Below are 55,603 nucleotides of genomic sequence, written 5' to 3' on the forward strand. Positions count from 1 at the left end.
GCGCAGCGCCGGATGAGGGGGCGCCGTGCCCTGTCCGGTTGGCGCCACGTTTTCAGGCCAGGCGGTGAGCTCACAGCGCCCCCTCATCCGTCTCGGCTGCGCCGAGCCACCTTCTCCCGCGAGGGGAGAAGGGACGTGGGCGCGTCATTCTCGGGCGGAGCGAAGCGCAGAACCTCGAGAATGACGGCGTGGTTCCGAGGACGAACAGTGAGCCCGGCTACTCGCCGTCCCGCTTCATCAGCGCCTCGATGCGCGCCTGCTCGTCGGGAGACAGCGGCGCTGCCGCCTCGCCCACCGGTTTCATGCGCCGCCCGCTGCGCCAGATGAAGGCGAGGCCGAACAGCAGGATCAGGAACGGCCCGGCCCAGAGCGCCACGGTCCGGATCGTGAAGGGCGGGCGCAGCAACACGAAATCGCCATAGCGCGCGACGACGAACTCCTGCACCGCCGCATCGCTGTCGCCGGCGACCAGCCGCTCGCGCACCAGGATGCGCAGATCGCGCGCCAGGGGCGCATCGGAATCGTCGATCGACTGGTTCTGGCAGACGAGGCAGCGCAGGCCGCCGGAAATCGCCCGGGCGCGGTGTTCGAGTGCGGCGTTCGGCAGAACCTCGTCAGGCTGGACGGCGCGGCCCGGACCCGCCCAGCCCAGGCAGAGCGCAACGATGACGAGGGCGCGCAGCATCGGCCTCACTCCGCCGCCGGTTGAGGCGCGGCAGGGGCGGGCTTGACGCGGACAGGCTTTGCGCCGGTGGATTTGGCACGCTGCGGCGCAGCCAGCCGGAAGCGCCGGTCGGTCAATGAAAGCGCGCCGCCGAAGGCCATCACGATCGCGCCGATCCAGATCAGCAGGATCAGCGGCTTGTCGTAGAGCCTGACGGCGATGCCACCATCGCTCTCCATCTCGCCGACATTGACATAGGCCTGGCTCAGGCCGTCGGTGCGGATGCCGGCTTCGTTCGTCGGCATGGCGCGGGCCGTGTAGACGCGCTTCATCGCCTCGACGGGCTTGAGCGGCCTGTCGCCCGAGAGGATGCGGAAACGCACCACATCCTCGCGGAAATTGGGGCCGGGGCGCGGGGTAATGCTTTCCAGCACCACGGTATAGCGGCCGCTGGTCAGGCTTTCGCCCGGCTTCAGGATGCCGATCGCCTCCGTGCTCCAGGCGGCGGCGGCGACGCCGATCACACTCAGGCCCACGCCGGCATGGGCAAAGGCCGTGCCCCAGGCGGAGCGCGGCAGGCCCTTCGCCCGCGACAGAACGGCCCGCAGGCCGCTGGCGCGCGCGACGATGCGCTCGCCGAGGTCGAAGATCGCGCCGGTGACCAGGAAGACGCCGAGCCCGATGCCGAGCGGCGCCAGGACCGGCCCGCCACGCATATAGGCGAGCACGCCGACGGCCACGAGGATGCCGAGCCCGAAGGCGGCAGCGGTGCGCTGTGCCGCGCCGAGCAGATTGCCGCGCTTCCAGGCCAGCGACTGGCCGAGCGGCAGGACCAGCAGCAGCGGCACCAGCAGCGGCACGAAGGTCGCGTTGAAGAAGGGCGGGCCGACCGAGATCTTGTCCCCGGTCAGCATCTCCAGCACCAGCGGATAGAGCGTGCCGATGAAGACCGTGGCGCAGGAGGTCGCGATGAAGACGTTGTTGACGACGAGCGCGCCCTCGCGGGAGACCGGCGCGAACAGGCCACCCTGCCGGAGCAGGGGCGCGCGCCAGGCGAAGAGCGCCAGCGAGCCGCCGACGAAGAAGATCAGGATCGCGAGAATAAACAGCCCGCGCGCCGGGTCGCTGGCGAAGGAATGCACCGAGGTCAGCACGCCGGAGCGGACGATGAAGGTGCCGAGCAGCGAGAGCGAGAAGGTCAGGATCGCGAGCAGGATCGTCCAGACCTTGAGCGCGTCGCGCTTCTCCATCACCACGGTGGAATGGATCAGCGCCGTGCCGGCGAGCCAGGGCATCAGCGAGGCGTTCTCGACCGGATCCCAGAACCACCAGCCGCCCCAGCCGAGCTCGTAATAGGCCCAATAGGAGCCCATCGCGATGCCCAGCGTCAGGAACACCCAGGCGAGCAGCGTCCAGGGCCGGACCGCGCGCGCCCAGACCGCGTCGATGCGCCCGTCGATCAGGGCGGCGACCGCGAAGGCATAGGTGATGGAGAAGCCGACATAGCCGACATAGAGCAGCGGCGGATGGATCGCGAGGCCGAGATCCTGGAGGATCGGGTTGAGGTCCTGGCCCTCGCCCGGCACAGGGTCGAGCCGCCGGAAAGGGTTCGAGGTCAAAAGCGTGAAGGCGAGGAAGGCGACCGTGACCGCGCCTTGCGCGGCGAGCGTGCCGGCCCGCAACCGCGCCGGCAGCGAGCGGCGCGACAGTGCCACCAGCGCCCCGAACAGCGTCAGGATCAAGACCCAGAGCAGCATCGAGCCTTCGTGATTGCCCCAGGCCGAGGTCAGTTTGTAGATCAGCGGCTGGGCCGAATGCGAGTTCGAAGCGACGTTCTCGACCGAGAAGTCGGACCGGACATAGGATGCGACCAGGACCGTGAAAGCCAACGCGACCAGCAGGAAGCAGGTGATCGCCGCAGCGGTGCCCACCGAGGCCAGCGCCCGGTCATGGCGCGCCACGCCCCAGAGCGGCACCAGGGCCTGCACGACGGCGACGCCAAGCGCCAATGCGAGCGCGAAATGGCCGATCTCGACGATCATGCGCGCCTCATTTGGTGACAGGGGGTGGCGTGACGGGGGATGGGTTCGGGCCCGCCGCTCCCGGCTGCCAATGGCCTTGCTTCTTCAGCGTGTCGGCAACCTCGCGCGGCATGTAGGTCTCGTCATGCTTGGCCAGCACCGAGTCGGCGCGGAAGCGGCCCGCGCCCTCGAAGACACCTTCGGTGACGACGCCCTGCCCTTCGCGGAAGAGATCGGGCAAGAGCCCCTGATAGGTCACGTTGAGCGTGGTCTTGCTGTCGGTGACCGCGAAGGCGACGCGCTGACCCGGGCCACGCACGACGGACCCTGTCTCGACCAGCCCGCCGAGCCGCATGCGCGTGCCAGGCGCGAGCCCTTTCTCGACGATCTCGGTCGGTCCGTAGAAGAAGACGATGGTGTCGCGCATGGCGACGAGCACCAGCCCGGCGGCAAGGCAGAGCACGAGGCCGGCAGCGGCGATCAAGGCCAGACGGCGCTGCTTGCGGGTCCAGCGGCGCTTGCCCGCGGCGGGACGCAACGGCTCGGCAGTGGTCATGGCGCCGGCTCCTTCAGCCCAAGTTCGCCCGCCAACTGATCGAGCTGCGCCAAAGCGGCGCTGTCTTGCGACAGGCGCGAACGCGCCATCGCGACAGCCTCGCGCGCGGCGGCCTTCTCGCCGAGCACATTCTGCGAGCGGACCAATCTTTCCCATTCGGCCAGCGTGCCGCCGCCCGCCTTCAAGCGCTCGGCCAGCCCCTCGACCATGCCACGGATCGCCGCCTGCTGATCAGCCGCCGGCAGCTTGGCGATCGCGGCCCGTGCCGTGTCGCCATCGAGCGCCTGCAGCCTCTGGCGCACGGCCGGGACCCAGGCCGCGCCGGGCGGTGCATCCTTGAGCAGGCTTTCGAACGCGGCAACCGCGCCCTGGCTGTCGCCGTCCTGTTCCCTGGCGATGGCGAGAAAGTAGCGCGCGCGGGGATTGCCGGGCTCGCGCTTGAGTGCCTCGGCGAGGGTTTCACGCGCTTCCACCGTCACCACCCCGCCGGCCGTCAGGATCTGAGCCTCGCCGAGACCGGCGCGCATCTCCGCCCCGTCCTCGCCATTGCGGATCGCGGCAGTGAAGGCGCGCGCCGCGTCTTCGGGACGGCCCTGCCGCAGATAGACCGGCGCGAGCACCGCCCAGCCGCGCCCATCTGCCGGATTGGCCGCCAGATGCGCCTCGATGCGGGCCAGCGAGACCGCGAAATCCTGCTGCGACGGATCGCTCCGCAACCGCGCCGACAGCGGCTGGTCAGGACGCGTGGGCGAGCCATAGGCGCCATAGACCAGCAATGCGAGCAGCGGCACGCAAGACAAGGCCAGCGCCGAGCTGGCGCGGCGGCGGCGCAGGGACGATTCCGTCTCGCCGGCCGGATCGCCCTCCTTGTCAGCCGCGCGCAGGAGGCGCCGGGCGGCTTCGACCCGGGCGGCTTCAGCCTCGGCCGGGCCGATCAGCGCGCGGCCGAGGTCGCGGTCGATCTCATTGAGCTGGGCGCGATAGAGGCTCGCGGCATCCGAGCCGTCGGCGAAAGCCGCGCCCTGGCCACGGCCGAGCGGCCAGAGCAGCGCGAAAACCGCCGCCCCCGTCATGACCGCGAAGATGATCCAGATCAGCATCAGGAACTCTTAGACAATCGCGGGCCGCGCTTCACGCGCGAAGGTGGCGACAAAGGGTCACGCAGGCACCTCATCTCAGACGGCAATTCTTCTCAGTGCGCGTTTGGACATTCGAGTCCTCATCCTGAGAGTCTTCTGTCCTGACCACCTACGCGCCGTCATTCCGGACGCAGCCCCCGGGTCCGATCTTCGATCGGCCCAAGGATAAACTCCGCGGAGATCCGGAATCCATCGGAGGGCACTGAACTCTACGATGGATTCCGGATCGGCGCCGCTAACGCGGCTTGTCCGGAATGACGGTGCGGGTGATGGCGAGCGATCGGAAGCTCCTGATTTTGCCCGGTTCATGTCAGGTCAGATTCAAACCGAAGGCAGGACGAGGCGCGCCCGCAAGCCACCCAGCGGCGATTTCTGCAGCGAGAGGCCGCCACCATAGAGCTTCGCCAGATCGGCGACGATCGACAGGCCCAGCCCCGAGCCCGGAATCGTCTCGTCGAGCCGCCGGCCGCGCTTCAGCACATCCGCCATGGCCTCGTTGGGCAAACCCGGCCCGTCATCGTCGATCAGGAGAGCGATCCGCTCAGGACCGGCATCGGATGACGGCGCGAGGCTGACCTCCACGGTCGCATCCGCCCATTTGAAGGCGTTGTCGAGCAGATTGCCCAGCATCTCCTCGAAATCCTGCTTCTCGCCGCGAAACCGGATTCCGGCCGGCACGCTATGCGAGCCCGTGATGCCGCGCCCCTGCGAGATCTTCGAGAAGGTGCGGATCAAGGCGTCGAGCGAGGGCGCGATCTCGGTCACCCCGCCGAGCGCGCCCGACAGCGCGGCGGCCCGGGCGCGGTCGAGATAATACTGAACCTGGTCGCGCATGATCGCGGCCTGCGTCTTCACCATGTCGGGCAGCGCGCCCTCCCCGGCTTCCGCCTCGTTCAGCATGACGCTGAGCGGGGTCTTCAGCGCATGCGCGAGATTGCCGACCTGGGTGCGCGCCCGCTCCAGGATTTCGCGATTGGCGTCGATGAGCTGGTTCAGCTCTCCCGCCAGGGGCGCGAGATCGGGCGGGTACTGGCCTGCGATACGCGGCGCCTCGCCGGTACGAACAGCCCCGACAGCGGTTCCCAGCCGCACCAGCGGCCGCAGGCCGAAGCGCACCTGGATGAGCGTCGAGGCGACGAGCGCGAGGCCGAGCAGGACGAAGGTCAGCGTCAGGGCGAAGCGGAAATCGCGGATATCGCCGTCGATCTCGTCGGCGGGAGCCCCGACCGCCACGGTGAAGCGGCCATCCTCACCGACATCGATCTCACGTTCGAGGACCCGCAAGGCGCGGTCGTCCGGGCCCGAAACATAGGTTTCGCGCAGGCCCCGCGCATTGGGCGCCAATTGCTGGTCGAGCAATTTCGGCAGCTGGCTGCCAACGAGCGAGCGCGAGGCGCGAATGGTCGGCTTCTCCCCGTCGAGCCGGATGATCTGCCAATACCAACCCGACAAGGGCAGGTCGAAGCGCGGCTCGCCGAGATCGCCGATCGCCTGCCGCTCCGCTTCGGGCGGCGCGGCGAGATCGGCCACGAGCTCCTTGATGTAGACGCTGAGGCGCTCGTCGAAGCCGCGTTCGGCGGAGCGACGGTAGAAGGTCGTGAGGCCGATGCCCGCCAGCATCAGCACCAGCGCGCAGCAGATCGCCGCCGAAAGGAAGAGCCGCGCGCCTAGCGAATAGCGGTGCGACTTCAACGGCATTGCGCGGGATCAGACCTTCTCGGGCGCAGCGGCGATGTAGCCGAGGCCCCGCACGGTCTCGATGACCTCGACGCCGAGCTTCTTGCGCAGGCGGCCGACGAAGACCTCGATCGTGTTCGAATCTCGGTCGAAATCCTGGTCGTAGAGATGCTCGACCAATTCCGTGCGCGAGACGACGCGGCCCTGATGATGCATCAAATAGGCGAGCAGGCGATATTCATGCGAGGTCAGCTTGACCGGGTTGCCGTCGACGACGACGCGGCTGGCGCGCGTGTCGAGCCGCACCGGCCCGCAGATCAATTCGGAGGTCGCATGTCCGGCGGCACGGCGCAGCAGGGCGCGGACGCGCGCCAGCAGCTCCTCGACATGGAAGGGCTTGACCACATAATCGTCGGCGCCGGCATCGAAGCCCGCGACCTTGTCGCTCCAGCGGTCGCGCGCCGTCAGGATCAGCACGGGCATCGTCTTGCCGGCGCGGCGCCAGCCTTGCAGCACGGCGACGCCATCGACCTTCGGCAGGCCGAGGTCGAGAATGACGGCGTCATAGGGCTCGGTCTCGCCGAGATAGAGCCCTTCCTCGCCGTCGAAAGCCTTGTCGACCGCATAGCCGGCATTCTCCAGCGCGGTGACGATCTGGCGGTTGAGGTCCTTGTCGTCCTCGACGACGAGCAGTCTCACGGTCGCGTACTCCTAGTTAGCAAGGATATCTGCCTGATTAGCCAAAGATACCTGCCGGATTAGCAATGATATCTGCCTGATTGGCGATGATAGGTGGCCCCGCCGGGCTCGAATCGCGAGGCCTCGCGCTCAACGTATGGTCGCGACCTTGCCAGATTGGCCCTCGAGCGTCACGCGGGCGACGCGCCCGTCGCGCTTCAGCGTCGTGACCACATAGACATATTCCTCGCCCTGGCGGCACAGCCGAATGCGCAAGACCTCGCCCGGCGCCGCATTGCGGGCATGGCGCGAGGCCTGCGCAGGCTGAATGACGCGCCCATCGGCGACGGCCTCGCGCATCTCCTCGGCGGAGAGGCATGAGATCGGCGTCGGGTCGTCGACCCGGACGATCGGCAGCGGGGCCGCGAGCAGCGCAAGCGCGAAGATGGGTTCAACGGGCATCATCGACATGCGGTAGTCCCGGCCGACTGAACGCACCATGAATACCATGGCGTGCATCGGCGCAGAGTACGTCACGCAATCGCTACCCGTCCACGCCATTCATGGCCGCGCCCGATCACGGCGCTGATCGCGGCGATCACGAGCGCGACATCAGCCTGTGGCGAGACGTGTCATGGTTGCTCCGATTGCGGGTTCAAATTGGGCGGCCGCCGCGCTATCCAGCCCCCCAATCGAGAAGGAGTGCGGGATGGGCGTCGGACGATTGATCGCAGCCTTGGGGCTGACGCTGGGTTCGATGGCGGCTCCGCAAATGGCGGGCGCGGTGGTCGGCGGGCGCGATGGCGGCCCGGCCGCGGCATCGACCCTGATGGTGCTGAATGCGCGCGGCGGCGTCTGCTCGGGCATCGTCCTGTCGTCGCGCGCCATCCTGACCGCGGCGCATTGCGCCGATGGCGGCACGGATCTGCGCATTCACTGGAAGGAGGGCGGCAGCGACGAGCCTGTGCTGATCGCCCCGGCCAGCGTCGCCATCCATCCCGAATTCAATGGCGGAGCCGTCGCCAATCGCCGGCGCTCGATCGATCTTGTGCTGCTGCGCGTCCAGGTCGCGCTGCCGGCCCGGTTCGTCCCGGCGACGCTGGTCGATGGCGACCTGCCGCGCTCCGGCTCCTCCGTGACGCTCGCCGGCTATGGCGTGACCCGCGAAGGCGAAGCCCGCACGACCGGAACCTATCGCTCGGCCGGGCTCGTCACCGTCGAGCCCTATGGTCCCGGCCGCATCCTGATCTGGGCGGCCGATTCGGCCGGCCTCGGCAAGAAGGCGGGCGCCGGCGCCTGCCAGGGCGATTCGGGCGGACCGATGACATCAGCCGATGGCGGCGTCGTCGCCGTCGCCAGCTGGTCGACCGGCCCCGCGGGCAAGAGTTGCGGCCTGTTGAGCCAGGGCGTGCTCGTCGCCCCGCAACGCGGCTGGATCGACAAGACCTTGTCCAACTGGGGCGAGAGTGCCAGCTGGACAACACGCCGCTGACGAGAGTCCCTAACAGCCTCTAGACTGGCGAGCCGCAAGCCATACATTGAAGCCAGTTCCAAGCTTGGTCGCCATCATGACATTGCGCGCAATTGCACTAGCCACTGCACTCGTGGCCACCGCCTCCCCTGCGCTCGCCGTCGTGGGCGGCACGACATCGCGGGACGTCGGCGGCATGCGAGCCTCGACCTTGCGGGTCGAGACCAGCCGCGGCGAGCTCTGCTCCGGCGCGGCGATCGCGCCCGAGCTGGTCCTGACCGCCGCGCACTGCCTGATGGGCGGCGGCTCCGTCCGCGTCGTCAGCCTCGATCCACAGTTTCGCGCGCGCCGTCACGCCGTGATCGCCGTCTTGCCGCATCCGAGCTTCGTGCCGGGCACGACGCCGCGCACGCAGCCCGGAGCCGATCTCGCGGTGCTGCGGCTCGCATCGCCGCTGCCGCCCGATATCGAGCCGCTCTCGCTCGGCGGCGGCCTCTGGCAGGGCGAGGCCGTGACCATGGCGGGCTACGGGCTTGCGATCGAGGACAACAAGAGCACGGCGCGGCGCCTGCGCGAGACGCCCCTGGTCAATGCCGGCAATTACACCACGGCCAACACCGTGAAGGTCGCGGTCGATACGCAGGCCAAGGGCGAAAGCCCGGGCGCCGGCGCCTGCCGCGGCGATTCCGGCGGCCCCGTGCTGCGCGGTTCGCCGGCTACGCGCGATCTCGTCGGCATCGTCAGCTGGTCGAGCGGTCCGCTCAACTCGCGGGTCAGGCGCATCTGCGGCGGCTTCACCGCGATCACGCCGATCAACGAGCATCGCTCCTGGATCACGGAAGCCAGTGCGCGCCTGCTCGCGCTCGGCACCGGCGGCCGACAGGAGGAAGCGCCCCAGCCACCCGCCAGCTATAGCTGGTGGTTCTCGCGCTGATCCCGTTCGGGCTGAGGGGCGCGGCGGCTTGAAACGTCATTGCGAGCGCAGCGAAGCAATCCAGAAGGGCTCACTCTACGCCCCCTGGATTGCTTCGCTGCGCTACGCCCGAGAATGACGCCCGCTCTTCCCTTCTCCCCTGGCGGGAGAAGGTGGCGCGCAGCGCCGGATGAGGGGGCGCCGTGCCCTTTCCGGTTGGCAGCGTGTTCAGGCTAGACGGCGAGCTCACAGCGCCCCCTCATCCGTCTCGGCTTCGCCGAGCCACCTTCTCCCGCGAGGGGAGAAGGGAAAGTCCGCGCCCTGCTTATCGAGGTTCAGGAATGGATCCCTGTCTGCGCTTCGCCCAGGATGACCAGGTCGTCTCAACCTCTACGCGGAACACCTACCCCGGATTCCGCAGATAGCTCAGGATCGCGTCGGGCATGGCGTAGTCGATTTCGCGGCGAACGGTCCAAAACTCCGAGCGCGGCCGGTCCTGCGCCAGCTCCTTGAAAGCCTTGGGCGTCTTGGCCTCGCGCAGCAGGCGGCGCATCTTGGCGGCGATGTCGTCCTGCAGGGTCGTTTCATAGAAGCGCTTGACGATAGCCTGCGGCGTCTGCTTCAACGGCTCGAAATTCGCCTTGCGCTCATCCGACAAAGCCGAGAGATCGCGGACGAGGCCTTCCAGCGTGGCACGGTCGGCAGTCTCGTAACGCCCGAGCTCGCGCGACAATGCGCTCGCCTTCTGCCAGTCCCCGATCATCGCCGCGACGATCTCGGGACGGGCTGCGCCCGCCTTGCGGCGCTCGATCGCCAGTGCGGCGAACTCGCGATAAATATCCATGAGTTCGGCCTCGAGCTGGTGGCAGCGCTTGCCGGCGGCCAAGAGCTTCGCATTCAGCTCGTCGCCCTTCTTGAACTTGTCGTCCTCGTAATCCTTGGCGTTGATATAGGTCGAGAGCTCCTTGAAGACGTCGCCGCTGGCGGCCAACGTCTCGTTTGCGCTTTTGATGGCAGGCTCGGCCTTCAGCTTCAGGGCCTCGGGCAGCGAGGCCGGGAGCGGCGGCAGGCTCTCATAGGAGCGCACGGAATAGTGCATCGAGAGCACGCGCGCCCTGCGATTGCGCCAGTCATCGTAGGAATTGCTGCGCCACAGCGTCCAGGCGGCGTTGCCGCAGGCATTGCTCAGTTCGCGCAGGATCTCGAAGAGCTGGTCCTCCTGCCGCTGCTCCACGCTCGGGACAGTCGGGACAGCCGGGCGCGTGATGGCGCCCGGCGCGGCCTGAGCGTAGCGAAGGCCGGGCGCGGATTCCGCCGCGGCCGGCCCGGCCCCGAGCGCCATGCCAGCGAGCATCAGCCCGCAGATCCGGCCCATGGGCCACAGGTTTCTGATCGCCATCGACCGGGTCTCCGCTTCCAAACAGACAGGCTTGTTGAACAGGCAGGCTTTGCGCGCCTCACCCGGCGCTGAGCGCTGGTGTTATCCTCCGCCGTCATTCCGGGACATGGCGAAGCCATGGACCCGGAACCCAGAACCGTTGCGTGTGCTCGTGACACGAGCCGGTGACCGGTGCCTTCTCAAGCTACGGCATCGGTTCTGGGTTCCGGGCTCGATCCTTCGGATCGCCCCGGAATGACGGCGGAGCCTCAGGATGAGGGCTGGATTCACGAAACAGCCGCTCAGACCTGTTCCTTCTCCACCCATTTGATCGTCGCGGCCGGCACATATTGCTCCATCCGGTCAAGCAGGGTCGCGGGCTCCGTATCGGTCATCGCCATGGCGCGGTGGGTCTGCTTCAGGAAGCCGGCCTCGACCGTGCCGTCGAGGAAGGCCGCCAACGGATCGTAGAAGCCCGCGATATTGAGCAGGCCGAGCGGCTTGGAGTGGATGCCGAGCTGGCCCCAGGTCCAGATCTCGAACAATTCCTCAAAGGTGCCGATGCCGCCGGGCATGGCGATGAAGCCGTCCGAGAGCTCGGCCATCCGCGCTTTGCGGATATGCATGGTTTCGACGACCTCGAGCCGCGTCAGGCCGTGATGCCCGACCTCCTTCTCGCGCAATGCGCGCGGGATGACGCCATGAACCTCGCCGCCAGCCTCGAGCGCGGCATTGGCGACGATGCCCATCAATCCCACCGCGCCGCCGCCATAGACCAGGACGAGGCCGCGCCGGGCGATCTCGGCGCCCATGGCGCGGGCGCCCGCCGCGTAGACGGGCTCATTGCCGGGGTTGGACCCGCAGAAGACGCAAACCGATTTCATGAACCCAATGCCTGCAAGATGCGCGCCCAGGAGCGCTGTCCCTTATGGAAGGATGAGAGGTCGTATTTCTCGTTGGGCGAATGCACCCGGTCGTCATCGAGGCCGAAGCCAACGAGCAGCGTGTCCATGCCGAGCAGGCGCTTGAAATCGCCGACCACCGGCACCGAGCCGCCCGAGCCGATCGTCACCGCCTTGCGGCCCCACTCCTCGGTCAAGGCCGCCCGCGCCTTGGTCAGCGCCGGTGAATCGGCGGGCACAGCGATTGCGGGCGAAGCGCTGTAGACGATGAACTCGGCCGAGATGTCGTCGGGCAATTGCGCGCGCACATAAGCCTGGAAGGCGGCGGCGATCTTGTCGGGATCCTGCTTGCCGACGAGGCGGAAGGAGACCTTGGCCGAGGCCTTGGCGGCGATCACCGTCTTGGTGCCCTCGCCGGTATAGCCGCCCCAGATGCCGTTGACGTCGCAGGTCGGGCGCGACTGGATCTGCTCGATCAGCATGCGGCCCTTCTCGCCGATCGAATGCTTCAGGCCGACCTGGCCGAGGAAATCCTCCTCCGTCAGCCCAAGATCGGCCCAATCGGCTTTCTGCGAATTGGACGGCTCCTCGACGCCTTCATAGAAGCCGGGAACCGTGATGCGCCCGGTCTCGTCATGCAGGCTCGCTATGATGCGCGAGAGCACATGCACCGGATTGGCCGCAGCCCCTCCGAACAGGCCCGAATGCAGGTCGCGATCGGCGCAGGTGATCGTGACCTCCTGATAGACCATGCCGCGCAGCGAGGCGGTGATCGCCGGCGTGTCGCGGTCCCACATGCCGGTGTCGCAGACCAGAGCGATATCGGCCTTCAACGCCTCGGCATTCTCGCGCACGAAGGCCGGCAGGTTGACCGAGCCGGATTCCTCCTCGCCCTCGACCAGGATGGTAACGCCAACAGGCAGATCGCCCGTCTCGGCAATGGTGGCGCGCATCGCCTCGACGAAGGTCATGACCTGGCCCTTGTCGTCGCAGGCGCCGCGCGCGACGATGACCTTGCGGCCGGGCGCGATCTCCTTGACCACCGGCTTGAACGGCTCGGTATCCCAGAGATTCAGCGGATCGACCGGCTGCACATCGTAATGCCCGTAGAACAGCACATGCGGCGCGCCGGGCTTGGGCCGGTGCGCCAGCACGACGGGCTGGCCGGGCGTCTCGCCGAGCGAAGCCTTGAAGCCGAGCGATTCCAGATCCGCCCGCAGCCACTCCGCCGCGCGGCGGCTATCGGGCCAATAGGCCGAATCCGTCGAGATCGAGGGGATTTCGAGCCAGGACGACAGCCGCGCGAGCGAGGTGTCGAGATCGGCGTCGAGACGGGAGAGGATCGCGGGAAGCTTGGTCATGGCGCTCAACTGGTCTGGGGCACTCGTCATCCGAGAGCCGATTCAGGTTGCGCCATCATGACAAGGCTTGAGCGCGGCGTCAGCCCGCCTCACCGCATGGCGCGGTTGCTTGGTCGCGCGCGTCATTCTCGGCTGGAGCATGACGGCAGGGCGCGCTTCCCTTCTCCCCTGGCGGGAGAAGGTGGATCGGCGAAGCCGAGACGGATGAGGGGGCGCTGTGAGCTCACCGTCTGGCAGCACACGACGCCAGCCGGACAGGTCACGGCGCCCCCTCATCCGGCGCTGCGCGCCACCTTCTCCCGCCAGGGGAGAAGGGAAAAAGAGGGCGTCATTCTCGGCCGGAGCGAAGCGGAGAGTCGGGCATCTCTCGTCCAGAGATGCTCGGGGCAAGCCCGAGCATGAAGTGCAAACCCTACCGCCGCCCGCCCATCATGCTACCCAGAACCCCGCGTAAAATCGCGGTGCCGACCTGCCGGCCGATCGAGGTCGCGGCCGAGCGCGCCGCCGAGGTGATGATCTTCTCGGTCATGCTCTGCGGCAGGGCGCCGCCGCGGCTGCCGGGGCCGGTCTTCGGGCGCGGCGCGCTCGAACCGCCGCCGAGCCAGCCGCCGATCGTGTCCATGATGCCGCCGCCGCCGCCCGTGGTCGAGGCTTCTACGGCTGAGCCGTCGGGCTGCAGGTTCTTGCGCTTCATCAACTCCTCATAGGCGGAGTCGGCGTCGATCATGGTGTCGTATTTGCCCTTGAAACCCGAGGCGTTCATCGCCTGCTGGCGCTCCTGCACGCTGCACGGCCCGACCTGCGCCATCGGCGGCGCGATCAGCGTGCGCTCGACCATGGTCGGCGTGCCCTTGCCCTCCAGCGTCGAGGTCAGCGCCTCGCCGACGGCAAGCTGCGTGATCGCCTCCTCGGTCTTGAATTTCGGGTTCTGGCGGAAGGTTTCGGCCGCGGCGCGCACCGCCTTCTGGTCGCGCGGGGTGAAGGCGCGCAAGGCGTGCTGGACGCGGTTGCCGAGCTGGGCCAGCACCGTATCGGGGATATCAAGCGGGTTCTGCGTGACGAAATAGACGCCGACGCCCTTCGAGCGGATCAGCCGGACCACCTGCTCGACCGCCGTCAGCAAGGCCTTTGGCGCGCCGTTGAACAGCAGATGCGCCTCGTCGAAGAAGAAGACGAGTTTTGGCTTGTCGAGATCGCCGACCTCGGGAAGCTGCTCGAACAATTCCGAGAGCAGCCAGAGCAGGAAGGTAGCGTAGAGCCTGGGATTGGCCATCAGCTTGTCGGCCGCCATGATGTTGACGATGCCGCGGCCGTCGCGGTCAGTCTTCATCAGGTCGTTGATGTCGAGCGCCGGCTCACCGAAGAACAGATCGCCCTTCTGGTTTTCCAGCACCAGCAATTGCCGCTGGATCGTACCGACCGACTGGGCGGTGACATTGCCGTATTTCGTCGTCAGATCAGAGGCGTTCTCGGCGATGAAGGAGAGGATCGCGCGCAGATCCTTGAGATCCAGCAACAACAGCTTCTGCTCGTCGGCGATGCGGAAGGCGATGTTGAGCACGCCCTCCTGGGTGTCGTTGAGGTCGAGCAGGCGGGCGAGCAAGAGCGGGCCCATCTCGGAAATGGTGGCGCGGACGGGGTGGCCCTGCTCGCCGAAGACATCCCAGAATACGGTGGTGAACTGGTCGGGCTCGTACTTCACGCCGATTTCCGCAGCGCGCTTGACGAAGGCCGGCTGAGAGCTGCCGGGCGCCGCGATCCCTGACAGATCGCCCTTGATGTCGGCAGCGAAGACCGGGACGCCGTTGCGGGCAAAGCCTTCCGCCATCACTTGCAGCGTCACGGTCTTGCCCGTGCCGGTCGCGCCCGTCACCAGTCCGTGGCGGTTGGCGAGCTTGAGCAGGAGGTTCTCAGCCTTCCAGCTCTTGCCGATCAGGATCGCGCCGTCCTCCGCAGCGAGACCTGCTTCCGCCACGAGATCTGCCTTCGCCATGCTGTCCGCCTGTTGTGCTATCGAAATGTCGGAGCCAAGGGTGTAGCGAAACGCGCCAGCCGGCGGAAGCCCGCTACCCGCTTGATTAGATCGTTAATATGTGAACTATCGCGCAGCCGCGTCGTGCCATCAAGAATGCCGCACCATCCAAGAATGTCGCACCATCAAGGACAGGGACAAGACCCATGGACGAACTGATCTCCCGCATCATCACGGTCTCCGGCCTCGATGAGAGCCTCGCCCGCAAGGCGCTCGGCATCATTCTCGCCTTCCTGCAGAAGGAAGGCCCGCCGGCCGAGATCGGCCAGTTGATGACCTCCCTGCCCGGCGCGCAGGAGCTCGCCGATGCCGAGGGCGGCGCCAAGGGCGGGCTGATGGGCATGGTCGGCGGCCTGATGGGCGGTGGCGGCGGCGTCATGGCGCTCGGCGGCCAGTTGATGGGCGCCGGTCTCTCGATGGGCCAGATCCAGTCGGTCTCGAAGGAGATGTTCGCGGTCGGCCGCGAAAAGGCGGGCGAAGACACGATGGGCGCGATCGTCGGCGCCATTCCGGGGCTCGGCCAGTTCGTCTGAGCGACGCCCGGGAGACCGCCAAGCGAAGCCGCCCGGAATGGGCGGCTTTTTTGTTGGGTGGTGGGGGTTATGGGTGACCGGCGCGGTGAATGTCTCAGTTAGGCGGGACCTTGACACCGCGTGTGATCAAACGGCGTTCTCACTAGGAAGCAGGCGGGCGCGAACAGTTGCAGTGCTCCGCGAGCGCTATTGGGCCGATGATGATGCGCCGCTCAACCGCCATATGCGTATGGTTCGCTGCCGCCCTTCCAAGCTTCATATTGTCCGTCGCCGGTCTCTGGACCGGCTCAATATGTTGCTCGCGTCGTGGAGCGACACTCCCGTCCCTCCTCAACGAGCCCATCAAATTCTGGATTATATTCGGTGTTCATGCGGTCGTGATACTGAGTGCGTGGGGTCCGCTGATCTGTGCCATCGTAAGAGATCGGCGACACGCCATGAATGCTGCGAGACAATCATCTGGCGAGCAGACCGGGCATCCCTGAGGACCGCAAAGGATCGGAAGCAGGCGTTGAAAGTGCGGCTTACTTGCGAAAGCGTTTTCGCTGCGCTGCATTCACCCGCTGTTTCAGTTCATCCATTATGTCTTTGATTTCACAATCCACGACGTAAAGGTCACCGAGCGAGCTTCCGCTCAAAGGGCCGCCGTACAAGCGACCCATCACCTTGTAGCAGATGCGGGTGTGCAAGAATCCCCTGCCGAAGGGCATCGCGACGCCGAGTTTATAAAGCCACCGGTTTGCAGCGTCGCCAGCGCGTGACGCAAGCCACTCGCGATATTCGAGACATTTTTCGAGTTGGTAATCCAGATCCTCATCGCTGAACTTGGCGAGATCACCGCGAAGGTTGAGGCCAAGTCTCAAGCGTAGCTCCGCTTCTTTCAGAGAATTGAATCAGCAGCACCCATTGTCGCAATCGTCACTGCAACAACGAGAATAATCCATAATATAATACGAATCCGCCTAGGCGATGATGGCCTAGAACCTCCTTCAGTTTCATCCCAGCGCTCAAAGCTATAAATAGCCAGCCTGTGAAGCGCGTAGCTTATCTGACGCCTAAACATATATAGAAAGAAATAAACCGGTATCAGTAAGGCGAAATGATAAAGTTGCATACTCGGGATCAGCCCTCGCAGCGGCACATGCCTGGAAGCTATCACGCTGCGTAACGTGCGTCACGACGGCGGAGTGCGGGGAAACTGATGCTGGCCAATGACCACCACGGGATTCTAAGCCGCCCGTCCCGCCAAGTCTCCAGCTTCCATCAGACAGCCCCTAAGACCCGAGCGACCTGAAGATCAGCGCCGCATTGATCCCGCCGAAGGCGAAGGAATTCGACATCGCAGCCGGAATCGGCATCGCCCGGCCCTGATTGGGCACGCAGTCGAAGTCGCATTCGGGATCGGGAGCGTCGAAATTGGCGGTCGGCGGGGCCATTGAGTTCTCGATCGCCATGATCGACGCAATCGCCTCAAAAGCGCCGGCCGCGCCCAGCGCGTGGCCGGTCACGCCCTTGGTCGAGGAGACCGGCGGCAGCGGCCGCTCGCCGAAGAGGCGCTTCAAGGCCAGCGTCTCGGTCCGGTCGTTGGCGCGGGTGCCGGTGCCATGGGCGTTGATATAGGCCAGATCGCCCGTGCTCAGCCCGGCATCGGTCAGGGCCAGGCTCATGGCGCTCACCATGCCGTCGGCCTTGGGCGCGACGATGTCGCCTGCATCGGCGCTGAAGCCGAAACCCGCCGCCTCGATCGCGGGCTCAAGGCCGCGGCTGCGCGCATGCGCCTCGGTCTCCAGCACGACGACGCCCGCGCCTTCGGACAGCACGAGGCCGTCGCGCCCCGCTGCAAAAGGCCGGCAGAGGCTGCGCGACATGATCTTCATGGCGTCCCAGGCGATCAGGGTTCCAGCCGAGAGCGGGGCCTCCGTGCCCCCAGTGATGACGATGTCGGCAAGGCCGGCGCGCAGGAACTGCATGGCGATGCCGATGGCGTGGCTCGAAGAGGCGCAGGCGCTCGATGTCACGAAGCAGGGTCCCGTCGCACCCGATTCGATCGAAACCCAGCTTGCCGACGAGCTGACCATGACCTTGGGCACGGTCATCGGATGCGGGCGCTTGTTCAGATGGTAGAGCCGGGAATACTGGTCATCGACGCTGCATTGGCCGCCGGCGGAGTTGCCGAGGATGACGCCGACGCGCTCGGGACGTGGCAGGCCGCTCCCGAGGCCAGCGGCCACCAGCGCCTGGCGCGCCGCCGCGACGGCAAACAGGGCATTGCGGTCGCAGGCCGAGCGCGAGAGTTCCAGCCCCGCCATGAAGCCTTCGCCCAGGACTTCCGCCACGCGGATCCCCTTGCCCGGCAAGGCGGAGGCCTCCCCCACGCTCCCGCGCCCCGCCAGCAGGGCCTGCCAGAAGCTGTCCGTGTCGCAACCGACTGGGGAGACGATGCCGAGGCCAGAGACGACGATCCGCGTCATATCGCCTGCTTTCATGCCGCCTGCTTTTTGGCCACGAGCTTGCCGACTTCGCCGCAAAGCTCGCCGATCGTCTTGACATCGTTGATGTTGTTATTGGCGTTGTAGTCGATCTCGATGTTGAAATGGTCTTCGATCTTGAAGATGATTTCGACGAAATCATAGGAGTTGAAGCCGGTATCCTCGAGCAAGGTCTCGGGCCCCCAGGCAACGGGCGCAAGCTTTCCCCGGCCGCGCGATGCGTTTTCCGCGATGACCTGCTTGAGCATCTCGATGAGGACATCGATCGTGACCCGCGGCGCCTCACTTGTCATGGTCGCGTGCTTCCCTCATTCGAAACGGCTTGATCGCACATTTGCTTGAGTCCACCGGGGCCGTAAACCGTTTATCGGTTCAGCGCGCCCCCGGCGCAGCGCATGGGAGTGGGTCGCTGGGACACTCCAGCCCTCATCTTGAGGAGCCGCGCAGGGGCGTCTCGAAGGATGCTCCAGATGGTTCCGGAGTTACCTGGAGCATCCTTCGAGACGCGGGCTGTGCCCGCTCCTCAGGATGAGGGCTGAGGGACATCTCAAGCGGTCGCTACGCGATCGGCCCGATCGAGTCGTCCAGATAATACCACTGCGCGAGATGGCGCAGGATGATCGGCTCGATCCGGCTGTTGATGAAGGCGACATCGGCGAGCGCGTCGTCGCTGCCGGGATCCATAAAAAACGGCTCCTCGAAATGCAGCCGGAACCGGACGTCCTCCACCCGCTCGCAATAGACGACGACGAGCTGCGCGCCGGTGCGCCGGGCGAACTTGGCGGCGAGCGCCAGATTGCCCTTGATGTGAGGCGGACGCCCGAACAGCGGCGCCATCATCGTGCCGTCGCGCTTTTCGTCGGGGAAGATGGCGAGGACGCCGTTTCCCTTCAGGATGGACAAGGCCTGCAGCGCACCGATCCGATCGGGGGACAGCACCTTGACGTCGAAGCCGCTGCGCGTCGCCTCGGCGATGTCACGATGGGCCGCATTTTCCGGCACCTCGGAGATCGAGGCGATCGTAACGCCGATCTTCTGCATCGCCGCAGCCATCACCTCCCAATTGCCGAGATGCAGGCAGAGCGCGATGGTCGGGATCTTGCCGAGATTGGCGCGGGGTGCCTCGATGCCGACGAGCTCCATCCGCTTGGAGGAGGTCAAGCGATGGACGATGGAGAACTCGGCCATCAAGCGCCCGACATTGTCGACGAAGCGCCAGACCAGCGTCTCGACTTCCGTCTCGGGCATCGCCGGAAAATGCTGCCGGATATTGGCGCGGGCCTTGCGGGCGACAGCCGGATCGATGAAGCGGATCTTGAGCCAGGCCAAACGGGCGCCGAGATTCGAGACGAACGCAATCGGCAAGCGCCGCATGGCGTGATGCAGCACTCGCTCCAGGGCCTGCATGAGGTATCGGTCCGTATCAAAGGGTCAGTCGGGCAGAACGCCCGACCATGCGGGAAGCCCCCCTCCGGGCGCGGTGTCGGGCGGTGGGCCGGCTCGACCCTATAGCCTCATCGGGGCAAGGCTTCAAAGCGCTGAACGCATATCGGCAGGGACGGCGGCGCTTTGTTCAGGCTGATGCCGATGCCGCATCCGGCGGCTAGCCCCGATCAACTCAGCAGGATCGTGCGGATCTCCTGCCAGCTCTCTGCATCGGGCGCGCAGAGCAGGCCGAGCGTTGGCTGTGCCGGCCGATAAGGCTGGCCGTCCAGCATGCGGACATGGCCGCCGGCCTCGGCATAGATCAGCGATCCCGGCGCGTGGTCCCATGGGCTGAGCCGGCCATAGAGCAGGAAGTGGCCATTGCCCGCGGCAGCGAGGCGGTATTCATGGCCGCAGCAGCGCAGCGACGAGACATTGGCGAAGGCCGGCATGTGCCCCGGCAGCTTGCTGCGTAGCGGCTCCGGGAAATACTGCCAGCTCATCATGCCGGTCATCTCGCGCGGAGCCGCGGCCGGCGCCACCCGCAAGTCGCGGCTCTTGCCGCCAGCGGAGCCGAGCCAGGCTCCCTCACCGCGCAGCGCCATCGCACTGTCCTCGACGATGGGATCATGGATCACCGCAGCGACGACCTCGCCTTTGACCAGCACCGCGGCCATGACGGCGAAGAGCGGCAGGTCGGAGGCGTAGTTGAGGGTGCCGTCGATCGGGTCGATGACGAAGGCGACCTCGGCATCGGCGAGACGCTCGACCAGCGCCGGATCGGCGGCGACCGCCTCCTCGCCGATCAGCGCGGCGCCCGGAAAGGCCCTGGCGAGCTCGGCGCTGATGAAGCGCTCCGCCGCCTCGTCGGCCTCGGTGACGAGATCGGTCGCCGAGCGCTTCTCGCGGATCTCGCCCTCGGCCAGGTTGCGGAAGCGCGGCATGACCTCGCGGCGGCCCGCCTCGGCGAGGATCCCTGCAAGCGTCTCATGGTCCTGGCGTGTGAAGATCATCGTGGTCCGGCCTGTTAAGGTGGTCTGTTAAGGTGGTCCGGCGCGGTGGTCAGTCGAACTCGACGAGGATCGGCTGGTGGTCGGAGACCTTGGTCTCGACATCGCAGATGACGGTGCGGGCGCGCGCCGCGAGATCGGGCGTCGCCAGCACATAGTCGAGGCAGCTGGGCTGGCCATAGGTCTGGTCGAACAGGTTCGCGGTCGGCGGATGCGGCGCCTCGCCCATCACCGCGGCCCAGAGGTCGACGAATGGCGGCTCGCCACCGTCGAACGGCGCCAGCAATCGCGCCAGCACCGGATCGTCCGGGCGCATGTTGAAGTCGCCGGTCAGCACGGCGCTCGCCGAGCTCGGCGTCATCCGATAGGTGTGCGGCCCGGCCTCGCGCGGCTTGTCATGGCGGGCGAGCGCCATGCGATGGGCCTCGCGGATGCCGTCGACCTGCGCGGCGCGTAAGCGCGATGACGAGTATTCGAGATGCGTCGTCATCAGCCGGACCGGGCCGAGCGGGGTCAGCGCCATCGCCTCGATCAGCATGCGCGGCATGTTGCGGGTCTCGGCCGCCTCCCAGGGCAGGAGATGGCGCAGCGCCTGGGCGACAGGATAGCGCGTCAGCAAGAGGTTGCCGAAGCGACTGCGGCCGCCCTTGCCGTCGTCGACATCGACGCCGATACCCTCGATCGCGGTGAAGCCCGGCAGCAATTCGGCGAAGCGGCCGAACTGGTTAGTCTCGTCATTACCGTCGAGCTCGGGAAAATTATCCGCGACCTCCTGCAGGCAGAGCACGTCGAAATCCGCCATCTGCCGGGCATGAGCGACGATGCGCGCCGGATCGACGCGGTTGTCCATGCCGCGAGCCCACTGAATGTTCCAGGTGATCAGGCGCATCTCACTTGATTCCCGCACGCATGAAGCTCTGCACGAACTGGCGCTGGAACAGCAGGAAGCCGACCAGCAACGGCGCCGAGGTCATCAGCGTCGCGGCGCAGATCACCGCCCAGTCGATACCCTGGTCGCTCGACGAGAAGACCTGGAGGCCGACCGTCAGCGGCCGCGACTCCACGGAATTGGTGACCAGCAGCGGCCAGAGGAAGTTGTTCCAGTGATAGCTCACCGAGACCAAGCCGTAGGCGATATAGGTCGGCCTGGCGAGCGGTACATAGACCTTCATCAGCACCTGCAGCGGGCTCGCGCCCTCGACGCGGGCAGCGTCGTCGAGCTCCTTCGGCACAGTCTTGAAGGTCTGCCGCAGCAGGAAAATGCCGAAGGCCGAGGCGATATAGGGCAAGGCGATGGCCGGGATCGTATCGATCAGATTGACCCTGGCGAGGGTGCGATAGTTCTCGACGATCAGCGCGTCGGGCATGATCATCAGCTGTGCCAGGATCAGTGCGAAGGCGATGTCCCGCCCCCAGAAATCCTGCCGCGCCAGCGCATAGGCCGCCAGCGTCCCCAGCACGAGCTGGAAGGCGAGGATCATGGTGACGAGGATGAAGGTGTTGAGGAAATAGCGTGCGAAGGGCGCCGCCGCCCAGGCGCGGATGAAGTTGTCCAGCGTCAGCGGCGCGCTTAGCACGAAACGGGTCGTGTATTCGGCCGGATGAATCGCGGCCCAGACGGCATAGGCCAGGGGCAGCACCCAGATCAAAGCGAGCAGGATCGCGCCTGTCGATTCCAGCGTCAGCGCTAGGCCATTGGGCGCATAAGGGTCGGGCCGGGTGGTGGCCGCCGGCTGCGGTTGAGGCGCGCCGCTCATTGATAATGCGTCCTGCGTTCGAGCCAGCCATACTGGACGAAGGCCACCAGCGCGAGCAGCAGGAGGAGCACGCAGGTCAGCGCCGCGGCATAGCTGGTGTCCCAGAAGCCGAAGCCGACCTGGTAGATGTAGAACAGCAGCAGCGTCGTCGCATTGTCGGGGCCGCCGCGCGTCATCACGAAGATGTGGTCGATCATGCGGAAGGCGTTGATCACCGCATTGATCAGCACGAACAGCGTCGTCGGCATCAGCAGCGGGAACTGGACACGCCGGAAGAACGTCCAACGCGAAGCGCCCTCGATCGCCGCCGCCTCACCGAGGCTGGGCGGGATCGCCTGCAGCGCCGCGAGGTAGAAGATCATGAAGAAGCCGGCCTCCTTCCAGATCGCAACGATGGTGACGGCGTAGAGCGCGGTATCCTGCGACCCCAGCCAATTGGTGCTGCGCCCGCCGAACGCCGCGACGATCTGCTCGAGCAGGCCGTATTGCGGGGTGAAGAAGAACAGCCAGATGTTGGCGACCGCGATCATCGGCAGGATGGTCGGGGTGAAATAGGCCATCCGGACCAGGGTGCGGCCGGCGATCTTGTCGTTGACCCAGACCGCCATCAGCAAAGCGAGCGCGATCGAGGTCGGGATCGTGCCAGTGGCGAACCAGAGATTGTTGGCCATCGCCTTCCAGAAGATCGGGTCGGCCAGCATCTGCTGGTAATTGTCGAGCCCGACGAAACGCGCCGGGCGGCGCGCCCGCGGGGTCGACATGAAGCTGTCGACGAAGCTCGCGATCGCGGGCCAGTGCGTGAACAGGGCCAGGCAAGCCATGGCCGGCAGCAGCAGCAGCCAGCCATGGATCGTCGCGGTCGCGCGGTTGTTCATCGGCTCAGCGATAGGACTTCAGGATGCGTTCGGCTTCCGCCTGGGCCTCAGTCATTGCCTGCGCCGGCTGCTTCGTGCCGGTGAGGGCCGCCTGCAGACCGTCATTCAGCGCCTTGGTGACGCGCTGGTTCTCATGGGTCGAGAGTTCGGCGACGGCGGTCGGCAGCTGGTCGCGGGCGACGAGGGCTTGGGGGAAATCGGCGACGTATTTCTTCATCGCCTCGGTCTCGTAGGCCGCCGGCGTCACCGCGACATAGCCGGTATCGGCGCTCCATTGCGCGGCCCGCTCCGGCGTGGTGATCCAGCGCACGAACTTGAACGCGGCCTCCTGCTCGGCCGGGCTCGCCTTCTTGGAGAGATAGAAATTGCCGCCGCCGGTCGGGCTGCCGGGCTTCTTGCCGGCGGGCAGCACGGCGACGCCGAAGGGGAACTTGGCGTTGGCCCTGACATTGGTCAGGTTGCCGGTGGTGGTCCACATCATCGCGACCTTCTTCTCGAAGAAGTCGCGCGGCGTGGTGCCCCATTCGACGATGCCGGGCGGGTGAACCTTGTGCTTCTGCGCCAGGTCGACCCAGTACTGCAGCGCCTCGACGACGCCGGGATTGGCATAGTCGGTCTTGTCGCCGGCCGGATTGGCGAGAATGGCGCCGGCCTGTGTGGTCAGCCCCTGGAAGAGCCAATAGGGGAAGCCGGAAGACGGGATCTGGATGCCCCACTGGCTGGTGTTGCCCGCGGCATCGCGCTTGGTCAGCTTCTGCGCGAATTCGAGTTGCTGCGCCCAGCTGGTCGGCGGCTTCTCGGGATCGAGCCCGGCCTCCTTGAACAGCTCCTTGTTCCAGTAGAGCACCACCGTGGAACGCTGGAACGGAATGCCCCAGGTCTTCCCGCCCGTCTGGCTGTTCTCCATGAAGCCGGGGAAGAAGCTCGACAGCCACTTCCTGTCATCCTCGGTCTTGATGAAGGGGTCGAAGGGAACGATCGCTTCCTCGTCGATCAGGGTGAACATGTCGGTCGAGAGCAGCACCGAGAGCACCGGCGGCGTGCCGCTCTTATGCGCGGTCAGCGCCTTGACGATGGTCTCCTGATAGGTGCCGGCATAGATCGGCTTGACCTTGATGGTCGGGTTTTCCTTCTCGAATCCGGCAGCGTAGGTGTCGATCAGCTTGGTGATCGGCCCGCCCACGGCGACCGGATAGAAGAAGGACAGCTCGGCCGATTGGGCGAGCGCCGGTTTGCCCACCGCAAGCGAGCCGGCCAGAGCCGCGGTGCCGCCCATGAATTCACGCCTGTCCATATCTCTTCACTCCCCTTTGTACGGCGTCTTGAACGCCTTGGTTGTTCAGTCGTCAGCCGAGGACGAGCCTTTGCTCGGTCTTCAGGTCGAACCAGTGCACCGCTGCCTGTGACAGCTTGATGTGCACCCGCTCGCCTGCAGCGGCGCGGACCTTGCCGGGCCGGCGCACGATGAAGGGCTGGCCGTCGATACGGGTCTCGACCAGCGTGTCGGCGCCGAGATACTCGACCGCCACGACATCGGCGGCGATGCCGGCATCGGTGAGTTCGGTCATCTCGGGCCGGATGCCGACCGCAAGCTGGCTCGGCTCGGCATGGGCGGGCGGCGAGAGACCGGTGTCGCCACCGCCCGCCAGGACCGAGGCGAGCGGGATGACGTTCATCGGCGGCGTACCGACGAAGCGCGCGACGAAGATCGTCGCCGGATTCTCGTAGAGCTGGTCGGGTGGAGCATCCTGTTCGATCCGCCCGTTGCGCATCAGCACGACCTGGTCGGCCATCGTCATCGCCTCGACCTGGTCATGCGTGACATAGACCATGGTGATGCCGAGGCGCTGCTGCAGTTCGCGGATCTCGCGCCGCATCTCGACGCGCAGCTGTGCGTCGAGATTGGAGAGCGGCTCGTCCATCAGGCAGACCGGGGCTTGCGCGACGATCGCCCGGCCGAGCGCGACGCGCTGCTGCTGGCCGCCGGACAACTGCGAGGGCTTGCGCTCGAGCAGGGTGGTGAGCCCCAGGATCGAGGCGGCGCGGGCGAGCCGCTCGTCGCGATCCGCGCGCGACACCTTCCGCACCTTCAGCCCGAACAGGATGTTCTCCGCGACAGACAGATGCGGGAACAGCGCATAATTCTGGAACACCATGGCGATGCCACGTTGCGAGGGAGCCGCGCGGGTGACGTCGCGCCCGCCAATGGCGATCGAACCATTGCTGCTGTCCTCCAGCCCCGCGATCAGCCTGAGCGTGGTCGACTTGCCGCAGCCGGACGGGCCGAGCAGTGCCACGAGCTTGCCGCCCTCGACGGTGAAGCTGACGTCATCGACGGCGGCTGTGCCGCCCCAGCTCTTCGAAACGGCTTTGAGCTCTACCGAAACCATTCGCGACCCGGCCCCCAGCAAGGCGTCGTGAGCAGGACGCTTGCCTGCCGGCTACGAGCCGAGGCGCGAGCATGATGCTAAAATTTGTGCGGAGACAAGAGCGTGCCGGTGCGGGTTCGCCGGGCTCCAATGCGATATTCGGCAAGCGCTCTGCCTTCGTCCGCGCCGGTCCCTCACACGCCCCCGAAACCCGCATGTCGCGAAGAGCCGGAATGGGCGTCGTTGCGACGTGTTGAACGCGATGCCCGGACGCTGACGTTCAACCTGTCAGCTAGAGCATTTCCGCGTTTCTCCCAATCGCGGAAATGCTCTAGCTCCTTGTTTTATCGCATTTTCTCCGCGCAAACGCTTCGCGTTTGTCGCGAGGGAACCGGTGTCGACTTCGCTCGAAAATGCTCTAGCGCTCCCGCGCAACGCGAAAGCCGTTGGTCTGGAAGCGCACATCGAAATCATATTTGAAGCGCGAGGCCGAGCGGACATATTGTGGCTCGCTGCTGAAGGAGCCGCCGCGCAGGACGCGTTCCTTGCAGCCCGGCTTCACCCAGGCCGAGCCATTGGCGGGCGCGGATCGGTAGCTGTCGTTCCAGCAGTCCTCCACCCATTCCGCCACATTCCCCGACATGTCATAGAGGCCGAAATCATTGGGCGGATAGGTGGCGACGGCAACCGCAGCTGTCGAGCGCGAACCATCGCAGCCCGAACAGTTGACGCGGGCCTTTTCCATCATCTTGCCCCAGAAATAAGCGGTGGGCCGGCCTGCGCGCGCGGCATATTCCCACTCGGCCTCGGTCGGCAGCCGATAGGTCTGGCCAGTCCTTTTCGACAGCCAGGCGACATATTGCTGGGTGTCCTCCCAGCTCAGGTTGCCGACCGGCCGCTTGCCCCGGCCGGCGCCCCGATCATCCGGCGCGAAGGCGCAGCCTTTGGCCGCAACACAGGCATCCCATTCATCATAGGTCACTTCGGTGCGGCCAATATAAAACGGCTTCCTGATGGTGACGGTGTGGACCGGCGCCTCGAAGCGAAACGGTTCTGCCGATCCCATGGCGAAAGCGCCCGCTGCAATCGGAATCATCGGTGGGCACTCCGCGCAATCCTGCACTGGAGCATTGGCAGGCGCGACCGGCGCAGCGGGGGGCGGCGCAGCAGGGGGCGGCGCCTTGCCACTCAAACGCTCGATCCGGGCGCGCGCCTCCGCTGCATAGAGCCCGTTTGGCCAGGCATCGAGATAAATCCGAAAATCGCCGAGGTCTGTTTTGTCCTTGATCGAATTCCAGTAGCGGGTTTCGAGGCTGCCTGCGTCAGTGGCGGGCGGGGCGGCGGGCACCTGCGCCAGAACGATCGTACCGGGAGGGCGCGGCGCCAATGGCCCGGCGGAAACCGAATGCGGCAACAGCCAGACAATGAGGCCAAATGCGACAGCCATTCGCTTGGACGCATGCATCAGATACGGAAAGCCGGAGCCCAGGATCAAATTTAGTTCAGCTGCCATGGACTGCCATCTTCTGCGAAAAAACCGGGTGCGAGGCACGATTCTAAAGATCTTAAAATCACCGGATTAAAGTTATCCGCGCCGCGCCGAAGTTTTTCGACATCCACTCCTGTCTTGCCCACACCTGTCTTGCCCGCATCTGTCTACCAGCGCCGCTGCCTATGCGGCCGCACCACTCTCACTTCGATCCGCTGTGACATGACCGGCGGATCATGCGGGATATGGTCCTGATCGCCCAGCACGAGCTGCAGCGTGTGCCGGCCCGGTGCAAGCGTGATCTTCTTCTCAGTCTCACCGCGGCCGAAATGGAGATGGTTCGGATCGCTGGCGATGGGTTCCCCCAAAGCGGGCGCGGGCCGGTCGATGATGAGATGGTGATGCCCGGTGCCGGCCTTGACGACGCCTGCCGGGGCAACCCCCATATTGCGCAGCCCAAACCGGACCGTCAGGTTTTGCGGGACGACCGAGCCGTTGGGAAGGCCGATAAAATAGACCTCCGAATCCGGCAGCGACGCCGTGCGCCCGGGCGCGGTGGCCTTGTCGGACACCGTCACGCGGATCACCGCGGACATGATCGGAGGATTATGCGGCACATGATCGTGGTCGCCGAGCAGCAGTTGCAGCGTATGCGGGCCCGGAGCGAGAACAAGCTCCGTTTCCGTCTGGCCGCGCCCGAAATGCAGATGGCGGGGATCGCTCGGAATCGGCTCGCCTAACGGCGGCACCGGGCTGTCGATAAGAAGATGATGATGGCCGGAATTGGCCTTTTTGACCGCCGCCGGAACGACTTCGAAATTGGATGCGCCGAACTTGAGGGTGAGCTTCGGCGGAATGACCGCGCCATCCTTCAGATCCGTGAAAAAAACCACGGCATCGGGCCGGATCGGCGTGTTTGGTGTCTGCGCCTGGGCGAAGGCGGGCGTCAGAAGTAGCATCGAGCAAGCTGCCAAGGCCCGCAAGGCATATGGATTCAGCATCATCCAGCTCCTTCGCAACCAGCTCGTTACAGACGTAGCAAAACGGCCCTGGAAAGGCAAAAATCCCCGCTCTAGCGATATCATGGGCCAAAGCCGGGCCGGAGCACGGCCAGCGTCGCGCCGGGGCAGCGGCTAAGAAACTCCCTGCTCCCTGCCCGCGCCCTCCGTTCGACGAACGCTCGCCCCCCACCTTGTCGCCATCCGCGAGGATGGAGAGACATTGACCGGCATTATGTCCAAGGGGGCTCTCATCACGCCTTTGGCAAGATTGGCGAACGCGGTCTTGGCCTCGCGCAGTCTTGGCCTCGCGCGTTCTGACCTTGATCGTGGGTAAGACGCTATGCTGCCCGCCGAACCCGCGCGAGAGAAGCGACGACGCAAGGTCGCCCCGATCTCGACAATTGGCTGTACGCATCGGCCGCTTCGAACGAGGCGAAGGCCTTCGCCGCGCTGCTACCGGAGAAGATTGATCGCCCTGGTGGCGCATCAAAACTGCGGAATTGTCGGGCGGCGCAAATGCGCCAGGAGCGGGCATAGGGCCAGCGCTCGGAAGCGGACCTCCAGGGGGATGTCGACGCACAACCGAAATCGACCTATTGCCAACCGGGCACCCGACGCTGGACACGGCCCCAGGCCAGCGCCTATCTGCAACTCGAAGATCCCGACTTGGCTTACGCTCGCGCTAAGGCCAGCTCTCAATCGCGGGTTTCAGCGAGAAATTGGCCGAACCGGGTCGCCCCCGGCCGTGGCTGCAGCGCGATGAGGCGAGAATCCTGCGCAGAGGCCTTCCGGTGCAGCGCGGCTTCCCGATAGGTGGGATCGCGGATCAGTTCGACGAAGGCCTGCACGTTGGGATATTCCGCGACGAAGCAGAGATCCCAATGCTCGGCCCGCGGTCCGATCAGCACCATCTCGAATTGGCCCTCCCAGATGATCCTTGCACCGATGCGAGCCAGCACGGGTTCACTGGCCCGGCCATAGCTTTGATAGGCTTCGATGCCGCGAACCTCGCGGCCGTCGAGATAATCGGCACGCTCGCGCAGCCGGATTAGGTTGAGCAGATGCAAGGGGCCCTGATGCTCACTGTCGCGAAGCGCCAAGAACTGTGCCTTCTCGAGATCGACATGGCCCGACATTGTTCATCGTCTCTCGGTGATAGGGGGGCGGTTTTGGTTCCTGCGGCCGTCAGCGTCCGCTGAAATGGGCTGGCCGGCGCTCGAGGAAGGCACTGATGCCCTCGCGCACGTCGCTGGTATGGGCCAATTGCGCAAATTGGCTGGCTTCGACGGCCAGGCCTTCGTCGATTGACAGGTTGATGCCGCGTGTGACGCTCGCGAGGCAGGCGCTGACGGCCGCCGGCGACTTTCCGAGGATCGTCGCCGCGAGCTGCCGCGTCCGCTTCAAGAGCCGGGAAGCGGGCACGGTCTCGTTGATCAGCCCGATCTGCACGGCTTCCTCGGCCGAGATCGAGTCGCCGGTCAGGATGAGATGCAAGGCCCGCTTGCGACCAACATGGCGCGGCAGGCGCTGGGTTCCGCCAAATGTCGGCGGAAAGCCGAGATTGATCTCCGGCTTGGCGAAGCGGGCATGTTCGCTGGCAATGGCGAGCGGACAGGCCTCGACGATCTCGCAGCCCCCGCCGAAGGCGAGGCCGTTCACCGCGGCGATGACCGGCTTCGGAAAATTCTCGATGCGCCGGGTCAGTGCCTGGCCTCGCCCGACGAATTCCCGCATCGCGGTGGTCACACCCGCCTCGACGCTGAGCGAGAAGCCGGCAATATCGGCGCCCGCGCTGAAGGCCTTCTCGCCGGCGCCCGTCAAGATCACGATGCGAACGGCTTCGTCCCGCTCGATGGCATCGAGATGTCGCTGGAGCGCATCGATCGTCGCGTAGTTCAGCGCGTTGAGCTTGGCCGGCCGGCTGAGCGTGAGGGTGGCGATGCTGCCGGCCATGTCGATCAGTACTGGATGCTCTGTCGTCGGCGTCATGATCACGGCTCCTGCCCTTGCTGCGTGGCCGGACGTTGCAATCGGGCTCGCGATCGAACAAACGGATAATCTTCTCCGGCGCATGAGAAAACTTCACCTCGTGATCTGCGCCGGAGCGCCGTGCGACGAGATGTTCGGCAGGAGGCCAGTGCGATGCGCTCCCGGTTACCGCCGCTGAATTCACTTCGCCTGTTCGAGGCGGCCGCCCGGCTGTTGAGCTTCAAGAACGCGGCGGAGGAGCTGCTGCTGACGCCGAGCGCCGTCAGCCACGGCATTCAATCGCTGGAGGAATGGCTCGGCGTGCCACTTTTCCTGCGCACGACGAAGGGGCTGGTGCTGTCCGAGGCGGGACAGACCTACATCCCGACCGTCCGTCAGGCGCTTCACCTTCTGGCCAGCGGCAGCGCCCAGGTCATCAACAGGCATGGCTCGGGCCAGCTTTCGATCAGCGCGGCGCCGACATTCGCTGCTCGGTGGCTGCTGCCGCGGCTGCATAAATTCCGCGAGCTCCATCCGGACATTCAGATCGTCATCGACACATCCCAGGAGCGGGCGGAGCTGTCGGAGGACGGCGTGGACTTGGCCATCCGGATGGGCCGCGGCAACTGGCAGGGCGTTGTCGCCGACAAGCTGGTCGCGGAGGTACTCGTCCCGGTCTGCGCGCCGTCGATCCGTGAGCGCGTGTACGATCTCGCCGATATCGAGCAGGCGCCCTTGATCTATGTGACGAGCACCAGCGAGGACTGGGAGATGTGGGCGAGCGCGACCGGCCGTGCCATGCCCGATCAGGCGAAGGGGCTTCGCTTCGATACCATTCACATGGCGTTCCAAGCGGCCTGCCAGGGCCTCGGCGTGGCGATCGGGCGCAAGCCCCTTGTTGATCAGGAGCTGGCTTCGGGCAACCTGGTCGAAATCTGGGACCTCGTTCCAAGCCAGACCGCCTATTGGCTCGTGGGCGCGGAAAGCCGGGCGGACGATCCGCGCATCGTCGCATTCCGATCCTGGATCCTGCAGGAAAGCGCGACATCGGCAGGTTGAGCTGCTGAAGGCGTCAGGCCGGAGCCTTCACGGCAGGGCAGCGTCCCGCGTGAATATCATTCACACGGGCTCCAGTATTACTCATTTGCCCCGCACGACGTCGGCTCCCTAAATCCCGCTTGTCTCAACGGGAGGGGCGCCAATTGGTCGTTTATCATTCCGAGAAGCGTGCACGCTTCCGTGCCCGGCATCGGGAAGGGTGCTTCGTTCTGCCGAACCCAACCGACGATCGCGACCCGGGATGAGATCCTGGAATTCTTCAGGCGCAGGCTCGTTGCCCGGCCAACCCACGCATGAGGGGCGGCAGGCACTGCAGCGCGAACCCCTGCGGCTTTATCGGCGGGTGACGGCAACATTAGGATGGAGGCACTCCCATGATCGTTATAGTATTGCGCAGTCGGCTGAAGCCCGGCGTGCAGGATGAGTATGGCCCGACGGCCCAGCGCATGAGCGAGCGGGCGCGGACGATGCCCGGCTATGTCTCGCACAAGGGATTCGTGGCCGATGATGGGGAACGAGTGACGATCGTCGAGTTCGAAACCGAAGAGGCACTGAACCAATGGCGTGTCGATATCGAGCACCGTGAAGCCAAAAAGCGCGGCTTCGAGAACTTCTACAGCGAATTCAAATACCAGATCTGCAGCGTCGTCCGGGCGCAGGCGTGGTTGGCCAAGGCGCCGCCCGGCAAGGCGGGCTGATCATATGCCGAGATGGTTCCTGGCCGGCCGCAGCGCGAAGCCGGGGCCCGAGACATCCTTCAACGACCAGGAGCAGGAAATGATTGCGGTGATCTTCGAGTCGTGGCCGGCACCCGGAAAGATGCAGACCTATCTGGCCATGGGTGCGCGGCTTGCGCCGCAGCTCGAGACGATAGACGGCTTCATCTCCATCGAGCGTTTCCAGAGTTTCTCCGATCCGAACAAGCTGCTTGCGCTGTCCATCTGGCGCGACGAAGCAGCGGTCGACGCATTCCGCAATTGGAACGTCCATCGCACAGTCCAGGCCAACAGCCGTAAGGATGTGTTCCTAGATTACCGCCTGCGGGTCGCCGCGGTCTTGCGCGACTACGGCATGACCGAGCGCGAGCAGTCGCCGTGCGACAGCCGCGAAGCCCTTGCGTGAACGCTCGTTGAAGGCGGCGCAATCCGACCGCGGCTGGGTGCAAAGCGCCGGAACTCATCCAATCTTTTGCTGGATGCTATCGTGGGAAGAGAGACAATGTGGAATGAGACCGAAGCGGCGCGATTGCTGAGGATTACCTATCCGATCGTCCAGGGCCCGTTCGGCGGAGGGCTTTCCTCGGTAGAATTGACTGCGGCGGTTTCCAATCTCGGTGGCCTCGGTTCGTTCGGAGCCCATATCTTCAGTCCCGTCCATATCAGGGACATCGTTGCGCACATACGCGAGCGCACGGCATCGCCATTCGCCATCAATCTCTGGGTCGACAACGAAGATCCGGCGATGGCCGGATTCGACCAAGCGTCGTTCGAGCGTCACGTCGGGCGGCTGCATGCTCATTACGCAGCGCTCGGACTAGATCCCCCAGCATTCCCCGATCGTTTCGGGCAGAATTTTGACGAGCAGATCGAGGCGCTGATCGAGGTGGCACCTTCGGTTGTCAGCTTCGTCTTCGGCATTCCCTCGCCGCGGATCATCGAGGCGTGCCGATCCCGTGGGATCCGCACGATCGGCAATGCAACGACGGTCGAGGAGGCTCGCGCGATCGAAGCCGCGGGTATCGACCTCGTTCTCGCATCCGGTGCGGAGGCGGGTGGCCATCGGGTGTCGTTTTTGGAGCCGCCCGAGCGTTCTCTCGTGGGGACATTCGCACTGATCCCGCAGGTTCGGGATGCCGTCCGAATCCCGGTCGTTGCCGCCGGCGGCATTGCGGACGGCCGTGGGGTCGCAGCTGCAATGGCGCTCGGTGCCGACGGCGTGCAGGTCGGCACGGCGTTCCTGGCCTGCTCAGAATCCGGCGCATCACCTCTCTATCGTGCAGCCTTGCTTTCCGATCGGGCGCGCCACACGACGCTGACGCGGGTTTTCTCGGGGCGGTTGGCACGCGCCATCCGCAACGGATATTCCGAGAAAATGGCAGCTTACGGAGATGATCTCGCGCCATATCCGGCACAGAACTGGCTAACGAACAGCCTCCGCGCTGCGGCCATCGAGCGTGGCCGCGACGACCTGATCTCGATCTACGCCGGACAATCGGCGGCCCTGCTGCGTCACCATACGGCGGGCGAATTGTTCGACGCACTTGTCCGGGAAACGGGACAGGCATTTCGGGCACGGGCTGTGCGCAGACGGTCGATCTGAAGCGGCTTGTCGGGCCAAGTCGACGCAGCCATTCTCCTGTCGGGAGATTCAGCCTCAGCGGTCAGGTAGAGCCGCTAGACCTCGAAGCCGCCGATGTAGCCGGAGCCGCCGAAGATCTGCACGGCGTAGTCCCTCTGTACCACGACCATGTCGCTGGCGAAGCATTTGACCATCGGAGATGGAGATCGCCGGCTTGCCGTGGTCGATCAGCAACGCGGCCGCTCAACGAGGGCGCGGGGGCGGCGATGTCCTTGACCATGTGACGTGCTCCCCTGAAACTGGGCCATTCTGAGCTGGAATTTTCCAGGTATGATCCCGGAAGCGGACACTCCGAGCGTCAGAAATAGGCCAGCCCGAGCCATTGAGGCGGGTCCTCAACTAGCCTGCCGGTAAGCGGACATCCGCGGAGTCCGGAAAGGGCCAAGAACCGACAACGCCTCAGGTCTTTGGGTGCTCTCAGGCTTCCCGCGCGCCCGCGCCCCTTCGCATTCGCGCACGCCGCCTGCGACGAAGTAGGCATGGCGGTGCGCCTCTCCCCATGGCAATCAGCGCTTCGCGATTGCACAATGGTAGGGCAGAGGGAGCACAAGCGCAGATGAACGCGGCCGCATCGTCAGACCTTCCTTCCTTGTCAGATCTGCCTTCATTGTCAGACCTGCCTTTCATGAACGCCTTTCCTTCACCCTCCCTGGAGCAATGGCGGGGCGCGGTCGACAAGGTTCTGAAGGGCGCGGATTTCGAGAAGCGGCTGGTCGGCCGCAGCGCCGACGGCATCCGCATCGAGCCGCTCTACGCCGCCGCCAAGACAACGCAGAGGCCGCTGCGGACTGAGGCGGGCCGCTGGCATGTCGCGGCCCGTGTTGACCATCCCGAACCGGCGCGGGCGCAGGAGCTCGCCTTGGCCGATCTCGAAGGCGGCGCGGATTCGCTCGTGCTGTCTTTCCCCGGCGCGCGCGCGGCGCGCGGCCATGGGCTCGTCGCGGGTGATGTCGCAGCGCTCGATGCAGCGCTTGACGGCGTCATGCTGGAGCTGATCCGGCTGCGGCTCGACCCGGCCCCGCAAGGCCGCGTCAATGCGCTGCTGCTGGCGGCCCTGTTCGAGAAGCGTGGCATCGCGCCCGATAGCGGCGCGGTTGATTTCGGGCTCGACCCGATCGGGCTTTTGGCCAGCGAAGGCGTCTTCGCCGCGTCCTGGCCCGAGATCGGACGCAGGCTGGCGGAGACGATCCGGGCGCTGACGCAGCGCGGCTTCAAGGGCCCCTTCCTCACCGCCGATGTCCGCCCTTATCACGAGGCCGGCGCCAGCGAGGCACAGGAGCTCGGCGCGGCGCTCGCCACGGCGGTGGCCTATCTGCGCGCGCTCGAAGCACAGGGCATGGCGCTGGACGAGGCGCGCGACGCGATCTCCTTCGTCCTCGTCGCTGATACCGACGAGTTCATGACCATCGCCAAGTTCCGCGCCGCCCGCCTGCTCTGGGAGCGCGTGCAGACGGCCTGCGGGCTCACACCGAAGCCGATGGTCCTGCATGCCGAGACCGCCTGGCGCTCGCTGACCAGGCGCGACCCTTGGGTCAACATGCTGCGCGGCACGATCGCGACCTTCTCGGCCGGGATCGGCGGCACTGATAGCCTCATTGTCCTGCCCTTCACGGCCGCGCTCGGCCTGCCCGACGCTTTTGCCCGCCGCGTCGCGCGCAACACCCAGCTCGTCCTGCTCGAAGAGGCCAATCTCTGGCGCGTCGCCGACCCCGCCGCCGGGGCCGGCAGTTTCGAAAGCCTGACGCAGGCGCTGTGCGAGCAGGGCTGGAGCAAGTTCCAGGATCTGGAGCGGGAGGCCAAAGACGGCCTGCCCGGCATCGTCTCGGCCTTGACGAACGGCCATGTCCAGGCTGGCCTTGCCCGCCAGAGAGAAGCGCGCGCCAAGGCGATCGCCACCCGCCGCGAGCCGATCACCGGAACGAGCGAATTCGCCAATCTGAAAGAGGCCCCCGTCAGCGTGCTCGATGTCGCGCCCGCGGCGCGCCGGACAGCCCGCCCGTCCGCGACCAAGGCGAGCGCCCAGGACCAGGGCGACCTGATCGCTCAATTGGCGCAAGGCGCGACGCGCGAGCAGGCGCTGAGCGCGCCGGAGGAGGCACTGCGAGCGCAGCCCCTGCCCTCGCATCGCCTGGCCGAGGCGTTCGAGGCCCTGCGCGACAAGGCCGACGCTTTCACCGAGCGCCCCGCCGTCTTCCTGGCGACGCTGGGGCCGATCGCCGATTTCGCCGCGCGCGCAGGCTTCGCCCGCAACCTGTTCGAGACCGGTGGGCTGGCGGCGCCGAGCGATGACGGTTTCAGCAAGGACGGCGCCACCGATCTTGCGGCGCTCATTGCGGCCTATCAGGCATCGGGCGCGCGCCTCGCCTGCCTCTGCGGCTCGGATGAGCGCTATGCGGCGGAGGCTGGCGCAGCCGCCACGGCACTCAAGCAAGCCGGCGCGACGATCTGGCTCGCCGGCCGGCCGGGCGAGAGCGAGGCCGCGCTCAGGGCAGCCGGCGTGGCCGGCTTCATTCATGCCGGCTGCGATGTCGTAGCCCTGCTCGAAAGCGCGCTTGCCATCTCGGCATTGCCTGATTAGCGCAAATTTGCTATAATTACCGCAAAGACGCAAATGACAGCCTTGCATGATCTCAAAGCGCACCTATCGGCGAATCCCGCAGTGCAGTCGGAATATGACGCGCTCGAAGAGGAATTCGCGCTTCTCACCTCGCTGATCCAGGCGCGCACTCGCGCCGGTCTGACGCAGGAAGCGCTCGCCCAGCGCATGGGCACGACGCAATCCGTGATCGCGCGGCTCGAAAGCGGCCGGGGTAAGCCCTCGACCCGGACGCTGGAGCGCTACGCCCGGGCCACGGGCACCAAACTCAGGATCACATTGGAAGCCGCCGAGTGAGCACACCGCCCCCCATCGCCCTGACCATCGCCGGCTCCGATTCCAGCGGCGGCGCCGGCATCCAGGCCGATCTCAAGACCTTCGCCGCCCATCAGGTCTATGGCGCCAGCGTCATCGTCGCCCTGACGGCGCAGAACACGACAGGCGTCCGCGCGATCCATGCCGTGCCGGCCGAGTTCGTCGCCCAGCAGATCGATGCGGTGTTCGAGGATCTCGACGTCGCCGCCGTCAAGATCGGCATGCTGGCGACGGCGGAATTGATCGAGGCCGTCGCTGCCGGGCTGATCCGCCACAAGGCCCGCAACATCGTGCTCGATCCGGTGATGGTCGCGGCGTCGGGCGCGAAATTGCTGCAGGACGACGCCGTCGACGCGATCCGCCGCCACCTCTTCCCGTTGGCGACGCTGATCACACCGAACCTGCCCGAAGCCGCCGCGCTTCTGCGCACGGGCATCGCCGAGACCGATGCGGCGATCGATGAGCAGGCCGGCAAGCTCGCCGCGCTTGGAGCCGCGAACGTCCTGATCAAGGGCGGGCATGGCGCAGGTGAGGTCAGCAGCGACCTCTTGCTGCTCTCCGGCGGCGCCCGCCAGCGCTTCAACGCGCCGCGCCTGGCGACGCGCAACACCCATGGCACGGGCTGTACATTGTCATCGGCGATCGCGGCGGGCCTCGCCAAGGGGCTCGCTTTGCCCGAGGCCGTCGGCCAGGCCAAGAGCTATATCTCGGCGGCCATTGCCGCCGCAGACCAGGTTCAGGTTGGCCACGGCCACGGACCGGTGCATCATTTCCACCATTGGTGGGATCAATCCGACGGGAGACAGCCATGACCGCGATCCCGGATTTCACGACGCTGGCCTTCGCCGACGGCGCCTCTCCAGCCGCCGCAGCCGCGACCGGCGCTGACTGGCTGACGCCTGAGGGCATTCCGGTGAAGCCGCTCTATACGGCTGAAGACCGCGACGGCCTGCCCTTCGTCGACACGCTTCCGGGCATCGCGCCTTATCTGCGCGGGCCGTATCCGACGATGTATGTCAACCAACCCTGGACGATCCGGCAATATGCCGGCTTCTCCACGGCCGAGGATTCCAACGCCTTCTACCGGCGCAATCTCGCCGCCGGCCAGAAGGGCCTCTCGGTCGCCTTCGATCTCGCTACCCATCGCGGCTATGATTCAGATCACCCCCGCGTCGGCGGCGATGTCGGCATGGCCGGGGTCGCGATCGACTCGATCTACGACATGCGCACGCTGTTCTCCGGCATCCCGCTCGACCAGATGAGCGTGTCGATGACGATGAACGGCGCGGTCCTGCCGGTGCTGGCGCTCTATATCGTCGCGGCCGAGGAACAGGGCGTTCCGGCGGCAAAGCTCTCAGGCACCATCCAGAACGACATCCTCAAGGAGTTCATGGTCCGCAACACCTATATCTATCCGCCCACGCCCTCGATGCGGATCATCGGCGACATCTTCTCCTATACGTCGCAGAACATGCCGAAGTTCAATTCGATCTCGATCTCCGGCTATCACATGCAGGAAGCGGGAGCGACGCAGGATCTGGAGCTCGCCTACACGCTCGCCGACGGCGTCGAATATATCCGCGCCGGCCAGCGCGCCGGCCTTGGCGTCGATGTCTTCGCGCCGCGCCTGTCCTTCTTCTGGGCCATCGGCATGAACTTCTTCATGGAGGTGGCGAAGCTGCGCGCCGGCCGCCTGATCTGGGCCAAGCTGGTCAAGGATTTCGGCGCGCAGAGCGAAAAATCCCTGCCCTTACGCACCCATTGCCAGACCTCGGGCTGGTCGCTGACGGCGCAGGACGTGTTCAACAACGTGCCGCGCACGATGATCGAGGCGATGGCGGCGACCCAGGGCCACACCCAGTCGCTGCACACCAACGCGCTCGACGAGGCGCTGGCCCTGCCGACCGACTTCTCCGCCCGCATCGCCCGCAACACCCAGATCCTGCTGCAGCAGGAGAGCGGCACGAGCCGCATCATCGATCCCTGGGGCGGCTCCTATTATGTCGAGCGCCTCACCGCCGAGCTTGCGGCCAAGGCCTGGGCGCATATCCAGGAGGTCGAGGCTCTGGGCGGCATGGCCAAGGCGATCGAGGCCGGCATCCCGAAGCTGCGCATCGAGGAGGCCGCCGCCAAGACGCAGGCCCGCATCGATGGCGGCCAGCAGGCGATCATCGGCGTCAACATGTTCAAGCCCGAGAACGAGGCGATGATCGACGTGCTCAAGGTCGACAATGCCTCGGTGCGCAAGCAGCAGCTCGATAAGCTCCGCCGGCTCAAGGCCGAGCGCGTCGAGGCCGATGTTCAGGCTGCGCTCGCCGCGCTGACCCATGGTGCGAAGGGCGACGCCAACCTGCTCGACCTCGCGGTGAAGGCGGCGCGCGCGAAAGCCACCGTCGGCGAGATCTCGATGGCGATGGAGCAAGTCTTCGGGCGCCATCGGGCCGAGATCAAATCGATCTCGGGCGTCTACAAGCGGGAGGTCGGCACCATGAACCCAGCCGTGACACGCGTGCAGATGATGACTGAAGCCTTCGAGGAGGCCGATGGCCGCCGGCCGCGCATCCTCGTCGCCAAGATGGGGCAGGACGGGCATGACCGCGGCCAGAAGGTCATCGCCTCGGCCTTCGCCGATCTCGGCTTCGATGTCGATATCGGGCCGCTCTTCGCCACCCCCGACGAGGCGGCGCGCCAGGCGGTCGAGAACGACGTCCATATCGTCGGCGTCTCCTCGCTCGCGGCGGGCCATCTGACATTGGTGCCGGAGCTGAAAAGCGCGCTCGCCAAGGCCGGCCGGCCCGACATCATGATCGTCGTCGGCGGCGTGATTCCGTCGCAGGATTTCGAGGCGCTCTACGAGGCCGGTGCGAGCGCGATCTTCCCCCCGGGAACGGTGATCGCCGACGCGGCCGAGAAGCTGCTCGAAAACCTCAATCAGCGGCTGGGCTACGCGCAAAAATCAGCCGCCGAGTAATCCCGGCGGCTGGACATCGGTCGCGAAGTCGGGCGAGCGGTCAGTTATACCCGCCCGTTCCCTGCCCCCTGGGAGAGGTCTCGTAAGTCTGCCCGCCCGGCAATTCGCGGCCCGGCGGCGTGTAGAAGCGCCGCCCGTCCGGCAGAACCCCGGCGCGCCCCAGGCCGCCCGGGCCGGCAGGCACGTTATAGCCTCGCCCATAGGCAGGCCGCTGCGGGCGGTAGGCGCGCTCACGATAATGGCGGCGCTGGCCGTAATAGGGGCGATCATAGTCGCGCCACTGCGCCTGAGCCGAACTCGGCGCGGCCACGCCGCCCAGGCCGACAAAACCAACGCCAAGAACCAGCGTCGTCGCGGCAGCGATTAGCGTCTTGCGGATCATGATCGTGGTCCTCGTTTCTGTCACAGAAACCTCCCGCTCAGCTGTTTTGTTCCATTTGGCGACACATGCAGCAGCAACCGCGCGAAGCGGCAGGCACAAGCGCGCCTGCCGCCGGATGCCTTACGTCAGCGCCAGCCGTAACCATAGGCCGGCGGCGGCGCGCGGAAGCCATGACCTTCATATTGATGGCGCCAATAGCGCCGGCCCCAATAGCCGTGGACGACGGGCGGGGCCGGGCGCCAACCATACTGCGCGCGTTCATAGCCGCGCTCATAGCGGCCATCGAAGGCGCTCGCGGATGTGATCGGCGCGAAGCTCGCGACAGCCAGCGCCGCAGCGCCGATGGCGAGGGTGGAGAGGCCGGCGAATGTACGGAACATGGTCCCTGTCCTGTCTGACGGCGAAGGACGCTCCCTCGCCTGACCCGGACATTCGCATGTCGGGGGTGAACGGGCCTTGAGGCCGCCATTCACCTGCTATTTATCCGCGCTGACCATCCGCTCGCGCTTCAGCAGGAGCGAGGCTGCGATCACCGCAACGGCGACCGCGCCGATCATCAAGGTGCAGGCGGCGTTGATCTCAGGCGAAACGCCGAGCCGCACGGCTGAATAGAGCCGCATCGGCAGGGTCGTCGCGCCCGGCCCGGTGGTGAAGCTCGCGATCACGAGGTCGTCGAGCGAGAGCGTGAAGGCGAGCATCCAGGCGGCCGCGACCGCCGGCCAGATCAGTGGCAAGGTCACGGTCCAGAAGGTCGCCAGCGGTGTCGCGCCCAGATCCTGCGCCGCCTCCTCGAGCGAGCGATCGAAGCCGACGAGCCGCGCCTGGATGACGATGCAGGCGAACCCCAGGCTGAAGGTCGCGTGGGCGATCGTCACGGTCCAGAAGCCGCGCTCGATATCGGTCGCGACGAAGAGCAGGAGCAGGGACAGGCCGGTGATGACTTCCGGCATGACCAGCGGCGCCAGCACCATGCCGGAGAACAAGGTCCGGCCGCGGAACCGGCCATGGCGCGCCAGCGCCAGGGCCGCGAGCGTGCCCAGCGCGGTCGCCAGCGTCGCCGAGACGCAGGCCAGTCGCAGGCTCAGCCAGGCAGCGTCGAGCAGCGGCTCGTTGTGCACGAGCGCGCCATACCAATGCGTCGAGAACCCGCCCCAGACGGTGACGAGGCGCGAGGCGTTGAAGGAATAGGCGATGAGCGCCAGGATCGGCAGATAGAGGAAGGCGAAGCCGGCGACGAGCGCCAGGATGAGGCCGGGCCCGAGCCGTTTCATGCCGCCCCTCCCCGCGCGAGGCGCGCGCGCTGGAGCAACGACAGCGGCAGGACCAGCAGGACGAGGAGCACGACCGCCACGGCCGAGGCGAGCGGCCAGTCGCGGTTGGAGAAGAACTCCGTCCACAGCGCCTTGCCGATCATGATGGTGTCTGGCCCACCCAGCAGATCGGGAATGACGAATTCGCCGACCGCCGGAATGAAGACAAGCGCGCAGCCAGCGAGCACGCCGGGGATGGAAAGCGGCAAGGTCACGGTCAGGAAGGCCGTCCACGGCCTGGCGCCGAGATCGGCGGCGGCCTCGAGCAGGGAACGATCGAGCTTTTCGAGCGCAGCAAACAGCGGCAGCACCATGAAGGGCAGATAGGAATAGACCATGCCGATCAGCACGGCGGCCTCGGTGTTCAAGAGCCTGAGCGGTTCCTGCGTGAGGCCAAGGCCGATGAGGGCCGCATCCAGCAAGCCATCGGGCCGCAGGATGCCGATCCAAGCGTAGACGCGGATCAGGAAGGAGGTCCAGAACGGCAGGATGACGAGCACGAGCAGCGCGCCTCGCCAGCTTTTGGGAGCGGACGCCATCGCATAGGCGAGCGGATAGCCGATCGCGAGCGCAAGCAAGGTCGTCAGGCCGGCGATACGCAAGGAATAGAGATAGCTCTGCCAGTAGAGCGTATCGTCGGCGAGCAGGCGAAAATTGTCGAGATCGAGCGCGGCCAGGAACTCTCCGACCGCGGCAAAACCTGCGAAATGCGGCGCATAGGGCGGCAGCGCCGTATCGGCATGCGAGAACGCCATGCGCAGCACGATGGCGAAGGGCACGAGGAAGAAGGCGAGCAGCCAGAGATAAGGCACCGCAACGACGAGGCGGCGGGTGGCGTTCGCGGATGCGGCCTCGCTCATCGCGCCAGCGCCAGCCCGGCTTCGACGTCCCAGGACAGCCAGACCGCATCGTCCCAGGCGAAGGGCCGCTCGATCCGCCGCGTGCGGTTGGCCAGCGCGACCTTCAAAAGCGTGCCGCCTTCGCCGCCGACCATGACCTGGATCATGGTGACGTCGCCGAGATAACCGATGTCCCAGATCTCGCCCCTGACCTTGTTGAGGTCTTGCGCCGGTTCGTCATGGCTGAGCGCGATCTTCTCCGGCCGCAACCCCACGAGCAGCGCGTCGCCCGGCACAAAGCTGACTGCGTCCTCATCCAGTTCGAGCATGCCGGCGACAGCGCTCTCGACCCTGACGAGATCGCCGTCGACGGCGAAGACGCGCCCATCCAGGACATTGATGTCGCCGACGAACTCGGCGACATAGCGATTGACCGGGGCCTCGTAGATCACATCCGGCGGGCCGATCTGGACCAGCCGGCCCCGGTCCATCACCGCCATGCGGTCGGCCATCGTCATCGCTTCGTCCTGATCATGGGTGACGACCATGAAGGCCGTGCCGAGCGTGCTCTGCAGATCCATCAATTCGAACTGCGTCGCCTCACGCAATTTGCGGTCGAGCGCCGCCATCGGCTCGTCGAGCAGCAGGAGCTTTGGCCGCTTGGCGAGCGAACGGGCGAGGGCTACGCGCTGGCGCTGCCCGCCGGAGAGCTGGTCGGGCCGGCGCGCGCCAAGCCCCTCCAACTTCACCAGCGCCAGCATCTCGGCGACGCGGCGGGCGATCTCGGGCTTGGCTAAGCCCTCACGCTTCAGCCCGTAGCCGATATTGTCGGCGACGCTGAGATGCGGAAACAGCGCGTAGGACTGGAACATCATGTTGACCGGGCGCAGATGCGGCGGGACAGTGGTGATGTCGATGCCGTCGAGCAGGATCTCGCCGGAATCGGGCCGCTCGAACCCCGCCAGCATCCGCATCAGCGTGGTCTTGCCGCAGCCGGAGGGGCCGAGCAGCGCGAAGAATTCGCGCGGATAGAGCGACAGCGACAAACCATCGACCGCCGTCACCGCGCCGAAGCGCTTGGTGACATTGCGGAACTCCACCAGCGGGCGCGCCTGCGGATCGTTCCAGGGCTGGAAGGCGCGGCGCACGCTGCCCGGCGAGGCCTTGCGCATGAGAGCCGCCCCCTGCCCCATTGCCGTGCTCACTTGGCCACGCTCACTTGCCCGTCTTGACGCGGGTCCAGAGCCGGTTGACCAGCTTTTGCGACTTCTGGTCGTAGGGCGTGATCGTATAGAGCCGCGCCATCACGGCCTCCGACGGGTAGATGCCGGGATTGCCGCGCACCGAGGCCGAAAGCAAAGGCTGCGAGGCGAGGTTGCCGTTGGCGTATTGGATGAAGTCGGAGTTCTTCGCCGCCATGGCCGGGCGGTTGACGAAATCGATGAAGGCCAGCGCCGCCTCGGTATTGCCGGCATCCTTGGGGATGACGAAGGAATCGAACCACATCAATGCGCCCTCCTTCGGGATGGCATAGGCGATCTCGACCTTGTTCTTGGCCTCCTCGGCCCGCTTCTTCGCCTGCAGCACGTCGCCGGAATAGCCGACGGCGAGGCAGATATCGCCATTGGCGAGCGCGTTGATGTATTCTGAGGAGTGGAACTTCTGGATGTGCGGCCGGATCTTGCGCAGCAATTCGCCGGCCTTGTTGAGATCGGCCTCGGCCTTGGAATCCGGGTTCAATCCGAGATAGCGCAGGGCGGCCGGGAACATCTCCTCGACGGCATCGAGCACATGCACGCCGCAATTGGAGAGCTTCTTGAGCTGCTCGGGCTCGAAGATGATCTTCCAGCTGTCGATCACGGCGTCAGGCCCGAGCCGCTCCTTGATCTTGGCAACGTTGTAGCCGATGCCGGTGGTGCCCCACATGTAATCGACAGCGTATTTGTTGCCGGGATCGTATTTGGCTAGCCTACCCTGAATCTCCGGCCAGGCGTTCCTGAGGTTCGGCACCTTGCTGGCGTCGATCGGCGCATAGAGCCCGAGCGGGATATGGCGCGGCAGGAAGGAGGCCGTGACCACGATCAGGTCGTAGCCGGTCTTGCCGGCAAGCAGCTTGGTCTCGACCGTCTCCATCTGGTCGAAGGTATCGTAGACGACAGTGATCCCGGTTTCCTTCTTGAAGGCGTCGAGCACCTCGGGATCGACATAATCGGACCAGTTATAGATCCGCAGCTCCTTGTTCTGAGCGTTTGCAGCGCCCCCAGCGAGAAGCGCGAGCCCCATCGCCGCGCCCGAAAGAGCTCCCCTCAGCCAACCACACGCCGTCATCGAAACCCGCCCCCCCTTGTCGCAATCGCCGCGCAAGCTAGCAGCTTGCTCGCGCGCCTCAAGTCATTGTGATCGTGGCATGACGCGCAGTCGTCCTACCCACGACCTTGCGATGCAACATGGCGGCCACATATCCTGCCGCATGCATCTCCGCCGCTTCCTCACACTTTTCGCGATCCTGTTCCTGCTGCCGCTCGCGACCCATGCCGCCTGGTGGTCGCTGCAGGCCAATGCCAATGACTGGCGCGGGGCCGACTGGTCGAGCGCCAGGCTCTTGCCGACTGCTGCGAGCGAGCCGGAGGCGGTGGTCCATGTCTTCGCCGCCCGCGTCGGGCGCTGGCGCGGCATCTTCGCGCATCATTCCTGGATCGTGGTGAAGGAGAAGGGCGCCGGCACCTATACCCGCTTCGACGTCGTCGGCTGGGGCACGCCGGTCCGCGTCAACCTGCGCGAGGCCGATGGCCGCTGGTTCGGCAACGCACCTGAACCCGTCGCCGAAATCCGGGGCGAACAGGCGCAAGCACTGATCCCGCGCATCCGCGCCGCCGTCGCCGATTACGCCTATCCCGCGCCGGGCAGCTATCTCGCCTGGCCGGGACCCAACTCGAACAGCTTCGTCCAGCATGTGCTGGCCGAGGTGCCCGAACTCGCCCAAGCGCTGCCGCCGACGGCGATCGGCAAGGACTGGCGCGATGAGGGGCTCTTCGCCGGGCTCACCCCGAGCCGCACCGGCGTGCAGGCCTCGCTCTTCGGCCTCGCCGGCGTGACGCTGGGCTGGGTCGAAGGCGTGGAGGTCAACCTGCTCGGCCTCGTCGCCGGCCTCGACCTGCGCCACCCCGCCCTCAAGCTGCCGGGCTGGGGACGGGTGGGTTTCTAGGACCCTTGCTCGGAAACACCGCGTCATTCCGGGGCTACGCGAAGCAGGAGACTCGGGATCCGAAGCGCGTCATGGTCGGGCTTGCCCCGACCATCTCTTAAACCAGGGCGCTCTGGTCATGAGATTCTCAGGGCACAAGCCCGAGAATGACGCTCTCCAGGCTCCGCCGCCGCCGACACGCTTGCGCAGCCCTATGACGCATGGTTAGTTTCAGCCCGCTGCCAACCGAAGCTGCCTGGCTCCAAGGGCCTGCCACAACGGAGCGATTGCATGCCGTGGCCTGATCTGACGATCGGCGGGCGCGATCAGCCCTCCTGGATCATCAAGCCGCGCGCCGACGCGCGGGCGCATCTGGCGGTCGTCTCGGACCAGCCCGCAGCCACAGGCCAGCCCGTGGTCAAGCAGCAGCGCCCGCCGCCCTGGCTCGCAAAGCAGCCGCTCGATTTCGCGGCTTTCGGCCGGCAATTGAACACGGCCTTGTGCGGCCACGCACCGATCGACGCCAAGGCCTGGCTGGAGCTGGCCGAAACCGTGCCGTGGCCGCTGCAGGACTATGTCTGGCGGGCCGCCGAGATCCGCCTGGGGAAGGCGGCCAAGGCCGCCCTGCGAAGACGCGACAACCGGGCGCTATACGAACAGATCGAGGCGGTGCGGCTGTTCAGGCCTGATGGCGGCAAGCTCTATTTTCAGACCCCGAAGCAGCAATTCGACGCTTACGCCGCCGTGTTCCGGCGTTTCGCCAGCCCCATGGCGCGAACATACTTCATGGGCGGCATGGTCTCGCTTTTGTCCCTGCGCAATGAAAGCGGCACGCTCGCGCATCATGGCGAGGGCTCCTATGATGATAGGCTCGTCGTCCTGCGCAGGATCGGATCGACAGGGATCTCGACGATCTTCCCGATCTGCACCGAGCCCGGCGCCCAGTATTCGCAACGCGCCGCCAGCAAGCCGGGTGGTGGCCGGCAGGACCAGCGCTATGGCGGCGTGCATTTCAACAAGATCGATGGCGAAGACGGCAACAAGGACAAGATCAAGGACCTCGGCCGGCTGATCGAGGGCACCTATCACTATTACGAGAAACCGGGAGGCCATGTCGGCGCCCGCGCCTTCCAGACCAAGATCACCCAGGTCGTCGAGCGCGACACCGATGGCGACGGGCGCTTCACCACGGCCGACCCCAGCCGGATCGACCCCAGGAAGGCCGGCACCTCGATGTATATCCACCAGGGCGGCAAGGACAGCGTGCTCGAGCCCGACACCTGGTCCGCCGGCTGCCAGACCATCCCGACGAACCGCTTCAAGGCGTTCCTGGCGACGGTCGGAAAGCCGGCTTCGCTGTTCTACGTGCTCGTCAACGCCGAGCGCTGACGCCATGCTCGCTGAGGCCATGCCCATGCCGCCGGCCCGAACCAGCTTTCCGATGCTGGCCACGGCGATCATCGCCTCGGCCTGGTCGGTCGCGACGGCCGGCGCCCAGGAGCGCCCGATCGAGGCCCCGCCGGGCGAAGTCGCCTGCGCGATCGGCGCCTTCGTCACCGAGACCGATCCCGCTGGCCTCAATGTCCGCTCGGGGCCGGGAACGGGCTTCGGCATCGTCGGGCGCCTGCCGCCCGTGACCCCCAGCAAGGAGATCGATGGGCTCTCCGTCATGGTCGAGGTCGAGATCACGGCCAGCGCCAAGGGCTGGTTCCGCATCCGCAACGCGCGCGACAACGCGCAGCTGACCGGCGCGGCGGAACGAGCGATGTATGGCGGGCGGGGCTGGGTCAGTGGCCAGAAGCTGACCGTCAAGACGCAAAGCCCGGCCGGCCGGGCCCAGCCCAACGAAAAGGCCGCCATCGTGCTGGGTACTGAGGCCGGGCTGACGCTCGACAATGACGGCTTGCGGGCGGTGGGACGGTTGATCGGCTGCCAGGGCAAATGGGCCCTGGTCGAGTTCGGTCCCCTGCCCGCCGGCGACACCCTGGGGCAACGGCTCGATATCGCGCCGGCCGCGCAGAGCGGGCTGCCGCAGGGCCGCTTCCGGGCCTGGCTCAACCAGATCTGCGCGATTCAGGAAACCAGCTGCAGCGGCTTCTGAAGCCGCCGCAGCTCGCCTCAGACCGCCTCCAGCGCCTGCGCCAGGTCCGAGATCAAATCCTCGATGTTCTCGATGCCCACCGAGATGCGGATCAGCGCATCGGTCAGGCCGATCTCCTCGCGCAATTCCTTCGCCACGCCCGAATGCGTCATCGCGGCGGGATGCGAGACCAGCGTCTCGGTGCCGCCGAGCGAAACCGCGAGCTTCATGATCTGCAGGTTGTCGAGCAGCGCGAAGGCCTCCTTCTCGCCGCCCTTCACATCGAAGGCGAAGGTCGAGCCGGCGGCCGTGCATTGCCGGTCGAACACCGCCTTGCGCGGGTCGCCATCCCGGAGATCACCGAGATAATGCACCTTGGCCACTTTCGGGTGGCCGGAGAGGTATTCCGCAACGAGCTTGGCGTTCTCATTGGCGCGGCTCATGCGGATATCGAGCGTCTCCAGCGAGCGCATCAGCATCCAGCAGGAGTTCGGGTCGAGCTGCGTGCCGAGCGAACCCCGCCAGCTCTTGACCTGCCGCACCAGCGCGTCCGAGCCGCTGATCGAGCCGCCGACAAGGTCGCTGTGGCCGCCGACATATTTGGTCAGCGAGAGCAGCGAGAGATCGGCGCCCTGCTTCAATGGCTTCTGATATTTCGGGCCGAGCATGGTGTTGTCGACCACGACGGGCGGGCGGTGGCCCTGGGACTTCTCGAGCTCGTCGGCGATCATGGCGCAGGCGGCGAGATCGACCAGCCCATTGGTCGGGTTCGCCGGCGTCTCAACCAGGATCATGCCGACGCGGCCCTTGGCGGCAGCGGCCTTGGCGGTTTCGCGCATCTGCGTGATGTCGAGGCCATCGGTGAAGCCGAAGGGCGTGACGCCGAAGGCGCCCATCTGGTTCTTCAGCAACGTCTCGGTGCCGCCATAGAGCGGACGTGAGTGAATCACGGTGTCGCCGGGGCGCAGGAAGGCGAAGCAGGTCGTGGCGATCGCGGCCATGCCGCTGGCGAAGACGGCGCATTTCTCGGCCTCATCCCAGATCGCCAGGCGATCCTCGAGGATCTCCATATTGGGATGGTTGAAGCGCGAATAGACCAGTCCGGGCTTTTCGCCGGGCTTGGGCCGGCGCCGGCCGGAGGTGAAGTCGAAGAAATCCTTGCCCTGCTGGGCGTTCTCGAAAACGAAGGTCGAGGTCAGGAAGATCGGCGGCTTGAGCGAGCCTTCCGACATCGCCGGCGAATAGCCGAAGCCCATCATCAGCGTCTCCGGATGGAGCTTGCGGTTGGCGATCCGGTCCTTGTGATAGCTGTCTTCGCTCATCGATTATGTCCTCCGCGGCGGCACGGTTCGCCCATGGCTCGTGAGCGTCAGGTTACGCCTTTCGCGACGGCATTGCATGACCGATCATCATTGCCGTAAAGCCCCTCGATGCAGCTTTCTGCCAATGATGAGCCGAACAGGAGCAGACCATGCTCGATTCCATCGATCGCCGTATCCTCGCCGTACTGCAGGAGGATGGCCGCATCACCAATCAGGAGCTGTCCGAGAAGGTCGGGCTTTCGCCGACGCCCTGCCTGCGCCGATTGAAGCGGCTGGAGGAGACCGGTGTCGTCAAGGGCTATGCCGCGATCGTCGACCCCAAGGCCTATGGCCTGCCCTTCAGCGTCTTCGTCTCGGTGCGCCTGTCGCAGCAGACGCAGGAGAACATCTCCGAATTCGAAAAGGCGGTCGAAAGCTGGAGCGAGGTCACCGAATGCTACCTGATGACCGGCAGCCAGGATTATCACCTGCGCGTCCTGACCGACGGCATCGAGGGCTATGAGCGCTTCCTGAAACAGAAGGTGACGCGCCTGAAATGCATCCAGTCGGTCGAATCCAATTTCGCACTGGCCACCATCAAGAAGCGCAACGGCCTGCCGCCGATTTAGAGCCGTTTCCGATCGAATCGTAGAATTACTTTAGCCTGACGCGTCATTGCGAGCGCAGCGAAGCAATCCAGAAGGGCTCTCTCGATCCCCTGGATTGCTTCGTCGCTTCGCTCCTCGCAATGACGCCCAATTACAGCGCCAGCTCTTGATAGAGATCTCGCCAGGTTGGGTTCATCGCTTCGATCAGAGCCAGCTTTCGTGCACGAGAACCACTTTTGAGCTGCTTCTCGCGGGTAATCGCTTCATCGATACGGCCATAGTGCTCGTACCAAACGAGTAACTTGCAGCCGTAGCGACGTGTGAAGCCGTCCATCGTGCCTTCGCGATGCTGCCAGGCACGTTGCGCCAAGTTGGACGTGACCCCGATGTAAAGTGTGCCGTTTCGTTTGTTTGCCATGATGTAGACGGCAGGTTCTCGCACCGGAATCGTTCTCCTACACTGAACGAGAGTTCTCCCGTCATTGCGAGGAGCGCAGCGACGAAGCAATCCAGGGGCCGTCGAGCGGGGGTTCCTGGATTGCTTCGCTGCGCTCGCAATGACCGGGATCCGCGGAACCTGTCCTTGCGCCGTTCGAAGATCGGCAGCGAGGATAGTATCGAAACCTACTTCCCGCCGAACAGCGCCTGCGCCGCGGCGCTCGCCATCTTCCTCTGCTCATGGGCGACGCCGGGCACGGTGATCTCGCGCCAGCGGCTCTCGACGCCGAGCCGCTTCGCCTCGGCCGCGGCGACCGCGACGAAATTCTGGCCGCGCGTGAAGCGGTTGGGGCCTTGCGCCTCCGCGCCCTTGCTCGTGTTCAACTGGGGATGGTTGGGATCGATATCCTGGTCGCCCAGCATGATCAGCAGCGGCTTGGCGAAGGCGGCCTTGAGATTGGCATCCGTCGCCGGCGTACCGTCGAGCGAATAGGGAAAGCTGAAGCCGCCCGCCGCATCCTTGCCGACAGGCAGCGTGTAATAGCCGGCATTGGCCGAAATGGCGGTCGAGAAGCGCGCCTGCGGCATCAGCATCACCATGCGATGGACGAACTGCGCCCCGGCGGAATGTCCGAAGAGCGTGTAGGTCGAGCCTGAGACCCGGCCGCTCTTCAGGCCTGCATCGAAGAAGCGCTCGATCACCGCATAGAGCCATTTCGCGCGGTCGGGCTCGCCACGGACGCCGCCTTGCTGGAACAGGCGGGTCGGGAAGCGCTCCTTGTCGAAATGCGGCGCCGCGATCAGCAAACCATGGCGATCGGCCGCCTCGATCCAATAGTCGCGCGTATTGGCCGCGTTGCGCCCCAGGCCGTGCACCGCGATGACGAGCGGGCATGGCTTGCTGGCGCAGGCCTGCGGGACATAGGTCTCGATATTGATCGTTTCCGCCCCCGCAGGCGAAACGTCTTCGTACAGCACATGGCCGCTGCCGACTTCCTGGAACGGCGTCAGGTCATGCGCCGCAAGGGGCGTGGCAAAGGCTGCGGTAAGAGGCGCGGAGAGACAGGCGGCCAGCATCGCCGCCATCGTCGAGAACTTGATCATCGTCAGTACCTTACATCATCGCCCGGCACGATCCTGCGCCGCGAGGCGATGACGGGCAAGCCCGTCAGGCGCCGGTGCGCTCCATCGCCCGGCGCACCACCAGCGTGACCTCGCTGTCGGAGAGAAAGAGGTTGTGGCGCAGCATGCTCCAACCGCGCCCCGACGTGTCGGCGACACGCACACCGAGCGCCTCCAGCCGCGAGCGCTCGGCCGCACCGGCCCGCGCCACGCCGCCGGCGATGCGCGCCGAGACGGCGAGCGCCCGGTCGCCCGGGTCGATGATCAGCGTCATCCGCTGCGCCAGCGGACCGAGCTTCGAGACCGTCTGCTCGAAGGCGTCGATATCGACATCGGGCGAGGCGAAGACGATCGCGCCGATGCGCGAGGAGACATCGGTCTCCGCACGCAATTCACGCAGCGCCTCCAGCGTCAGGAAGGTGCCCATCGAATGGGCGACGATATGGATGCGCCCGACGGTCGGGTTGTTGACCAGGGCCCGCAGCGCCTGGACGAAACCGTCGCGCGACCAGAGCGCGCTCTCGCGATCATAGCCATAGTCGAGCAGCGCGCCGCCGGACGGCCATGAGAACAGCGCCGTGCGGCCCTGGAATTCGAGTGCATGCGAAAGCTGTCCAGCGCTGCGCACCGCCGATTCGAAGGTCTCGTTGTAGCCATGCACGTAAAGCAGCACGTCGCGGCCGTTGACGGCCTGGGCGAAACTGCGCGCCGCATCGGAGCTGGTGCGCCGGTCGATGCCGAGCACGCTCCAATCCTCGCCCACGGTGGAGGCGAGCTGCCCGGAGATGCCCCGGCCAGGCGGCGAGAGCCTGACCTCGGCGAAGGTCAGCCCGGCTCCGCGCTCGGGGCCGAAGAAAGGCGCCCCACCGCCGGTGGGCTTGCGCGTGGTCACCACCAGGAGCGTCGGCTCCTTGCCTAGCGCCGAAGCGTCCGCGCGCGTCGGCTCGGAGAAGGGCGAGATTGCGGCCTCGGTCTGCGCGCAGGCTGCCAGGGTCGTGGACAGCAGCGCCAGCAGCACCGAGCGCCGGCAAAGGGATGCGTGCCGCGAATCTGGCATGGCTCGAGAATATCCAAAGGGTCCGGAGGTGGCCGAGTTGGCCAGCATGGCCTTAACGCCACGCTAACGCGGCCAGATTGCGGCGTCTTTGAGACTGACAGGGATTTGGAGGCTGATCGAGATGTCCCTCAGCGGGCGATGAGGGCGCCGGGCGCGGTGACCACCAGCTCGACGGTCGAGCCGACCGCGCCGACTACCCCGCCGGCGATGTCGCCGAGCTTGTCGCCGAAACGGGGGCCGGCGATGGCGATGCCCCTGTCGGCATCGAGGCGGCGGCCGATCAATTGTACGATTTTGGGCGAGGACGCGAATTTGGCGTGGTTCAGGCGGTCATCCGTCGAGATCTCCGACAGGTCGATGATGCGCGCGCCGAGCTTCCCCAGCTCGGCGACGATCTCGGTGTCCTTGGCCGAGATCGCCCCCAGCCGCGTCTTGTCGCCGGCGAAGCGCCTGGAGAAGGCGAGCGCCCGGTCGTCGGCCGAGACGAAGACCGTCACCGGCCGCTTGATCTGGCGCATCTGCGTCCTGAACACGTCGAGATCGACATCGGGCGCAGCGAGGATGATGTCGCGCAGCTTGCCGCCGAAGCTGCCGTCGCCGCGAATCGCGGCCTGCCGCACCGCCTCCAGCGTCAGGAGAGTGCCCATCGAATGGGCCAGGATGTCGATGCGCGTGGTGCCGAGATCGCGCGAGATGGCGTGGAGGTTCGCCTCCAGGAAATCACGCGAATAGAAGGCGCTCTCGCGATCATAGGGGTATTGCAGCAGTTGCCCGCGCGAGGGCCAGGTGAACAGCACCGGCACGCCCTTGAAGCCGGAATCATAGATGATCTGGGCGAAGCGATAGGCCGCATCGGCGAAATTGGTGTTGTAGCCGTGCACGAAGACCAGCACGTCGCGCTCCGAGGCCGGGCGGCGCTGGATCTCGCGCTTTACCTCGGCGACGATCGGCGGCAGGTCGAGACGGTTGACATCGACGACGGCGAAATGCTTGGCCGGGTCGGCGGCGGCGCCGATATCGGGCAGTTCGAGTTCGCCGGTCTTGTGCGCGCGCGGCACGGTGATGTCGAGCTTGGCGAAGGCCAGTTTCAGGCCGCGCTCGCCATTGAAATATTGCGGCAGGTCGGCCGCCTCGCGCGTGGTGGCGACGAACATGCGCACCTTGCCGACAGCGTCGCCCTGCTTCTCCGACGCGGTCAGCAGCAAGCTCCGCTGCTCGCTGCCGCAAGCCGACAACGCCAGCGCGGCCGACAGCACCAGCGCAACCCAACGAAACCGCAACACCGCATCCACCATGTCGAAGTGCTCTCACCGAAGCGGCCGATGATCAAGAGGTATCCATGACACAGTGACGACGGGATCGACGCCTTGCCGCCCATGCCCAAGCCTTGTTAGCTCAGCGCCATGAACGACGTTTCCGCCTCCGCTCTTGGTGACGCGATCCTCGCCGGCGAGCGGGCGGCGCTGGCACGCGCCATCACATTGGTGGAATCGCGCCGGGCCGATCACCGGCAACAGGCGCAGGCGCTGATCCAGCAACTCCTGCCCAAGGCGGGCGGAGCGATCCGCGTCGGCATCACCGGCGTGCCGGGCGTCGGCAAATCGACCATGATCGACGCGCTCGGCAGCCATCTGACCACCAAGGGTCACAAGGTCGCAGTACTGGCGGTCGATCCGTCCTCGACCCGCACCGGCGGCTCGATCCTCGGCGACAAGACCCGGATGGCGCAGCTTGCGACCGACCCACGCGCCTATATCCGCCCCTCCCCGTCATCGGGCACGCTCGGGGGCGTCGCGGCCAAGACGCGCGAGACCATGCTGCTCTGCGAGGCGGCCGGCTTCGACGTCATCCTGGTCGAGACCGTCGGCGTCGGGCAGTCGGAGACGGCGGTCGCCGATCTCACCGATTTCTTCCTGGTGCTGATGCTGCCCAATGCCGGCGACGAATTGCAGGGCATCAAGAAAGGCATCATCGAGCTCGCCGACATGATCGCGGTCAACAAGGCCGATGGCGCGGGTGCGACGGCGGCGCGCGCGGCGGCCGCGCAATATCAGGCGGCGCTGCATATCCTCGCCCCCGCCTCCCCGCTCTGGTCGCCGCCCGTCATCACCATCTCCGGCCTGACCGGCGACGGGCTCGAAGCGCTCTGGAGCAAGGTCGAGGCGCATCGCACCCGGCACGCGGCGAAGGGGCTGATCGCCGAGAAGCGCCGCCGCCAGGATGTGAAGTGGATGTGGGCGATGGTGCAGGACAGGCTGCAGGCAAAACTGCGCCATGACCCCGCCTTGAAGGCGCGCACGCCCGAGCTGGAAGCGGCGGTCGCAGCAGGCAGGCTCGCACCGACGCTCGCAGCCGAGGAGATCGCCCAAGCGCTCGGGCTGTGAGAGCCTGCCTGGAGCCCTCATCCTGAGGAGCCGGCCAGCAACCGCTTGAGCAACATCAAGTCATTCTAATCGTTTTCCATCACCCGCGCCGTCATTCCGGACAAGCCGCGTCAGCGGCGCAGATCCGGAATGACGGCGCGTAGGTGGTCAAGAAAGAGCCATTCAAACAGGCCAAGCTCCTCAAGATAAGGGCTCAGGAGGTTTGCAAAAAATCTCCGAGGCCCGGACACCATCCCAAAGCGAGACAGCGGCCACGGCACGCCGCTTGAAGCACCCGGCGCTCACGGAGGCTTCGATGGCTCTATCCCGGCGTTCCCTGCTGGCTGCGGCGCTTTTTGGCACAGGCATGGCCCATGCGCCCGGCGTATTGGCCCAGGCGCCCAAGCGCGCGGCGAGCCCCTCTCCTCTCGGGCAGTTCGGCCTGGAGGCTGCGCAGTTCGGCCTGCGCGCAGGCTCCCCGGACGACCAGTCGCGCACGCTGCAGAACGCCCTGATCGAGGCGGCCAAGCGCGATGCGCCCCTGATCGTCGCGCCGGGCCGATACCGCATCGCCGATGTGACTCTGCCCGAGGGCGCCCGGCTCATGGGCGTCACTGGGGCGACGCAGTTCATGGCCGCGCGGACCGGCCCCATCCTGCTGGCGCGCGGGATCAAGCGCGCCGCGCTTGTCGGCATCACGCTCGATGGGCTGGATATCCGCATCGCCCAGCGAACCGGCCTGCTGAGCGCCGAGGAGGTGCTGGATTTCAGCCTGCAGGATTGCGAATTCGCCAATGCCGGCTCGATCGGCCTGAGCCTGAACCGCACGGGCGGCCGCATCCTGGGAAGCCGCTTCCGCAACATGCGCGAATCCGCCCTGTTCTCGCTGGATTCGCGCGGGCTCTCGATCGAGCAGAACCAAATCGAGGATTGCGGCAATAACGGTATCCAGCTCTGGCGCAGCCAGCCCGGCGACGACCAGTCGATCATTCGCGGCAACCGCCTCAACCGCATCCGCTCGGATGCCGGCGGCGACGGCCCCAACGGCAACGGCATCAGCCTGTTCAAGGCCGGCGGCGTCATCATCGAGGGCAACAGCCTGCGCGATTGCGCGCTGACCTTCATCCGCAACAATTCCGGCTCCAGCGTGCAGATCATCGGCAATCAGGGCCGCCGCAGCGGCGAGACGGCGCTCTATTCTGAATTTGCCTTCGAGGGCGCGCTCATCACCGGCAACCTCGTCGAGGATTGTGCGCAAGGGATCAGCGTCACCAATCTCGACCATGGCGGCAGGCTTTCGGTCGTCGCCGGCAACATCATCCGCAACGCCCAGAAGGGTTTTGCGCCGAAGGGCAAGGAGCTCATCGGCGGCGCCGGCATTCATGTCGAGGCGGAAACGGCGGTGACCGGCAATGTCATCGAGAACGCCAGCGACATCGGCATCTCGCTCGGCTGGTCCTGGGGCATGCGCAACCTCGTCGCGACCGGCAACATGGTGCGCAAGACCGGCATCGGCATCTCGATCTCGCTGGTGCCGAAGGAGCGCAACGCGCTGATCGCCAACAACACCATTGCTGAGGCGAGGAATGGCGCAGTGGTCGGAACCGAATACGGCCGGGCCGTAACGGGCGATCTGACGAAGACGGCCGATGCGAGGGCCGCCGGCGTCAAGGTGGAGAACAACGCGGTCGGCTGAGGCGAGGCGGCTGCCTGCGCCTGTTCTCCCGGCCCGGTGCATTCAGAGACCAGTTGGAAACGTCCTGAGCCCTCATCCTGAGGAGCCATTCCGCGAGGAATGGCGTCTCGAAGGATGCTCCAGGAGGCTCCCGTGCAAGCTGGAGCATCCTTCGAGACGCGCCTACGGCGCTCCTCAGGATGAGGGCTGGAGTTTCCAAACGGCACCTCAGCCCTG

At 66.0% G+C, this 55,603-nt stretch carries 53 protein-coding genes; 17 read left to right on the forward strand and 36 right to left on the reverse strand.

The window, feature by feature from the left end:
- Window positions 1–217 precede the first annotated feature (217 nt).
- From ACSQ3P_RS27570 to ACSQ3P_RS27600, 7 genes are all read right to left on the reverse strand, one after another.
- Complete coding sequence (locus ACSQ3P_RS27570) at window positions 218–685, reverse strand: cytochrome c-type biogenesis protein (RefSeq protein WP_436168645.1); 468 nt, start codon at window positions 683–685, stop codon at window positions 218–220.
- A gap of 5 nt (window positions 686–690) precedes the next feature.
- Window positions 691–2,706, reverse strand: a complete 2,016-nt coding sequence (locus ACSQ3P_RS27575; RefSeq protein ID WP_436168646.1) for a heme lyase CcmF/NrfE family subunit — start codon at window positions 2,704–2,706, stop codon at window positions 691–693.
- A 7-nt stretch (window positions 2,707–2,713) separates the two neighbouring features.
- A complete protein-coding gene (gene ccmE / locus ACSQ3P_RS27580; protein WP_436168647.1) occupies window positions 2,714–3,241 on the reverse strand; it encodes a cytochrome c maturation protein CcmE in 528 nt (175 codons plus the stop codon).
- Window positions 3,238–4,341 carry a c-type cytochrome biogenesis protein CcmI gene (gene ccmI / locus ACSQ3P_RS27585; RefSeq protein ID WP_436168648.1) on the reverse strand — a complete coding sequence of 368 codons (1,104 nt, stop codon included), beginning with the start codon at window positions 4,339–4,341 and terminating at the stop codon, window positions 3,238–3,240. Before ccmI ends, ccmE begins: the two co-directional genes overlap by 4 nt.
- 360 nt (window positions 4,342–4,701) lie before the next feature.
- Window positions 4,702–6,078: an ATP-binding protein gene (locus tag ACSQ3P_RS27590; RefSeq protein ID WP_436168649.1), complete on the reverse strand. Its 1,377-nt coding sequence runs from the start codon at window positions 6,076–6,078 to the stop codon at window positions 4,702–4,704.
- 9 nt (window positions 6,079–6,087) lie between these two features.
- Window positions 6,088–6,756 carry a response regulator transcription factor gene (locus tag ACSQ3P_RS27595; protein WP_069690451.1) on the reverse strand — a complete coding sequence of 223 codons (669 nt, stop codon included), beginning with the start codon at window positions 6,754–6,756 and terminating at the stop codon, window positions 6,088–6,090.
- A gap of 129 nt (window positions 6,757–6,885) precedes the next feature.
- Window positions 6,886–7,206, reverse strand: coding sequence for a PepSY domain-containing protein (locus ACSQ3P_RS27600; RefSeq protein WP_436168650.1), 321 nt, complete (start codon window positions 7,204–7,206; stop codon window positions 6,886–6,888).
- 238 nt (window positions 7,207–7,444) lie between these two features.
- Here ACSQ3P_RS27600 and ACSQ3P_RS27605 point away from each other — a divergent pair, with 238 nt between their 5' ends.
- Both ACSQ3P_RS27605 and ACSQ3P_RS27610 read left to right on the forward strand, forming a co-directional pair.
- Window positions 7,445–8,227: a S1 family peptidase gene (locus ACSQ3P_RS27605; protein WP_436168651.1), complete on the forward strand. Its 783-nt coding sequence runs from the start codon at window positions 7,445–7,447 to the stop codon at window positions 8,225–8,227.
- A gap of 76 nt (window positions 8,228–8,303) precedes the next feature.
- Window positions 8,304–9,140 (forward strand): S1 family peptidase, encoded by an 837-nt coding sequence (locus ACSQ3P_RS27610; protein ID WP_436168652.1) that lies wholly within the window; start codon window positions 8,304–8,306, stop codon window positions 9,138–9,140.
- A gap of 382 nt (window positions 9,141–9,522) precedes the next feature.
- Here ACSQ3P_RS27610 and ACSQ3P_RS27615 read toward each other — a convergent pair whose 3' ends face one another.
- The 4 genes from ACSQ3P_RS27615 to ACSQ3P_RS27630 form a co-directional block, all read right to left on the reverse strand.
- The gene (locus ACSQ3P_RS27615; RefSeq protein WP_436168653.1) at window positions 9,523–10,518 is read right to left on the reverse strand and encodes a DUF3829 domain-containing protein; all 996 of its coding nucleotides are present in this window, start codon (window positions 10,516–10,518) and stop codon (window positions 9,523–9,525) included.
- A gap of 281 nt (window positions 10,519–10,799) precedes the next feature.
- On the reverse strand, window positions 10,800–11,381 hold the full coding sequence (locus tag ACSQ3P_RS27620) for a TIGR00730 family Rossman fold protein (RefSeq protein ID WP_069690441.1): 582 nt from the start codon (window positions 11,379–11,381) through the stop codon (window positions 10,800–10,802).
- Window positions 11,378–12,760, reverse strand: a complete 1,383-nt coding sequence (locus ACSQ3P_RS27625; protein WP_436168654.1) for a dipeptidase — start codon at window positions 12,758–12,760, stop codon at window positions 11,378–11,380. The genes ACSQ3P_RS27620 and ACSQ3P_RS27625 overlap by 4 nt, the downstream gene beginning before the upstream one ends.
- 412 nt (window positions 12,761–13,172) lie before the next feature.
- Window positions 13,173–14,753 (reverse strand): helicase HerA-like domain-containing protein, encoded by a 1,581-nt coding sequence (locus ACSQ3P_RS27630; protein WP_436168655.1) that lies wholly within the window; start codon window positions 14,751–14,753, stop codon window positions 13,173–13,175.
- A 185-nt stretch (window positions 14,754–14,938) separates the two neighbouring features.
- Between ACSQ3P_RS27630 and ACSQ3P_RS27635 the strand changes: the two genes are divergently transcribed.
- A complete protein-coding gene (locus ACSQ3P_RS27635; protein WP_436168656.1) occupies window positions 14,939–15,325 on the forward strand; it encodes a DUF2267 domain-containing protein in 387 nt (128 codons plus the stop codon).
- A gap of 524 nt (window positions 15,326–15,849) precedes the next feature.
- Here the strand turns inward: ACSQ3P_RS27635 and ACSQ3P_RS27640 are convergent.
- The 14 genes from ACSQ3P_RS27640 to ACSQ3P_RS27705 all read right to left on the reverse strand — a co-directional run bounded on the left by ACSQ3P_RS27640 (window position 15,850) and on the right by ACSQ3P_RS27705 (window position 29,729).
- Window positions 15,850–16,188 carry a hypothetical protein gene (locus ACSQ3P_RS27640; protein ID WP_436168657.1) on the reverse strand — a complete coding sequence of 113 codons (339 nt, stop codon included), beginning with the start codon at window positions 16,186–16,188 and terminating at the stop codon, window positions 15,850–15,852.
- 411 nt (window positions 16,189–16,599) lie between these two features.
- Window positions 16,600–17,811: a beta-ketoacyl-[acyl-carrier-protein] synthase family protein gene (locus ACSQ3P_RS27645; RefSeq protein ID WP_436168658.1), complete on the reverse strand. Its 1,212-nt coding sequence runs from the start codon at window positions 17,809–17,811 to the stop codon at window positions 16,600–16,602.
- The gene (locus ACSQ3P_RS27650; protein ID WP_436168659.1) at window positions 17,808–18,107 is read right to left on the reverse strand and encodes an acyl carrier protein; all 300 of its coding nucleotides are present in this window, start codon (window positions 18,105–18,107) and stop codon (window positions 17,808–17,810) included. The genes ACSQ3P_RS27645 and ACSQ3P_RS27650 overlap by 4 nt, the downstream gene beginning before the upstream one ends.
- Window positions 18,108–18,372: 265 nt before the next feature.
- Window positions 18,373–19,221, reverse strand: a complete 849-nt coding sequence (locus tag ACSQ3P_RS27655) for a lysophospholipid acyltransferase family protein (protein ID WP_436168660.1) — start codon at window positions 19,219–19,221, stop codon at window positions 18,373–18,375.
- A 206-nt stretch (window positions 19,222–19,427) separates the two neighbouring features.
- A complete protein-coding gene (locus ACSQ3P_RS27660) occupies window positions 19,428–20,252 on the reverse strand; it encodes an inositol monophosphatase family protein (protein ID WP_436168661.1) in 825 nt (274 codons plus the stop codon).
- Between the two features lie 49 nt (window positions 20,253–20,301).
- Window positions 20,302–21,138 (reverse strand): endonuclease/exonuclease/phosphatase family protein, encoded by an 837-nt coding sequence (locus ACSQ3P_RS27665; protein ID WP_436168662.1) that lies wholly within the window; start codon window positions 21,136–21,138, stop codon window positions 20,302–20,304.
- A 1-nt stretch (window position 21,139) separates the two neighbouring features.
- Window positions 21,140–22,006, reverse strand: a complete 867-nt coding sequence (locus tag ACSQ3P_RS27670; RefSeq protein ID WP_436168663.1) for a carbohydrate ABC transporter permease — start codon at window positions 22,004–22,006, stop codon at window positions 21,140–21,142.
- Complete coding sequence (locus tag ACSQ3P_RS27675; RefSeq protein ID WP_436168664.1) at window positions 22,003–22,881, reverse strand: carbohydrate ABC transporter permease; 879 nt, start codon at window positions 22,879–22,881, stop codon at window positions 22,003–22,005. Before ACSQ3P_RS27675 ends, ACSQ3P_RS27670 begins: the two co-directional genes overlap by 4 nt.
- 4 nt (window positions 22,882–22,885) lie before the next feature.
- Entirely contained in the window at window positions 22,886–24,175 is a 1,290-nt protein-coding gene (locus tag ACSQ3P_RS27680) for an ABC transporter substrate-binding protein (protein WP_436168665.1), read from the reverse strand.
- A gap of 52 nt (window positions 24,176–24,227) precedes the next feature.
- Window positions 24,228–25,271 carry an ABC transporter ATP-binding protein gene (locus tag ACSQ3P_RS27685; RefSeq protein WP_436168666.1) on the reverse strand — a complete coding sequence of 348 codons (1,044 nt, stop codon included), beginning with the start codon at window positions 25,269–25,271 and terminating at the stop codon, window positions 24,228–24,230.
- Between the two features lie 397 nt (window positions 25,272–25,668).
- Window positions 25,669–26,697 (reverse strand): formylglycine-generating enzyme family protein, encoded by a 1,029-nt coding sequence (locus ACSQ3P_RS27690; RefSeq protein ID WP_436168667.1) that lies wholly within the window; start codon window positions 26,695–26,697, stop codon window positions 25,669–25,671.
- Window positions 26,698–26,906: 209 nt separating this feature from the next.
- Window positions 26,907–27,824, reverse strand: coding sequence for a DUF4399 domain-containing protein (locus tag ACSQ3P_RS27695; RefSeq protein WP_436168668.1), 918 nt, complete (start codon window positions 27,822–27,824; stop codon window positions 26,907–26,909).
- Between the two features lie 611 nt (window positions 27,825–28,435).
- Entirely contained in the window at window positions 28,436–28,876 is a 441-nt protein-coding gene (locus ACSQ3P_RS27700) for a DUF1330 domain-containing protein (RefSeq protein ID WP_436168669.1), read from the reverse strand.
- Window positions 28,877–28,925: 49 nt separating this feature from the next.
- Window positions 28,926–29,729 (reverse strand): crotonase/enoyl-CoA hydratase family protein, encoded by an 804-nt coding sequence (locus ACSQ3P_RS27705; RefSeq protein ID WP_436168670.1) that lies wholly within the window; start codon window positions 29,727–29,729, stop codon window positions 28,926–28,928.
- A gap of 153 nt (window positions 29,730–29,882) precedes the next feature.
- Here ACSQ3P_RS27705 and gcvA point away from each other — a divergent pair, with 153 nt between their 5' ends.
- From gcvA to scpA, 8 genes are all read left to right on the forward strand, one after another.
- The gene (gene gcvA, locus ACSQ3P_RS27710) at window positions 29,883–30,767 is read left to right on the forward strand and encodes a transcriptional regulator GcvA (RefSeq protein ID WP_436168671.1); all 885 of its coding nucleotides are present in this window, start codon (window positions 29,883–29,885) and stop codon (window positions 30,765–30,767) included.
- 374 nt (window positions 30,768–31,141) lie between these two features.
- Complete coding sequence (locus ACSQ3P_RS27715) at window positions 31,142–31,465, forward strand: antibiotic biosynthesis monooxygenase family protein (protein ID WP_436168672.1); 324 nt, start codon at window positions 31,142–31,144, stop codon at window positions 31,463–31,465.
- A gap of 79 nt (window positions 31,466–31,544) precedes the next feature.
- Window positions 31,545–31,889: an antibiotic biosynthesis monooxygenase family protein gene (locus ACSQ3P_RS27720; RefSeq protein WP_436168811.1), complete on the forward strand. Its 345-nt coding sequence runs from the start codon at window positions 31,545–31,547 to the stop codon at window positions 31,887–31,889.
- Between the two features lie 96 nt (window positions 31,890–31,985).
- On the forward strand, window positions 31,986–33,086 hold the full coding sequence (locus tag ACSQ3P_RS27725; protein ID WP_436168673.1) for an NAD(P)H-dependent flavin oxidoreductase: 1,101 nt from the start codon (window positions 31,986–31,988) through the stop codon (window positions 33,084–33,086).
- Window positions 33,087–33,750: 664 nt separating this feature from the next.
- Window positions 33,751–35,703, forward strand: a complete 1,953-nt coding sequence (locus tag ACSQ3P_RS27730; RefSeq protein WP_436168674.1) for a methylmalonyl-CoA mutase family protein — start codon at window positions 33,751–33,753, stop codon at window positions 35,701–35,703.
- A 33-nt stretch (window positions 35,704–35,736) separates the two neighbouring features.
- Window positions 35,737–36,018: a helix-turn-helix domain-containing protein gene (locus ACSQ3P_RS27735; RefSeq protein ID WP_436168675.1), complete on the forward strand. Its 282-nt coding sequence runs from the start codon at window positions 35,737–35,739 to the stop codon at window positions 36,016–36,018.
- Window positions 36,015–36,848: a bifunctional hydroxymethylpyrimidine kinase/phosphomethylpyrimidine kinase gene (thiD, locus tag ACSQ3P_RS27740; RefSeq protein ID WP_436168676.1), complete on the forward strand. Its 834-nt coding sequence runs from the start codon at window positions 36,015–36,017 to the stop codon at window positions 36,846–36,848. The genes ACSQ3P_RS27735 and thiD overlap by 4 nt, the downstream gene beginning before the upstream one ends.
- Complete coding sequence (gene scpA / locus ACSQ3P_RS27745; protein WP_436168677.1) at window positions 36,845–39,007, forward strand: methylmalonyl-CoA mutase; 2,163 nt, start codon at window positions 36,845–36,847, stop codon at window positions 39,005–39,007. The genes thiD and scpA overlap by 4 nt, the downstream gene beginning before the upstream one ends.
- A gap of 40 nt (window positions 39,008–39,047) precedes the next feature.
- Here scpA and ACSQ3P_RS27750 read toward each other — a convergent pair whose 3' ends face one another.
- The 6 genes from ACSQ3P_RS27750 to ACSQ3P_RS27775 form a co-directional block, all read right to left on the reverse strand.
- A complete protein-coding gene (locus ACSQ3P_RS27750; RefSeq protein ID WP_436168678.1) occupies window positions 39,048–39,413 on the reverse strand; it encodes a hypothetical protein in 366 nt (121 codons plus the stop codon).
- Between the two features lie 101 nt (window positions 39,414–39,514).
- The gene (locus tag ACSQ3P_RS27755; RefSeq protein ID WP_436168679.1) at window positions 39,515–39,769 is read right to left on the reverse strand and encodes a hypothetical protein; all 255 of its coding nucleotides are present in this window, start codon (window positions 39,767–39,769) and stop codon (window positions 39,515–39,517) included.
- Window positions 39,770–39,865: 96 nt separating this feature from the next.
- Entirely contained in the window at window positions 39,866–40,660 is a 795-nt protein-coding gene (locus tag ACSQ3P_RS27760; protein WP_436168680.1) for an ABC transporter permease, read from the reverse strand.
- On the reverse strand, window positions 40,657–41,559 hold the full coding sequence (locus ACSQ3P_RS27765; protein WP_436168681.1) for an ABC transporter permease: 903 nt from the start codon (window positions 41,557–41,559) through the stop codon (window positions 40,657–40,659). Before ACSQ3P_RS27765 ends, ACSQ3P_RS27760 begins: the two co-directional genes overlap by 4 nt.
- Window positions 41,556–42,710 (reverse strand): ABC transporter ATP-binding protein, encoded by a 1,155-nt coding sequence (locus ACSQ3P_RS27770; protein ID WP_436168682.1) that lies wholly within the window; start codon window positions 42,708–42,710, stop codon window positions 41,556–41,558. Before ACSQ3P_RS27770 ends, ACSQ3P_RS27765 begins: the two co-directional genes overlap by 4 nt.
- Before the next feature lie 43 nt (window positions 42,711–42,753).
- Window positions 42,754–43,821, reverse strand: coding sequence for a polyamine ABC transporter substrate-binding protein (locus ACSQ3P_RS27775; protein WP_436168683.1), 1,068 nt, complete (start codon window positions 43,819–43,821; stop codon window positions 42,754–42,756).
- A 187-nt stretch (window positions 43,822–44,008) separates the two neighbouring features.
- On the opposite strand from ACSQ3P_RS27775, the gene ACSQ3P_RS27780 reads away from it, so the two are divergent.
- From ACSQ3P_RS27780 to ACSQ3P_RS27790, 3 genes are all read left to right on the forward strand, one after another.
- The gene (locus ACSQ3P_RS27780) at window positions 44,009–44,743 is read left to right on the forward strand and encodes a DUF3750 domain-containing protein (RefSeq protein ID WP_436168684.1); all 735 of its coding nucleotides are present in this window, start codon (window positions 44,009–44,011) and stop codon (window positions 44,741–44,743) included.
- A 270-nt stretch (window positions 44,744–45,013) separates the two neighbouring features.
- On the forward strand, window positions 45,014–46,111 hold the full coding sequence (locus tag ACSQ3P_RS27785; protein WP_436168685.1) for a hypothetical protein: 1,098 nt from the start codon (window positions 45,014–45,016) through the stop codon (window positions 46,109–46,111).
- Window positions 46,112–46,136: 25 nt separating this feature from the next.
- Window positions 46,137–46,823, forward strand: a complete 687-nt coding sequence (locus tag ACSQ3P_RS27790; RefSeq protein ID WP_436168686.1) for an SH3 domain-containing protein — start codon at window positions 46,137–46,139, stop codon at window positions 46,821–46,823.
- A gap of 17 nt (window positions 46,824–46,840) precedes the next feature.
- Here the strand turns inward: ACSQ3P_RS27790 and ACSQ3P_RS27795 are convergent, their stop codons facing one another.
- Window positions 46,841–48,124: a cystathionine gamma-synthase family protein gene (locus ACSQ3P_RS27795; RefSeq protein WP_436168687.1), complete on the reverse strand. Its 1,284-nt coding sequence runs from the start codon at window positions 48,122–48,124 to the stop codon at window positions 46,841–46,843.
- 149 nt (window positions 48,125–48,273) lie between these two features.
- On the opposite strand from ACSQ3P_RS27795, the gene ACSQ3P_RS27800 reads away from it, so the two are divergent.
- The gene (locus ACSQ3P_RS27800; protein ID WP_436168688.1) at window positions 48,274–48,732 is read left to right on the forward strand and encodes an Lrp/AsnC family transcriptional regulator; all 459 of its coding nucleotides are present in this window, start codon (window positions 48,274–48,276) and stop codon (window positions 48,730–48,732) included.
- Window positions 48,733–48,862: 130 nt separating this feature from the next.
- On the opposite strand, the gene ACSQ3P_RS27805 is transcribed toward ACSQ3P_RS27800, so the two are convergent.
- The 4 genes from ACSQ3P_RS27805 to ACSQ3P_RS27820 form a co-directional block, all read right to left on the reverse strand.
- Entirely contained in the window at window positions 48,863–49,153 is a 291-nt protein-coding gene (locus ACSQ3P_RS27805; protein WP_436168689.1) for a GIY-YIG nuclease family protein, read from the reverse strand.
- Between the two features lie 182 nt (window positions 49,154–49,335).
- On the reverse strand, window positions 49,336–50,253 hold the full coding sequence (locus tag ACSQ3P_RS27810; protein ID WP_436168690.1) for an alpha/beta hydrolase: 918 nt from the start codon (window positions 50,251–50,253) through the stop codon (window positions 49,336–49,338).
- A 64-nt stretch (window positions 50,254–50,317) separates the two neighbouring features.
- On the reverse strand, window positions 50,318–51,328 hold the full coding sequence (locus ACSQ3P_RS27815) for an alpha/beta hydrolase (RefSeq protein ID WP_436168691.1): 1,011 nt from the start codon (window positions 51,326–51,328) through the stop codon (window positions 50,318–50,320).
- Between the two features lie 128 nt (window positions 51,329–51,456).
- Entirely contained in the window at window positions 51,457–52,608 is a 1,152-nt protein-coding gene (locus tag ACSQ3P_RS27820; RefSeq protein ID WP_436168692.1) for an alpha/beta hydrolase, read from the reverse strand.
- Window positions 52,609–52,731: 123 nt separating this feature from the next.
- On the opposite strand from ACSQ3P_RS27820, the gene meaB reads away from it, so the two are divergent.
- Both meaB and ACSQ3P_RS27830 read left to right on the forward strand, forming a co-directional pair.
- Window positions 52,732–53,712: a methylmalonyl Co-A mutase-associated GTPase MeaB gene (gene meaB, locus ACSQ3P_RS27825; RefSeq protein WP_436168693.1), complete on the forward strand. Its 981-nt coding sequence runs from the start codon at window positions 52,732–52,734 to the stop codon at window positions 53,710–53,712.
- 295 nt (window positions 53,713–54,007) lie between these two features.
- Window positions 54,008–55,387: a TIGR03808 family TAT-translocated repetitive protein gene (locus tag ACSQ3P_RS27830; RefSeq protein ID WP_436168694.1), complete on the forward strand. Its 1,380-nt coding sequence runs from the start codon at window positions 54,008–54,010 to the stop codon at window positions 55,385–55,387.
- The last annotated feature ends 216 nt before the right edge of the window (window positions 55,388–55,603 follow it).

Origin of the sequence: Allobosea sp. LjRoot9 (assembly GCF_964252745.1) — a bacterium.
Taxonomy (GTDB): Bacteria; Pseudomonadota; Alphaproteobacteria; order Rhizobiales; family Beijerinckiaceae; genus Allobosea.

Excerpts from the sequence above, each read along its gene's own strand:
- ACSQ3P_RS27570 (WP_436168645.1), bottom strand. The coding sequence starts at position 685 with ATGCTGCGCGCCCTCGTCATCGTTGCGCTCTGCCTGGGCTGGGCGGGT.
- ACSQ3P_RS27575 (WP_436168646.1), bottom strand. The coding sequence starts at position 2,706 with ATGATCGTCGAGATCGGCCATTTCGCGCTCGCATTGGCGCTTGGCGTC.
- ccmE (WP_436168647.1), bottom strand. The coding sequence starts at position 3,241 with ATGACCACTGCCGAGCCGTTGCGTCCCGCCGCGGGCAAGCGCCGCTGG.
- ccmI (WP_436168648.1), bottom strand. The coding sequence starts at position 4,341 with ATGCTGATCTGGATCATCTTCGCGGTCATGACGGGGGCGGCGGTTTTC.
- ACSQ3P_RS27590 (WP_436168649.1), bottom strand. The coding sequence starts at position 6,078 with ATGCCGTTGAAGTCGCACCGCTATTCGCTAGGCGCGCGGCTCTTCCTT.
- ACSQ3P_RS27600 (WP_436168650.1), bottom strand. The coding sequence starts at position 7,206 with ATGTCGATGATGCCCGTTGAACCCATCTTCGCGCTTGCGCTGCTCGCG.
- ACSQ3P_RS27605 (WP_436168651.1), top strand. The coding sequence starts at position 7,445 with ATGGGCGTCGGACGATTGATCGCAGCCTTGGGGCTGACGCTGGGTTCG.
- ACSQ3P_RS27610 (WP_436168652.1), top strand. The coding sequence starts at position 8,304 with ATGACATTGCGCGCAATTGCACTAGCCACTGCACTCGTGGCCACCGCC.
- ACSQ3P_RS27615 (WP_436168653.1), bottom strand. The coding sequence starts at position 10,518 with ATGGCGATCAGAAACCTGTGGCCCATGGGCCGGATCTGCGGGCTGATG.
- ACSQ3P_RS27620 (WP_069690441.1), bottom strand. The coding sequence starts at position 11,381 with ATGAAATCGGTTTGCGTCTTCTGCGGGTCCAACCCCGGCAATGAGCCC.
- ACSQ3P_RS27625 (WP_436168654.1), bottom strand. The coding sequence starts at position 12,760 with ATGACCAAGCTTCCCGCGATCCTCTCCCGTCTCGACGCCGATCTCGAC.
- ACSQ3P_RS27630 (WP_436168655.1), bottom strand. The coding sequence starts at position 14,753 with ATGGCGAAGGCAGATCTCGTGGCGGAAGCAGGTCTCGCTGCGGAGGAC.
- ACSQ3P_RS27635 (WP_436168656.1), top strand. The coding sequence starts at position 14,939 with ATGGACGAACTGATCTCCCGCATCATCACGGTCTCCGGCCTCGATGAG.
- ACSQ3P_RS27645 (WP_436168658.1), bottom strand. The coding sequence starts at position 17,811 with ATGAAAGCAGGCGATATGACGCGGATCGTCGTCTCTGGCCTCGGCATC.
- ACSQ3P_RS27650 (WP_436168659.1), bottom strand. The coding sequence starts at position 18,107 with ATGACAAGTGAGGCGCCGCGGGTCACGATCGATGTCCTCATCGAGATG.
- ACSQ3P_RS27655 (WP_436168660.1), bottom strand. The coding sequence starts at position 19,221 with ATGCAGGCCCTGGAGCGAGTGCTGCATCACGCCATGCGGCGCTTGCCG.
- ACSQ3P_RS27660 (WP_436168661.1), bottom strand. The coding sequence starts at position 20,252 with ATGATCTTCACACGCCAGGACCATGAGACGCTTGCAGGGATCCTCGCC.
- ACSQ3P_RS27665 (WP_436168662.1), bottom strand. The coding sequence starts at position 21,138 with ATGCGCCTGATCACCTGGAACATTCAGTGGGCTCGCGGCATGGACAAC.
- ACSQ3P_RS27670 (WP_436168663.1), bottom strand. The coding sequence starts at position 22,006 with ATGAGCGGCGCGCCTCAACCGCAGCCGGCGGCCACCACCCGGCCCGAC.
- ACSQ3P_RS27675 (WP_436168664.1), bottom strand. The coding sequence starts at position 22,881 with ATGAACAACCGCGCGACCGCGACGATCCATGGCTGGCTGCTGCTGCTG.
- ACSQ3P_RS27680 (WP_436168665.1), bottom strand. The coding sequence starts at position 24,175 with ATGGACAGGCGTGAATTCATGGGCGGCACCGCGGCTCTGGCCGGCTCG.
- ACSQ3P_RS27685 (WP_436168666.1), bottom strand. The coding sequence starts at position 25,271 with ATGGTTTCGGTAGAGCTCAAAGCCGTTTCGAAGAGCTGGGGCGGCACA.
- ACSQ3P_RS27690 (WP_436168667.1), bottom strand. The coding sequence starts at position 26,697 with ATGGCTGTCGCATTTGGCCTCATTGTCTGGCTGTTGCCGCATTCGGTT.
- ACSQ3P_RS27695 (WP_436168668.1), bottom strand. The coding sequence starts at position 27,824 with ATGATATCGCTAGAGCGGGGATTTTTGCCTTTCCAGGGCCGTTTTGCT.
- ACSQ3P_RS27700 (WP_436168669.1), bottom strand. The coding sequence starts at position 28,876 with ATGTCGGGCCATGTCGATCTCGAGAAGGCACAGTTCTTGGCGCTTCGC.
- ACSQ3P_RS27705 (WP_436168670.1), bottom strand. The coding sequence starts at position 29,729 with ATGACGCCGACGACAGAGCATCCAGTACTGATCGACATGGCCGGCAGC.
- gcvA (WP_436168671.1), top strand. The coding sequence starts at position 29,883 with ATGCGCTCCCGGTTACCGCCGCTGAATTCACTTCGCCTGTTCGAGGCG.
- ACSQ3P_RS27715 (WP_436168672.1), top strand. The coding sequence starts at position 31,142 with ATGATCGTTATAGTATTGCGCAGTCGGCTGAAGCCCGGCGTGCAGGAT.
- ACSQ3P_RS27720 (WP_436168811.1), top strand. The coding sequence starts at position 31,545 with ATGATTGCGGTGATCTTCGAGTCGTGGCCGGCACCCGGAAAGATGCAG.
- ACSQ3P_RS27725 (WP_436168673.1), top strand. The coding sequence starts at position 31,986 with ATGTGGAATGAGACCGAAGCGGCGCGATTGCTGAGGATTACCTATCCG.
- ACSQ3P_RS27730 (WP_436168674.1), top strand. The coding sequence starts at position 33,751 with ATGAACGCCTTTCCTTCACCCTCCCTGGAGCAATGGCGGGGCGCGGTC.
- ACSQ3P_RS27735 (WP_436168675.1), top strand. The coding sequence starts at position 35,737 with ATGACAGCCTTGCATGATCTCAAAGCGCACCTATCGGCGAATCCCGCA.
- scpA (WP_436168677.1), top strand. The coding sequence starts at position 36,845 with ATGACCGCGATCCCGGATTTCACGACGCTGGCCTTCGCCGACGGCGCC.
- ACSQ3P_RS27755 (WP_436168679.1), bottom strand. The coding sequence starts at position 39,769 with ATGTTCCGTACATTCGCCGGCCTCTCCACCCTCGCCATCGGCGCTGCG.
- ACSQ3P_RS27760 (WP_436168680.1), bottom strand. The coding sequence starts at position 40,660 with ATGAAACGGCTCGGGCCCGGCCTCATCCTGGCGCTCGTCGCCGGCTTC.
- ACSQ3P_RS27765 (WP_436168681.1), bottom strand. The coding sequence starts at position 41,559 with ATGAGCGAGGCCGCATCCGCGAACGCCACCCGCCGCCTCGTCGTTGCG.
- ACSQ3P_RS27770 (WP_436168682.1), bottom strand. The coding sequence starts at position 42,710 with ATGCGCAAGGCCTCGCCGGGCAGCGTGCGCCGCGCCTTCCAGCCCTGG.
- ACSQ3P_RS27775 (WP_436168683.1), bottom strand. The coding sequence starts at position 43,821 with ATGGGGCTCGCGCTTCTCGCTGGGGGCGCTGCAAACGCTCAGAACAAG.
- ACSQ3P_RS27780 (WP_436168684.1), top strand. The coding sequence starts at position 44,009 with ATGCATCTCCGCCGCTTCCTCACACTTTTCGCGATCCTGTTCCTGCTG.
- ACSQ3P_RS27785 (WP_436168685.1), top strand. The coding sequence starts at position 45,014 with ATGCCGTGGCCTGATCTGACGATCGGCGGGCGCGATCAGCCCTCCTGG.
- ACSQ3P_RS27790 (WP_436168686.1), top strand. The coding sequence starts at position 46,137 with ATGCCGCCGGCCCGAACCAGCTTTCCGATGCTGGCCACGGCGATCATC.
- ACSQ3P_RS27795 (WP_436168687.1), bottom strand. The coding sequence starts at position 48,124 with ATGAGCGAAGACAGCTATCACAAGGACCGGATCGCCAACCGCAAGCTC.
- ACSQ3P_RS27800 (WP_436168688.1), top strand. The coding sequence starts at position 48,274 with ATGCTCGATTCCATCGATCGCCGTATCCTCGCCGTACTGCAGGAGGAT.
- ACSQ3P_RS27810 (WP_436168690.1), bottom strand. The coding sequence starts at position 50,253 with ATGATCAAGTTCTCGACGATGGCGGCGATGCTGGCCGCCTGTCTCTCC.
- ACSQ3P_RS27815 (WP_436168691.1), bottom strand. The coding sequence starts at position 51,328 with ATGCCAGATTCGCGGCACGCATCCCTTTGCCGGCGCTCGGTGCTGCTG.
- meaB (WP_436168693.1), top strand. The coding sequence starts at position 52,732 with ATGAACGACGTTTCCGCCTCCGCTCTTGGTGACGCGATCCTCGCCGGC.
- ACSQ3P_RS27830 (WP_436168694.1), top strand. The coding sequence starts at position 54,008 with ATGGCTCTATCCCGGCGTTCCCTGCTGGCTGCGGCGCTTTTTGGCACA.